Genomic DNA, 57,671 nt, shown 5'->3' on the forward strand with positions numbered 1-57,671 from the left:
CGCAGCAACTTTTATATCATAACAAACTTTCGTTCGAATGTCAAGAACTTTTTTAAAAAAGTTTTTTCAAGTTGTTTTGCTCGGTCGTTGTTGTCTGTTGCGACAACTTCTATATCTTATCATCTCGTTTGTTATTTGTCAACAACTTTTTTGTTGTTTTTTCAAACTTTTTTCGAGAGATTTGAAATCAAGAATTGTTATTTAATTATTGATTTCTGAATCGCTCAGCTGTGTGACTCGCCTTGCGACATGTAATAATATATCAAGATTTTTATGTTTGGTCAACACTTTTTTTCAAAAAAATTAAAAGAAGTTTTCAATCTGTTTTCATTCTTTTCAATTATTTCGTTTTTAAACTTTTTAAATCCTAATTGTCTATCAAAACAGTTTAATCCCTTGCTAAAAATCGAACAATCTGAATCATATATTTGAAATAGTTCGATTAACTTTTTTACGTACAACATAAAAAAAGAAAGAATCTGTTCGATTATCGACAGATTCTTTCTTTTTTGTTTAAAACATTGGAACACCTTCAATATGATATTTTGACCAAATCGTTTTTAATTCTGCAGGTGCTACCCATGTATAGTCTTTATCCATTTCATTTTTAAGTGCTTGTTCATCCATCTCGAAGACAAACAGCGGAACATTTTCTTTATTGATATGCGCGTTAGTTAATTCTACTAAGCTAATTGAAGTAACGTCCAATTGAACCTCTTCTTTGAACCATTGTAGCATACTAGCTAAACCCGTCATCTCATCAGAAACTTTTGCCATCGCAAACTCAATCGCTTCACCTATTGGATGCATCAAAAATTTTTTACTACCATCGTTTAAGTTCAGTATGATTGTTCCAGCGACTTTTTTGTTAGACACGACATCCACCTCAATTAATTTTTAGATTCACTAACCAAAGAAATTGTAACACACTTTCTGAAAAAATACAGAATTATTTTTCAAGCAATTTATCCATTGCTTCATCAATCCATTCTGGAAGTTCTTTGTCTAAGGTTGCAAAGCCAATTTTTTTATTCTTATCCGTAAAATATTTTTTGCGTCGATGATTCACTGAATGAACTTTGTCTTCAAGGGTCCGTAAAGATAAGCTAATCTTTTGAGAATATTCATCAACATCAATAACTTGAACGGTTACTTTTTGTCCAACGGTTAAGAGTCCATGGATATTTTTGGTAAAGCCAGCTTGTACTTCCGAAACATGAATCAGTCCCTGTGTTTCTTCGTCTAAAGAAACAAATGCGCCATATGGTTGAAGTCCGGTAATTGTGCCAGAAAGTACCATACCAATTTTGTACTTCATCAAATTTCCTCTTTTCATACGATAAATTTCTTTTTCCGTTTCTACTCATTTAAAATAATAGCATTTTTTCAACGTTTGTGCATTATTTCTTCCCTAGTTGTTAAAACTATTGTTTCATCTTTTAAGCAAAATCTACTATACTATAGGAAGTAAGACTTTATATAGAAGAAAAGGAGTTATCTTATGTTTAATTTTAATGAAACCATTGATCGTCGCCACACGAATTGTGTTAAATGGGACACCGTTGAAACGAGTTACCACGAAAAAGATTTACTACCTTTATGGGTTGCTGATATGGATTTCAAAGTGCATCAGCCTATTCTTGATGCTTTGTCACAAGTTATTGAACAGGGTATTCTAGGATATGCAGTGGCACCTAATGAACTGTATCAAGCAATTCAAGATTGGCAACAGCAACACCATCAATTGATTGTTGAAAAAGAAGAAATTTTATTTAATAGTGGCGTGGTACCCAGCTTGGCCACAGCCGTTCAAGCGTATACAGCACCTGCTGATTCTATCATGATTTGTGATCCAGTCTACCCCCCTTTTGCAGATGTGGTAAAACAAAATGAGCGTAGACTTGTGCGACATTCTTTACTAGAAGTTAACGGACATTATGAAGTTGATTTGGTTAAAATGGAACAACAGATAATCGAAGAAAAGGTGAAGCTGTTACTTTTTTGTAATCCCCATAATCCTGGTGGACGTGTTTGGACAAAAGAAGAATTGCTAGCAATTGGCCGTTTATGCAAAAAACACCAAGTAACTGTGGTTAGCGATGAAATTCATCAGGATTTGATTTTCAAACCGCATACCTTCACTTCCTTCACTGTCGCTGATGAAGCATTTAAGGAATTCACTGTTACCTTAACAGCGGCAACGAAAACCTTTAATTTAGCGGGGATTAAAAATTCAATGCTGTTCATTCCTAATGAAAAACTACGGCAATCTTTCGTATCTTTACAAGACAAAAATCATCAAGGCGGTATCAATACTTTTGGCTACGTGGGAACGGCAGCTGCCTATCAAACAGGGGAAGAATGGCTAACGGCGTTACTGGATTATTTAAAAGAAAATATTGATTTTGCCCTTTCCTTTTTCCGTGAAGAGATGCCTAGCGTTCGTGTAATGGAGCCTGAAGGAACCTATCTTTTATGGTTAGACTTTAGTTCTTATTCGCTAACGGATCGGGAACTTCGCGATACCTTAATTCATAAGGGGAAAGTGGTTCTAAATCCAGGAATTAGTTTTGGTCCCCAAGGTTCTCAACACATGCGTTTAAACTTAGCTTGTTCAAGAGAAACTCTCGAAGAAGGCCTTTTACGTATCAAAAAAGCCTTTAATTAAAAACAGCTGTCCTAGTTTTTAGGACAGCTGTTTTTAATTCTTTCTTTTGCGTTTAGCTAAATAAACTCTGACGAACCAGATACCTGAAAATAGAAGTAAAATTTCTCCAATTATTATTGTATAAAATCCTGGTTCATGAACGATTCCTTGCTGATCTACATACGTAAAAAACGTTCCTATAAATGGGAGTATTACTGCAAACAAAGCCAAGGCCATTGGATATCTGTATTTTTCTAACAAATTCGCTTCCTCTCCTTCTATTCTTTCACTCAGTATCCTATAAAGACTTCATTAAAAGAAGCGATTTGGATGCTTTTAAAAAAAGTTAGTCGTTTTAAGAAAAAAATAAAGAGTACCAACGAATTTGTCCCTCGTTGATACTCTCTTTTTCAATTGGTTAAACTTATTCACCAATGATTTCAACTGTGTCCATCACGACGTCAAATGTTGGACGGTCTTGGGCATCCCGTTGGACTCCACCAATTTCATCCACTACATCCATACCATCAACAACATGACCAAAAACAGTATGACGGAAGTCTAACCAAGGTGTTCCGCCTTGTTTGTAGGCTTCAATAATTTCTTCTGGAAAACCAGCATCTTCTAACTGACTCATCATTTGAGCTGGAACATTTTGATTAGTAACAACAAAGAATTGGCTACCATTTGTGTTAGGACCAGCATTTGCCATTGATAATGCGCCACGCAAATTGAAAACATCCCGAGAAAATTCATCCTCAAATGCTTCTCCATAAATACTTTCGCCGCCCATTCCTGTTCCGGTTGGGTCACCGCCTTGAATCATAAAATCAGGAATCACACGATGGAAAATAACGCCATCATAGTAGCCCTTTTTCGCTAATTCAACAAAATTTTCAACCGTTTTAGGCGCTTGTTCTGGGAATAATTGAACAGTGATGTCGCCTCGGTTTGTTTTAATGACCGCTTTTGGGCCTTTAGCATTTTCTAAATCTAATTGTGGAAATTGTGACATGAGAATGTCCTCCTAGATAATTATTTTATAGTTCCATCATATCGAAAAATGCTGAAAATTGCTATGATCTTTTTCCAATGATTAAAGAATGCTTTGATTCGTTAGCCAAACTTGCTTTTTTCGAAAAGCCGTGCTATTTTGTGAAGTGTTCGCAAAACGATCAATAGTTGTCTCAACCCTAAATGAATTAGGAGGAATTTTCAAATGTCTGATGAAAAAGATATTTATGATTTAACGATTATCGGCGGAGGTCCTGTTGGATTATTTGCCGCTTTTTATGCGGGAATTCGTAAAGCAAAAACGAAAATCATTGATAGCCTGCCGCAATTAGGTGGTCAGCTAACAATGCTGTATCCCGAAAAATATATTTATGATATTCCTGGATTCCCTGCTATTAAAGCCGGTGAGTTAATTGCCAATTTGGAAAAACAGATGCAGCCATTTCAGCACGATGTTTGCTTGGAAGAAGAGGTCACACACCTTGCACAGGAAGCAGATGGACTTCTGCGCTTAGACACAACTAAAGGCACACATTATTCTAAAACGGTTATCTTTGCGATTGGTAACGGCGCTTTCCAACCTCGACGTTTAGCTATCGAAAATGTTGAAGCCTTTGAAGGTGAGTCAATCCATTATTATGTGACTGACATGAAAAAATTCGCTGGCAAAAAAGTTGCGATTGCTGGTGGCGGTGATTCCGCAATTGATTGGGCTTTAATGCTAGAAAACGTCGCAGAAGAAGTATCTATTATCCATCGTCGCCCACAATTTCGTGGCCACGAACATAGCGTGGAACAACTGGAAAAATCTAGCGTTTCTATCAGAACCCCTTATATCATTAGTGATATTTTAAAGGAAAACGAAACGTTCACAGGCATCCAATTAACGGAGACAAAAGGTGACCAAACATTGGACCTCCCTCTGGATGATTTAATTATCAATTATGGCTTTACTTCTTCTTTAACACACCTCAAAGAATGGGGATTAGACGTTTCTAGAAATGCTATTAATGTTCATTCCGATATGTCAACTAACATTCCTGGTGTATACGCTGTAGGAGATATCTGTTCCTATGAGGGAAAAGTGAAATTAATCGCTACAGGCTTTGGTGAGGCACCTACTGCCGTAAATAATGCTTTACATTACTTACGGCCCGATACTCGACGTCAACCAGTTCATAGTACAAGTTTATTTGAAAACGGCGTACCTAAATAAGGTTAGCACTGGACTTTAGCAGTTTTTAAGCCAAGGACAAAAATCTAAATCGGATTTTTGTCCTTGGCTTTCTGCTTTACTGAAAAGCCTTTCTTTTTCTCTTTTAAATTTATTTTTGATACAATAAAAAGTGCTAGGAGGAAGAAAGATGAACCAACCAATTATTTATTTAAATGAAGTATTCAACGAAGAACAACTGGAACAAGTCAAAGCTGTGGCACCCAATTATCTAGTTAAAACATCTACCGATTATTTATCCTCTGCTGAAGAAGAGGCCATCGAAATTATGTTAGGCTGGCATAAAGAAATTGGTCCGCGTTTATTAGCCTCTGATACTAGTCACCTAAAATGGATTCAGCTCATTTCTGCTGGTGCTGATTATATGGATTTTGATAAATTAAGAGAAAAAGGCATTCTGTTGTCTAATGGTAGCGGAATCCATAGTGTTTCTATCTCAGAACATGTTTTAGGCGTTTTATTAGCACATACCCGCGGACTGCAAGAAAGTATCCAACAACAAATGCAACACACATGGAATCAAACAGCCCCTTCCTATCAACAACTTTCTGGGCAAAAAATGTTAATCGTAGGCACTGGGCAAATCGGACAACAATTAGCTAAATTTGCTAAAGGTTTAAATCTTCAAGTTTATGGCGTGAATACCTCTGGACATGTGACGGAAGGCTTCATTGAATGCTATTCACAGAAGAATATGAGTAAAATTATCCATGAAATGTCCATTGTTGTGAACATTCTTCCTTTGACTGAAACAACAAAACATTTATACAATCAGGCACTTTTTGAAAAAATGGCTCCTGAAACAATTTTCGTAAATGTTGGTCGCGGCGCCTCAGTAGCAACGAACGATTTGATAACTGCCTTAAACAATAAAACCATTGCTTTTGCTGCCTTAGATGTCTTTGAAGAAGAACCTCTTCCCGAAGATAGCCCTTTATGGGAGATGCAGAATGTTTTATTAACACCTCATATTTCTGGCATGACACCGAAGTTCAAATCAAAATTACTGGCGATTTTTATTCCAAACTTAAATCAATTTGTGACAGATCAAACCCTCGTCAAAAACCAAGTTTCCTTAAAAAAAGGCTATTAACTCAAAAAAGGCCTTCAACCATCTTTCAAGTAATTGCATGGTTGAAGGCTTTTTTTGCTTTTTTTACCAGATAACCTTGAAGTTATCATTTGTCGATGCTTGAATGATTGGATGTTTTTTTAAATATTCTGCAATCAGTTCCGTCATATCAATTTGGATTTCTCGAATAATTTTTTCAGGTTGGAACATTTGATAGTTTCCGCCACCGACTGCACGGTATTGATTTGTCACGATTTCCAAAACATCTTCTGCTTGCACTGCTTTACCATGATAATTAAGTTTCGTCACTCTTTCACCAAACGGTTGTCTTAAATCAAGCGTATACTCAATGCCTTCATACATATCATAATTATAGTATTGTGGTTTTGGATCGACATATTTCGGGTTAAAAATTGGTTGGCCTTTTTCTAACACAAAATAAGTAGCGCTTTGTTCTAACGCTTCACGGAGGTCTTGTCCAGTGACACGCAATACAGCCAAGGTATTTGGATAAATGTAGTTGGTAATGATATCGCGCATCGTAATTTGGTTATTAAACCCTTTGCCTTCATTGTTAAAAAGTGCAGTCCCTGAAATATCCGTTCCGCTTGAAGCCATTTGGACGTTATTAATAAATTCTATATATGGATGTTCTTTGAGGCGTACGGCATTCGGATTTTGAATCGTCATATCCCCTTCCACATTTCCCACCGGTTGGTCAAGCCACTCTTCTACCTCGTCATGTAACGCTGTTGTCAAAGCTAAAATTTCTGCATCTGGTTGTTCGTTCCCAACAGGATGAATAGCTGCATCACTTCCGATAACGCGATAGCCTTTAGCCATAGGTTCAATTTCTAAAGTAATTTCTCCAACAAAAGCTCCTCGAAAACCTGGTTGAATCACAGGTATTCCATTCAGTTTTGTAGCAATTTCTCGATGTTGGTGACCAGTGATTAAGGCATCAATCCCAGGAACTTTTTCCAATAAATCGTAGCCTTCATTTTCTCCTGTTAGTAATTCCGTGGGTTCCCCTGTTTCTAAATCTTTTTCAAAACCGCCATGGTAAGCGACAACAACTAGGTCTGCTTCTTCCCGCAGTTTTGGCACGTATTCCGCCGCTGTTTCAACGACACTTTTAAACGTTAAATCTTTGACTGTTGCCGGCTGTTCCCAATGAGGAATATATTGGGTCGTCACGCCAAGAATGGCTACTTTAACCCCTTGTTTTTCTATGATGACATACGGCTGACCGAAATAAGGTTGTCCATCTTTACCAAGAATATTGGCAGCTAAAACTGGCTGTTGATAACTGGCAATCGTTTCCTTTAAATAATCTAAACCGTAATTAAATTCGTGGTTACCTAAAATGCTAACATCATAATTCATTTGATTAATGATCTTAGTGATGGCAGCCACTGAATGTGTTTCTGCTTTTCTTACGTAGTAACTAAGCGGCGAACCTTGAATAAAATCCCCATTTTCAATTTGAAAAACTGGTCCTTTGGCAGACGCACGTAACTTTTTCAGCATGGTTGCTGCTTTTGCGGTTCCAAAAGGCAAATCCATCTTTTTTTCACTATAACTTGTTGGCATAATGTACCCATGCATATCACTTGTTGCTAAAATTTTTATTTGCATTTTGTTTCTCTCCTTCTTCCGCCCAAAAGAACAGGAAGGTTAGAACACGAGCCATAACGACTCAGATCCCAACCTCCCACGTCTGTTTATTTATTGATTATTGGTTCCATGCTTGTTCAAATTGTGACGTTGCATCTTTCAATAATTTTTTCGTGTCTTTATTTGATGAAGCAAAAATACTTTCCATAATTGTCCGCATTTCATTATAGGCTGAATCAGCATTTTCTTCTACTGGGATAGCGAATAAATCTTTTACTGCGTTTTCAAGTTGTGCAGGTACTTTGGTTGTCTTAGAATTTTTGTACTCATCACTGTGTAAAACAGATTCTAAAATTGGCATATAACCTGTTTGTTGCGCCCAGTACAATTGTGAATCAGGCGTTGCTAAGAATTTCATAAATTCAAATGCCGCTGTCCGTTGTTCTGGCGTAGCACTATCGAACATATAAATATCTGTTCCTTGTTGTAAGTTGATTTTTTCAGGACGTGGTGCAACACCGTATTCATAGCCACCAGCTTCAGCATCTTTTTGAACAAAACCAGCACCAGCAATACTACCGACAAACATTGCTACCTTTTTGTTTGCAAATGGGCCAGATAAATATTTATCTGAACCAGCTGTGCGGAAGTAACCTACTTCGATACCATCACGGTAATAGTCCACGACTTCTTGTGAATCTTTGCTTGTTAAATCTAAGTCTTTATTAAAATCAACGCCTTTGTTTTTCATTCCAATTGCGTAATAGTTATTTAACGAGTCAAAACCAGCACCAACGACTTCTTTGTTGGATTTTTCGTAAATTGTTTTAGAAGCTTCTTTTAATTCCTCTAATGTTTTCGGTACTTCAACACCATATTCTTTCAACAAATCAGCATTATAGAATAACATTTCTGTCGATTTATTAAATGGAATGCCGTATTGTTTGCCGTCGATTTTGGCGCCGTCTAACAATACTTCACGAATTGGCTCTGCATCTTTCCAGCCGATTGTGTCATCATCCATATATGGTTTTAAGTCCACTAACATTTCATCTTGTGCAGCATTCCATAACCAGCCTGGGTACGCTTGCGTAATTGTTGGTAAATCTTTTGGTGAGGTTAAAGTCGAATTGATTTTGGCTTGTAAATCAGGGTAAGCAGATTGATTTTGTAATTCCACTTTAATTTTTGGATTTTCTTTCATGAAGTCTTTCGTTAATTTTGTTAACGCTTCTTCTTGAACCCCATTCATTGCATGCCAGAAAGTGATTGTCGTATCTTCCTTCACTTCTTTCACAATATCGTTTGATTCTTTAGCCCCATTACCGTTACCACAAGCCCCCAATGCGAAAATAGCTGCGGTTGCTAACACTGTTGTTGCTAGAGTTTTGAACTTCATTTTTTTCTCTCCCTTAAAAAAATTTATAAAACAATTTGTTCGCCACGTTCTGGCAATATTCTTTCACCATACGGGTTTTCCAGTTTTTCTGGTTTTAACGTATGGATTGGAACCAATACTTGAGGTTCAATCAATGCAATAATTTTATCCAGATCTTCTGGAATTGCATGTCCTGAACAAGCTAAACGGACAAAAGTAATGTCTTTTTTAGCCAACAAATCTAAAAACACGCGATACTGTGGATCAAAGTCTCCTAACGGTTGCGCATCACTGTGAATGTATAAACTACCTTCTTGGAGGTTGTCAAACTGGTTCACAACTTGCCACAAATAGTCTGTTTTGTCCTTTAGTAACGTGTCATACGGGATTTCTAACGCTGGATTCAATTCTGGTATTTTACCAGATTCAGCATAATAATAACGAACTTCTATTCCAAATACTTCAAGTAACAACGCAGCCATATTTGCTTCTAAAACGACTGTACGTGGTGACTTTTCAATAATCTTAGCAAAACGTTCCACGTTTGCTGGATAACCATTAAAGGTAATTTGTCGATTCGGGTTTTCTAGTTCTAAACGAACCAAGTGCTGAACAAGATCTTCTTCACTGACAACCGCTATTTGCGCTGGATCTGGTTCACGTTCTGGGAAGCTAATGCTTACGCCTTCCATCATTAATAATTCAGTATGTTTGGCTTTTTCACAAAAAGCTAAAGTCTCTTCACGATTATGGCCATGTAAGCGCAAATCACCTGTGTATGTGATGAAATGGTCAGGCGTGCGAATCAGTAATGCCGAAGCACCGTACGCATCATGATCAACAGGTACGATTTCCACTGAAATTTCGCCAACTTTAATCACATCGTTTTTATTAAGACCAATCATTTCTCGGGTAAAATTCTTTTCTTCAAACGGTGATGGAATCAAAAAATCACCTTTGCGATTTAAACTATTTAGAATCATTTTCGTTTCTTTTAGGGTGTACAACGGAACAGCTGGGTCTAAATAATTAATCATGCGTGAATGATCTAAATGGGCATGAGATAAGAAAACAGCTGTGTGTTGATACTCTTTGTCTTCTGCACCATGATATTCATAACCTAAACGTGGATCATATAAGTCTTTTAATTCTGGCACTAAACGATTATTAATTAAGGTTTCAATGTGATCATCGGGCAAATCTAATTCTGGTCGAAATTCTGTACCAAAATCAAAGAAGATGTGGGCATCTTTATACGCCACTTCAATCACGGTTCCTCCAATTGTTAAAATGCCACTGTGAAAAGTCACAGTTGTTTTAGCCTTTGATTCCATTTTTTGCAACTCCTCTGATAATTTCTTTTCTGAAAATCAAGTAAATAATTAAAATTGGAATAACGGTTAATGTTGCAGCAGCCATTTGTAAATGTACGTCACTACCGCTCTCTGTCGCAAAGGCCGATAGTCCATTATTCAATAGACGGTATTTTTTCTCGTTCGTCACCAACAATGGCCACAAGAAAGAATTCCAACTAGAAATGAATGTTAAAATCCCTACTGTTACTAACGCTGGTTTTGACATTGGTACTAAAATACGCCAAATATATTCTAAATCACTAGCGCCATCAATCTTGGCAGCCTTGTAAAAAGTATCAGGAATACCTTTTAAATACCCGTTTAAATAGTAAATATAAAAAATACTAGTTAAAAATGGAATAATTAAGGCGCTGTAAGTATTTAACAAACCTAATTGCGCAATCGTTTGATAATTGGTAAAGATAATAGATTCATATGGAACCATTAACAACGAAATCATCAAAGCAATGACCACATTTTTAAAACGGAACTTCAAACTCGTTAACGCGAATGAAGCTAAAACGGCGGTGACTACCGTAGCAATCGTTGTAACACCTGAAACAAAGACTGTGTTCAAGAAATACCGAAGAAAGGGTGCTTTTTGAAAGACCTCTGTGTAGTTTTGCCATTGTGGTTGTTTCGGAAACATGGTTGGCGGCATGCTGGTCGCTTCAGAATAACTCATTAAACCAGCTAAAATCATATAGACAAATGGAAATAACGTAATAACGGCTAAAATGCCTAAGAAAACAAATGCGATAATCGTTAAAACTTTTTTCATTGGCTTATTGCCCCACTTTCTTTAAGAGTTTATTTTGTAAGAAAGTGACCACTAAAATAATCACAAATAAAATCACTGTGGCGGCCATCGCAATTCCGGGACGCCCTGCAATGTGGAATTTGTCATAAATATAGTACACTGCGGTTGTGGCACTATTGGCAATCCCCGCACGACCACCGAATAAAGCATAAACTTGTGTATAAACTTTAAAGGCGCCAATTAAATTGACCGTTAATAAAAAGGCAATGGTCGGGACTAGTTGCGGAAACGTAATACGTCGGAAAATTTCGCCGTCTGAGGCACCAAACATTTTCGCTATTTTAAAGTGTTCTTCATCAATATTTCTCAAACCCGCCAACAAAATAATAATATTAAATGCTAAACTCGTCCAAACCCCAAAAATAATCAATGTTGGCATACTCATTTGAACATTATCTAGCCAGTTGACAGAAGGAATGCCGAAAAAACCTAAGACGTAATTGACAATTCCATAATCGCCATTAAAGAAGTAACGGAAGACAATCCCAATGGCAATCGTACTCGTTACATAAGGCATAAAGAAAATCGTTTCAAAGAAACTCTTATGTTTAACTTTTTCAAAGATAATCCAAGCAATTGCTAGGGAAATTATCAAGGCAATCGGTACCACAGCAAATGCATAGAGCGCTGTATTTTTTAACGCTTTATAGAAGATTGGATCATTCAATACACGTTGATAATTTTCTAAACCAGCGTAGCGTTGGTTAATTAAGGAACCTTTTTGGAAGCTCATCCACAAAGAACGAAACAGCGGATAAACGCTAAACAGTAAAATGATTCCTAATGATGGCAGAAGGAAGAGCCATGCTTTTGGTTGATTTTCTGGATTGTATTTTTTCATTAGTAAACCCGGTCTCCCGCTTCGTTAAAGATAAATACTTTTTTATATGAAAAATCAAAAGATAAAGTGTCTCCTTCTTCAATCGCTTCTTCTACACTTACAATTGATTTCACTTGTTCATTTCCTAATGTAAATCGTAAAATACGTTCTCGACCAATCAATTCCACTAAATCTGTCGTTGTGGTAAAGAGACCTGTTTCAGCTGGTACCACATCTTCTGGACGAGAAGCAAACGTATATTTCCCATCAGTCATCGGCATTTTAAAGCGTGCTTGCTCAAAACGCTCAAGCGGAATTTCAAAACTTTCATGGTACATTTTGCCGTCTTTCACTTCAACAGACAATAAATTAATAATTGGGTTACCTATGAACTGAGCAACAAATAAGTTATTTGGTTCTAAGTAAAGGTTTTGAGGTTCATCATTTTGTTGAATAACCCCTTCGTTTAATAAAATAATTTTATCACTGATTGATAGCGCTTCCTCTTGGTCGTGCGTTACAAAGATTGTTGTAATGCCTACTTCTTTCACCAAGCGGCGGATTTCTTCACGAATTTTCAAACGCAAACGTGCATCCAAGTTACTTAAAGGCTCATCTAATAATAAAACATCTGGTTTTTGAACTAACGCCCGGGTAATCGCAACACGCTGTTGTTGACCACCAGAAAGTGTGCCTGGCTTTTTATGGCTTAACTCTTCAATATTCGTTAGTTTCATATATTCTTCGGCAATAGCTTGTGCCTCTGCCTTGGGAACTTTCTTACTTCCTACCGTCAAAGGAAACATTACGTTTTCTAAAACAGTCATATGTGGATATAAGGCATAGTTTTGAAAAACGAACCCGATGTTCCGATCTTTTGGTGCTGTTTTGACAACCGATTGCTGTCGAAACTGAATATCTCCATCACTTGGATGTAATAAACCTGCAATTAAGTTTAAAATTGTGGATTTCCCACACCCACTTGGTCCTAACAAACAAACCAAGTCCCCTTGCTCAATCGTAAAATTGACCGATTTTAACGCTTCAAACCCATTATCGAATACTTTTTTCAAGTCGATAACTTCTATCATGACCCAACCTCCAAAAAAACATTTAATAGCATACCTTTTGATTTTAACATTTATTTCTTGCAACCGCGAGAGCAAAGCTGTTTCATTAAGATAAAAATAGGTAAAGTTAATGTATTTTTTATGTAAAAAATGTTGTTTTTCTGAAAAGCCTGTTTACACTTTTTTTAACGCATAACAAAAAAGCAGAGAAAAATTCTCTACTTTTTTGGTTATTTTTTAGAATCTTTTTCTGATTCCTTTACAATATAAATTGGTCGTTTTTTCGTTTCTAAGAAAATTTTGCCGATATATTTGCCAATAATTCCTAAACATAAGAGTTGCAAGCCACCTACAAAAAGTACAATACAAACCATTGAAGGCCAGCCGCTTGTTGGATCACCATTAACTAATGTTCGAAAGATAATCACTAACATTGCTAGTGCAGAACCAATACACGAAAAGGCGCCAACGTATGAAGCAATATTCAATGGTGTTTCTGAAAAATTGACAATCCCGTCAATTGAATAACTTAATAGACTCCAGAAAGACCAAGAGGTTTCTCCAGCAATTCGTTCTCGATTTTTAAATTCAATATATTCTGTTTTAAAGCCGACCCAACTAAAAATCCCTTTTGAAAAACGATTATACTCAGATAACTCTAAAATCGCATCGACCATTTGTCGGGTCATGACACGGAAGTCACGGGCACCATCCACCATTTCTGTCTCAGCAATTCGATTAATGAGTTTATAGAACATCCGAGCAAAAAAGCTACGAATGGGCGGTTCGCCGTCTCTTGTTATGCGTCGTGTGCCAACACAATCTAAATCTGTACTGGTTTCAATCATCTCAATCATTTGAGGTAATAACTCAGGCGGGTCTTGTAAATCAACATCCATGACTGTCACCAAGTCACCTGTTGCTTCTTTTAAACCAGCGTATAAACCTGCTTCTTTCCCAAAATTTCGTGAAAAAGAAAGATAACGGACCTTCTCTGGATGTTCGCGATAAAGCTGTCTTAAAACAGCTAACGTCTTATCTTTTGAGCCATCATTCACAAATATATATTCTACTGAATGAGACAGTTGCTGGCTAATTTTTTCTACTTCTTCAAAAAACAGCGGAATCGCTGCTTCCTCATTATAACAAGGGACAACAATTGATAACATTTTATTTCCTCCACACTTCAGTTAATTATCATTATACCATATAATAGCCTTATTAAATAACGATATCCAACTAAAAATAACTTAAATAGAAAGAACCTGAGAAAAAATCCAAAACGATTTTTTCTCAGGCTGACTAGCGGTTAAACGAAAGCAACAGAAATAGTCCTACGCACTATTTCAGCCTCTTTTGTTTAGCACTAAAATTATTTTGTTAAATCTTCTTGGTTTGCTTCAAATTGATAACGCGGTTCATCATTCTTTTCATCATAATCAACAATCAAATCATAGCCTTTAAAGAACCAATCATCTGTTTCTTCAATAAAATAGGTAATCCCATCTAGGTTCTCTTTAATCATTGGCTCATCTGGCGCTTCTACAGACATCGCAATGGAAAAACCATCATGAACAGGTGTTTTTCCGTAAATTTTTCCGAAAAAACGAATGCCTGTCTCAGGCTGAACCCCGGTTTCTTCTTTAAACCATTGTTGGGCTTTCGGTGTCACTTCTAATTTCATTCTTTGTTCCTCCTTCACATCTCTGTCGCCATTTATTGTAGCACAGCGCAGTGCTTTTAGAGAATAAAGTGCTTAGCCATTCATTTTTTCATCTAATAAATCAACATCTGCGGTATCACCGATAACTAATAAATTATCGTTTTCTCGAACAATTTCAGAAGCATCTGGCGAAGCAATTACTTCTGTTTTCGAGCGGCGAATCGCTACCACAGTTAAACCAAATCGTTGACGGAAATTTAATTCTGCTAAGGTTTTATTGTAAAATTTAGGATTGGTGACCCTAACCTCAGCTAATGAAAATTCGCTAGATAATTCAATATAATCTAAAATATTGCGTGAAACAAGTTTGTGAGCAATTCGAATACCCATATCTCGCTCTGGGTGAACGACCATGTCTGCCCCAATTTTATCTAAGACACGGGCATGATATTCATTGACTGCTTTGGCTAAGACATTGGGAACCCCCATCTCTTTAACCATTAGCGTCACTAAAATACTCGCTTGAATATCTTCACCAATTGCCACCACTACGTGATCAAAATTCCGAATCCCTAAAGAACGCAACGTCATTTCATCTTGGGCGTTAGCCACCACTGCATGCGTTGCAATATTCATATATTCATTGACACGGTCTTCACTGCTGTCAATGGCCAAAACTTCTTGACCAGCTTCCACCAAAGTTTGGCATATGCTGCCGCCAAAACGTCCTAAACCAATAATTGCAAAATTTTGTTTCATTTCTTCTGACCGCTCCTGTCTGTTCGTTAAAATTAGTATAACAAATCCATAAATAAATTCCTAGAAGGATTTCCTAGAATTTATTTATGGATTTATCTGATATTTATTTGGCTAAACCATGTTGAAAAGCATAAATCGCCGCTTGGGTCCGATCATCCACATCTAGTTTTGCTAAAATGTTTGAAACATGTGTTTTAACTGTTTTCAAAGTGATAAAGAGTTCATCAGCTATTTCCTGATTACTTTTACCTTGTGCAATCAACATTAAAATTTCGTGTTCTCGATTTGTCAAATCTTCATGCAACACCGGCTCTTGTTTTTTTGTTAACCGTTCCATCATCTTATGCGTCACTTCAGGTTCCAACACACGCTCTCCGCGATAAGTCGCCCGAATTGCATCAGCAATCTCATGTGCTGTTGATGTTTTTAATAGGTAGCCCGCTGCACCAGCTTCAATCGCCGGATACACTTTCTCATCATCAATAAAACTCGTCACAATAATAATCTTGGCTTCTGGCCAATCTTTCAAGATCGCTTTTGTTGAATCAATGCCGTCCATTTCTTCCATTACCAAATCCATCAAAATAACATCTGGACGTAGTTCCAATGCTTTTTCATAGCCAATCTTACCGTTTTCTGCTTCGCCTACGACTTCTATATCCTCTTGAATAGATAAATATGATGAAACGCCTAAACGGACCATTTCATGGTCATCCACTAACATTACTTTGATCACTTGCAGTTTCCTCCTTTATGACAGGAACTTTAATTTCAACGCTGGTTCCCTGCCCTTTAAAACTAATAATTTTAACTGTACCGCCCATGCCGACAACACGTTCTCGAATATTATTTAAGCCATAACTACCGGCTTTATTACTTTGTTCCTTCATATCAAAGCCGACACCATCATCAACAATACGCAATAACACGTTTTTATCAACTTGGTGTAAATATACCTCTAATTCCTTTGCTTTAGCATGTCTTAAGGTATTTGAAAGTAACTCCTGCACAATTCGGAAAAGATGATCCTCAATGCTGCTATTTAAATGAACATCTTCAACATCCCAAATCAATTCAATTTTAATTTTTGTTTGTAGTTCTTTCAGTAATTGTTCAATACCTTTACGCAAACTTTTTCCTTCTAGACTGATAGGACGCAAGTGCAATAGTAACGCGCGCATTTCCGATTGGGAGGCATTAATGATTTCTGCCACCATGGCTAGTTGTTTACGATATGGTTCCGGGGTTTCTGTTCGTTGTGCTTGTTCATTTAAGGCAGACAACATCATCATGGCTGCAAAAAGTTGTTGACTGACTGAATCATGCAACTCCCGCGCCAAACGATGCCGCTCGTTCTCTAAAATTTCTTCTTTTGTTTGCCCATCCATTAATTGCGGCCGACTGTTTAATAATTGCAATTCTTTAGACATCTCTAATAATTTATTTTTAATCGACCAAATATCTTGTTCGACTTCGGTTAGATAATGATCTTGATTTTCACTGGTCGTTGGTTTGTTTAAGACTGGACTTTCATAATTGCCATTGGCCAATAACCGAAGTTTTTCTTCAATCCGTCCATATTGCCCTTTTTGAACCAATGAAATCAGTAAAAAGGTCAATAAGCCTATTAGTAAGGATATGAGAACAATGTGCACAATTAGTGGTAGATAAAAGACTTTTCTCTGAAGAAGCTCTAATAGCCACCGGTTTTGTTTAATCGAATGAAAATATGAAAACAATGTAATTAAGATAACAATAAAGGTGCTAAGGGACGCATATAATGAAATCATGCGTCTTGAAATCCGATCGGTCATACACGGATCACCTCAACATCTCCTACTAAAGTGTTCGTCATAATTTTCAAACGACGAAGATTGGTATCATAATCATTGCTGTAAATTTTTAATGATTCGTTTTTCAATTGATATTTTTCTTCTTCAAAACGTACCGTTCCGTAAAAAGTTGAATGTTCTAACAAAATAGCTACACCTAACGGCACTAGAATTCGCGTGCGGCCAAAACCTTTACGAATAATAATAATATTGTCTTCTTTCGGTAGTAGCGTATTACCTAAATCAATAATGGTGTCCCCAGAGATTAAATCAATATTGATGTCATCCCATTCATAGATATTGTTACCAATGCGTTCGTTGGCAAACCAGCGGCGTTTAAATCGTTTGCCATTTTTAGGTTCTTTTGCCGCCGTCTCTACCATAATCATTTGTTTTTTACGCCAAGGTGCTCGTTCAGCTATATCCACGCCTGAAATCTCAAAGCCTTTTAAGCCGATAAAGAGTACGCCAAAAATCAACATAAACCAAACAGCCGTGCTGTTCATTGCACCAATGACAATAAAAACAACGCCGAGGACGAATTGAAAGTTGTTAAAATGTGTTTTAGATGCTTTCCTGGAAACGTAGGCCACAAGTAAAACGCCAATTGTTAATAAAACAGCTAATCCAGGATTATGTACAATTTGCCATAACGCCAGAATAAAAAGTAATGCTTCTGCGACGATAAAAAAGCGCCAAGGGTTATTCATAGATTTGCCTCCTCCCTCTGTCATTTATTTTACTCGTTTATTTTATTTAATCATAGTGGTTTGCGCCTCAGGTTACCATAGGACTTTAGCCCTAAATGTCATAGATTGCGAAAGGACAGGCCTTGGAAGCTGCCTGCCCTGCTCAATTATTTAGTTTGCTTCAACTTTTGTAATTTTAACTGTCATGTCGCCACCAGGGGTTGCAATAATCACTTGATCGCCTAATTGTTTACCAATTAAGGCTTGCGCAATCGGTGAATCGTTAGAAATTTTACCAGAAAATGGATCGGCTTCGGCACTTCCTACGATTGTGTATTCCTCTTCTTCTCCATCAGGCAATTCTTGGAAAGTAACTGTTTTACCGATGGAAACTTCGTCTTGGTCCACGCCATCATTGTCGATGATTTCTGCAAAACGAATCATATTTTCTAACGTTGTAATACGTCCTTCAACGAAAGCTTGTTCATCTTTAGCTGATTCATACTCTGAGTTCTCTGAAAGATCCCCAAAGCTACGAGCGATTTTAATACGCTCTACGATTTCTTTACGTTTAATTGTTTTTAATTCTTCTAGCTCTTGTTCTAATTTTTCTTTTCCTTCAAGAGTCATTGGATATACTTTTTCTACCATGTTAATTCTCCTTTTTCGCTTAACGATACGTAGTTCTTGGTTGGTTATTGAAAAAAATTCCGCTTTCAATCCACAAAAGAGTACCACGCTTTTTCTAAATTGTAAATATAATTATTGAATTTTTGTGATTTTGCTAAATTTTATTTATATAAATTTCTAGTTGCTACTCTTTCCCTCTGTTAAACAGATTACTTTTTGAGTATCTAAAAGCTTGGTGAATCATACAAAATTGATTCACCAAGCTCTTTTATGTTTTCATTTTATTCACTACTTGAATTATTGACATACTGATCTACTAATACTTGATGTTCTTCATATGTTTTTGAGAAGTATACTTTTCCTGTAGAAATATCTGCTACAAAGTATAAATAGTCACTTGGTGTCGGATTCAAGACTGCTTTAATTGACTCCTCACTTGGGCTATCTAATGGTCCTGGTCCATAACCAGTATTTTTATACAAGTTATAAGACGAGTCCACTTCCAAGTCAGCATACGTTACAGTTTCTTTGTGTTCTCCTAGAGCATACAAAATAGAAATATCTGATTGGATTGGCATATCGGCAGCCAAGCGGTTAAAGAATACTTGCGCAATTTGTTTGCGGTCTGCTTCTTTGACTCCTTCTTTTTCAACCAATGAAGCTAACGTTAAGACTTGCTGATTGGTTAAATTCTTTGCATGAATTGTCGGCGTATATTGTTCCATTACTGTGTTCATTTTAGCAACCATCTGTTCGACAAATTCAGGAAGTGTTGCTTTTTTGTAGTAATCATAAGTCGCTGGGAATAAATAGCCTTCTAAGCGATAACGAACACCTTCTGCGGTTGCAGCACTTTCAAGTAAATCAGGATACTTAGCCTTCATTTGATTGAAGAAGTCCTCGTTTTTCATTAATGCAATGAAATCTGCTTTCTTGAAATCCGTATTTTTTTCAATGGCTTCGCCAATTTTATCTATATCGTAGCCTTCAGGAATCGTTACTTTGCCATCTGCGATTTTAGTTGGTTCTGGCGTGCCTCCTTCTTTTAGCATTTCACCAATTTCATCGAGTGTCATGCTTGGAGACATTTGATAATAGCCCGCTTGAAAATCTGTTAAGTTTTTAAATTTTACGTAGTAGTTAAAAACCATTCCGCTTTTAATGACGTTGCTTTCTTCTAAAACCGCAGCAATTTGCTTATTAGAAGATCCTTCTGGGATATGCACTTGAACAAGCTTCTTATTGTTCTTGTCTAGTGGTTGTAGCCCAGCGTCTACATATTTATAAAAAGTAAACCCAAAGATTGCCATCATTAAAACCAATACAGAAACTACAATTAACACGATACGACCGACTAAACGATCTTCTTTTTTACGTGTTTGTTTTTTTGTATTTGTTGGCTTTTCGTCTGTTTCAATCGGGGTTGGCTCTTCGACTGTCTGTGTTGTCTTGTCTTTCCCACGTCTTCGAGCAGCTCTAGAACCTGCACGTGTTTGTGTTGTGCGGCTCGCTGTTTCTTGTGATTCATCAGATGAAGGTTGGGGAGACCTATCATTTTTTTCAGAGGAATCAGGTTGATCGCCATCATTTCTACCTTTTAAAGACCCAGTTACTTGATCTCTAAGCGAAGATTTGGGATCTTGGTTATTTTGGTTATCATTAGCCAAAACTAACCCTCCTTACTATTCTATCGTTTATGACTGAAACTATTATACATGAAACCTCTTTAAAATTAAATGTTTTTAATAAAAAGACCGTCATTCCCCGATAAAAAATTCATCATTGACAACGTTTAAAGCCTATGATGGCGCTTTTCTATTGAAACGATAATAAATCTTAAAATCCTCCTAAATTTATCGAAAATCCATTTTCTATTAGGAATTTTGTAGCAAAATAGCACCTAAGTCTTTAGGCGATTGTACTAGGAATGTCGCTCCCGCCTCTTGTAACTCTGTTTCTTCACCAAATCCATACAAGACACCTATACTATCTAAGCCATTTTGTTGAGCACCAAGAATGTCATGATTACGATCACCAACCATGATAATCGCTTCTTTGGTTGGGTCTAATTGAGCTTCCGTTAATGCATACTGAATCACATCTGCTTTTTTAGAACGATGACCGTCCATACTCGCTCCATAGATGCCTGTAAAATAACGATCTAAATCAAAATGAGTAATAATCTTTTTAGCAAATTCTTCTGGCTTGGAAGTCGCAATGTATAACTTTGCTCCCGCTTCCTTTAACCTTGTTAGTACCTCTTGGATCCCTGGATACACATGATTTTCAAACATACCTTTTCTCTGATAATACGCTCGATAATGACTCACGGCTTGTTGCGCTGCTTCAGCTGAAGGCGCCATGTGCAAAAACGACTCATATAAAGGCGGTCCTATGAAAGAACGTAATGTCTCCTCGCTAGGAGCTGGCCAGCCTAATTGTTCTGTTGCGTACAAAATAGAACGCATAATGCCGCTACCAGAATCCGTAATTGTGCCATCTAAATCAAATAAAATCGTTTGATACATCTTCACTTCACTACTTTCTAGCATTTTTGTCTAATTGATTCTTCAAAATAAGATACGCAAAAGAAGCACCTTTTCAGCGCTTCTCTGCCTTTTTATTTATTTTGCTGTAAACGTATCTGGTTTTTTATCTGACTGCTGCATTTCATAGGCAATGGCTTCAACGATTCGATGGCTAGCTTGACCATCCCCATACGGATTTTGTGCATGCGCCATCGCGTGGTAAGCATCAGAATCAGTCAATAATGTTTTCGCCTCTTGATAGACTACTTGTTCGTCTGTACCAACCAATTTCAATGTTCCTGCCGCTACGCCTTCTGGACGTTCCGTTGTATCTCGTAAAACTAAAACTGGCACACCTAAGGAAGGGGCTTCTTCTTGCACACCGCCAGAATCAGTTAAAATTAAAGAACTTTTTGCTGCAAAATTTTGAAAATCTTTGACGTCCAATGGTTCAATTAAATGCACACGAGCTAATTCACCTAAATGTTCCGCTACTATTTCACGGACTTTGGGATTTTTGTGCATAGGGAAAATGACTTCAATTTCTGGATGTTCCATTACAAGTCGACGAACAGCTTTAAACACATTTGCCATTGGCAGGCCTAAATTTTCACGACGATGCATTGTAATTAGCACGATGCGTTGGTCTGTAGGGATTTTTTCCAATAAATCATTTTGATAGTGGGCATCAACAGTGTACGCCATCGCGTCAATCGCTGTATTGCCAGTTACATAAATATGTTCTTCTGGATGATTTTCTTTGATTAAATTGTCCTTACTTTGAGTGGTTGGGGCAAAATAAATATCAGTTAACACATCTACCAGTTGACGATTCATTTCTTCCGGAAACGGAGAATATTTTTGCCAGGTCCGTAATCCTGCTTCCACATGTCCCACCGGAATCTGTTGATAAAAAGCAGCCAATGCAGCCGCAAATGACGTGGTTGTATCGCCATGAACCAAGACAATATCCGGCTGTTCTGTCACAAGAACCTCAGTTAATAAATTCAAAACACGACTTGTAATATCTGTTAAGGTTTGCCCATCTTTCATGATATTTAAATCATGATTCGGTGTAATTTGAAAATCTTCTAACACTTGATCCAACATTTGGCGATGTTGCGCTGTTACGACTACTACAGAGTCAAATCCTTCACTTTGCTCTTCTAAAACTTTGATTAAGGGCGCCATTTTGATCGCTTCTGGCCGCGTTCCAAAAACCGTCATTACTTTAATTTTCTTCATCATTTTCCTCCTAATTCTATGTTAGTTTCGGGTATTTTTGTTGGCGAAATTCTTCTGCTCGTTGAACGTAATGTAAGGCGTTCGTATGATTACTGGCTATTTCTGTTGCCGTTAACGGACGGATAACCTTCGCGGGTCGACCAAATGCTAAAACATTTGGCGGGATAATTTTGCCTTCCGTCACTAAAGAGCCCGCACCAATCAGGCTGTTTTCTCCAATAATAGCGTTATTTAGAATGGTTGAACCCATGCCAATCAAAGCACCATCACCGATTTTACAACCGTGTAACATGCATTGATGACCCACTGTTACATACTTGCCTACAATTGTCGGGGCATCTTCATCAACATGAATAATCGTGCCATCTTGAATATTACTACCTTCACCAATGGTAATTGTGTTACTGTCACCTCTTAAGACCGACTGAAACCAAATATTACTATCCTTCGCTAGTTGTACGTTTCCATAGACATCTGCACTAGCAGCAATAAAATACTCTTTTTTCAAACCCTGTCACCTCTTTTCATTAAGTATAGACAAGAATTACTCACTTTCATAGTAAAAAAGACAAGAAAGAGGTCGGGACAGAAGCGTTTAACTCCGAGAAATAAGAAGGAATTTCCGAAAATTGTTCTATAATTTTTGGAGAATTTCGGCTTATTTCCGAAGGAGTTGCTTCTGTTCCAGCCGTTTATCAATTTTTAAGCCTGGGACAAAAATCCAAAGTGATTTTTGTCCCAGGCTCTTTTTTATTCCTCATAGTCGCCTTCTTCAGCGAATTGACTATTGTATAGTTTTTCATAGAAGCCACCTTGTTCCAGCAACTCATGATGCGTACCTTTTTCAATGATTTCTCCTTGTTTCATAACAAGAATTAAATCAGCTTCACGAATAGTTGATAGGCGGTGGGCAATAACGAAACTCGTTCGTCCTTCCATAACACGATCCATTGCTTTTTGAATTAAGGCTTCCAAGCGTGTATCGACTGAACTAGTCGCCTCATCTAAAATCAAAATTTTCGGATCAGAAATTACCGCTCGGGCAATGGTCAACAATTGTTTTTGACCAAGGGAAACGTTATCTCCCTCAGAATTGATTTCCATTTCATACCCGTCTGGCATTGTCCGAATGAAGTGATCCACATTGGCCGTTTTCGCTGCATCCACAACTTCATAATCCGTGGCATCCAACTTCCCAAAACGAATGTTATCTGCAATGGTACCTTTATACAACCAAGCATCTTGCAATACCATTCCAAATACAGATCGGACATCACTACGGTTCATTTTTTTCGTGTCAATACCATCAATTTTAATGGCGCCTTCTGTTACATCATAAAAACGCATCAGTAAGTTGATTAAGGTTGTTTTCCCAGCGCCAGTTGGTCCCACAATCGCAACCATTTGGCCCGCATCAACTTTAAAGTTCAAATTACGAATTAACGGTTTTTCTGGGTCATAACTAAAGCTGACATTTTCAAATTCAACAGAGCCTAAAATAGGTTCTTGCAAAGGAACATCTTGATCGTTAAGTTCTTCTTCTGGTTCATCTAGGATTTCAAAAATCCGCATGGTCGAAGCTGAAGCGCTTTGTAAAGCTGCAGACAATTGCGTAATATTCCCCATTGGTTGGCTAATTTGCCAAATATATTGAATAAACGCTTGTAATTGCCCCACTACGATCACACCAGCAACCACATAGTAACTACCAAGGACAGCTACCCCGATATAGGTCCCATAAGCGGTCATTTGAACCAATGGCAACATTAATCCTGAGATAAAGGATGCTTTGAAACCAAAACCATTTAAGCGATGATTGACTTGTTTAAAGCCTTCAAGGGTTTCTTTTTCCCGACCATATAGTTTTAAGACACTGAACCCAGTCATATTTTCTTGAACATAACCATTTAAGTCTCCTAAAGAATTTTGCATTCCTTGGAAATATTTCTGGGAGATTTTAACAATTGTTCTGGAAATAATCAGAGACAACGGAATCATAATCACTGAAAAAACCGCCATCAGCGGATTGATTAAGAACATCATCACTACAGCCATCACAATCCCTAAGACTGCTGAAACAATGTTGATAAAACTTTGTTGCATCGCATTGCTGACAGCATCCACATCGTTCGTCACCCGTGACAAAATATTTCCTTGTTGGTTCTTATCAAAATAAGAAACTGGCAAACGATTGATTTTTTCTTCAATATCTCGACGTAAATCGCGCATGGATTGTTGAACGACATTCGTCATTAAAAAGCCTGACAAAAATTGTGCCACACAATAACCTGTTCCCACAACTAAAATCCAAATTAAACATTGGATTACATAATCAAAGTTGATTGATTCACCGGCCGCAATATTACGGCTAATTTCTGTCGTTGGTAATCCAGTCAAATAAGGCAACGCTGCATTAAAGGCAACGGTTAATATTGTAAATAAAATAACTAAATAAAACGTCAGTCGGTACGGTTTAATATAGCGACCGATTCGTTTCATAGAAGAAAAGGCGTGTTTCATGCTAATTCCTCCTCTGACAATTGAGAAGCCGCAATATCATAGTAAATTGGACAAGTCTCAAGTAATTCACGATGTGTGCCAATTCCGACCACGTCGCCTTCGTTTAAAACAACAATGCGGTCCGCATGCATAATTGTTCCAACACGTTGTGCCACAATTAAAACAGTGGATTCTGTTGTTTCTTTTTTCAGACGCGCTCGTAAATTTGCATCTGTTTGATAATCTAACGCAGAAAAACTATCATCAAATATATAAATTTCCGGATTGCGAATAATCGCCCGTGCGATAGCTAAACGTTGTTTTTGACCACCAGAAAAGTTCGTGCCACCTTCTGAAAGAGGTTCATCATAGCCTTGCGGTTTTTGTGAAACAAATTCTGTTGCTTGAGCAATGTCAATTGCTCGTTCCATTTCTTCTAACGTCGCATCTTCCTTACCGTAGCGAAGATTATCAGCAATTGTACCAGTAAAAAGTAACGCTTTTTGTGGAATATAGCCAATTTTATTGCGTAATGCACTAAGTTGGTAATCTTTTACGTTCACTCCATCGATTAAAATTTCACCTTCTGATACATCATAAAACCGTGGAATCAATTGAATTAATGTTGATTTCCCACTACCTGTGCTCCCAATAAAGGCCACTGTTTCACCAGGTGACGCCTTAAAACTTACATTGCGGATAACTGGGCTTTCCGCATGTCCAGGATAGGCAAAGGTTACATTTTTAAACTCTAGATAGCCTTTAGTAGCTGTTTCTGTTACGCCTTCTTCTTCACGAATAGCTGGTTCCATGTCTAAGGCTTCTTGAATCCGTGAAGCCGAAACCGCAGCCCGAGGATACATCATAAAGACACTGGCAAATAACATAAACGAGAACAGCGCATGGAAAATATATTCAATAAAAGCTATTAAATTCCCAACTTCTAAATCCCCGTGGCTGATTTGAACAGTCCCGCTCCAAATGATTAAGACCATCACAATATTAAATAAGAAAAAGAAGCCTGGTTGGGCTGCTGCCATTAAACGAAACAAACTTTTTGAACTTTTAGTGTAAGTTTCATTGACTTTATTAAAACGAGATTCTTCAAATTTTTCATTAACAAATGCGCGTATTACCCGCAATCCAGAAAGATTTTCTCTTAAAATCCCATTGATTCCATCTAAGTTCTTTTGTTGCTTTTTAGATAACGGTTCTGACAAACGAGCAATTCCGACAACTGCTAGCAGCAGAAAAGGCAAGGCACCTAAAACGTACATTCCTAACGACGGACTCGTTCGCATCACCATGTAAAGACTGGCAATAAACATCACTGGCGTCATAAAGCCAAGACGTAAAATATTTCCCATGAAGAGCATAATTTGGTATGCATCATTGGTAGTTCGCGTAATTAAGGAAGAAACCCCAATACTTTCATATTCACTGTGTGAGAAAGTTTGAATCTTTTCAAATAAATCATCACGAATATCACGAACAATGTTTGTTGTAATTCTGGCACCAAAGTACCCCAGCAAAATATTCATTGCGACACCAATAATCGTAATTACAACCATCCAAATCCCTTGCTGATAAATATAGTCCATATCTTTAGGAATAATTCCTTTGTCAATCATTCGTGCTAAAATGGTCGGCAAGCCTAATTCAATCAAAATAAAACCAAACACACAAATAAAATCAGCGAAAAGTAATTTCTTATAACGCATTGTGTAACGCCACATTAACTTCAATTAATCATCTCCTTCTTATCTTACTTTAAATTTTCTAGTACTCCCACTGTATCAAAAAGAAATCGGTAATACAAGCTGTCTGGCTAGAAAAAACAGCCTTTCTCTTTCTATCCTTTCTCTTTTAGATTTTCTAAAAAATAGATAATTTTAATGATTTACTTATACGATTAAAATTGCTACTTCCTTTTGATTGTGCCATAATTGGGAAAAACTGAAAGGACCCTTTGAATGAAAAAATTATTCTTCATTTTTCTCGGTTCCTGTACGTTTGCTTTAGGCACGTTAGGAATCTTTTTGCCGCTTTTACCCACCACTGGTTTTTATTTATTAACGGCCTTTTTTTGGATGCGTAGTTCAGATAAACTTTATAACAAATTTTTAGCTTCTTCTTATTATCAAAAATATATCCAAGAAGCCTTCTTTGAGAAAAAAATTACTCGTAAAGGCAAATGGAAACTATTTATTTCCATGTTTCTTTTATTTGCCATTCCGTGTTTAATTGTCCGAAATACGTTGATGACTACGACTTTAGCGATTGTTTATTTAGCTCACGTGATTGGCTTAAGTTGGTATTGGCGTCCTAAAAAAAAGGCACTCGAACTTGATCAAGAATAAGGCGAAACAAGAAGTTTGTTTTTTTTAAAAGTCCAGTGAGTGTTTCTATACTTCCTTATCATTCTATGATAAAATAAGCTTAATTGTTGTTATTCACAACACACGGGACGGTTGAAAAAGAACACATAAAATCAAATACCCAGAATGAAGCAAAGTCGAGGCTTCATTTCATCATTAACAGATGTTTTTGATGAGCATTCTTTTTTAGGTGATCAGCACCTCGTTTTGTTGTGTTTAATTTTCTGTCTTAAAATGAAAAAAACTATAAATTGCTACTATTAGTAGCTGAAGGAGAAATGAATCGATGATTTACAAAGTATACTATCAAGAAACAAAAATCAGAAACCCAAAAAGAGAAGACACAAAATCTCTTTACATGGAAGCCGATAGCGATGTAATCGTGCGCCAATTAGTTGAAGAAAATACCCCATACAATATTGAATACGTTCAATTATTAGACGAAAAACATCTTGCTTATGAGCAAGAACATGCGGACTTCACTCTAACGGAGTTTTAACATGAAAGTAAACATAAAAAATAACGAAACTGGCGTTTTTGCAATCGGTGGTTTAGGCGAAATTGGAAAAAACACATATGGGGTACAATTCCAAGATGAAATTATCATTATTGATGCTGGGATCAAATTCCCAGAAGATGATTTACTTGGGATTGACTACGTGATTCCAGATTATAGCTACATCGTTCAAAATTTGCATAAAGTCAAAGCACTCGTTATTACCCACGGTCATGAAGACCATATTGGTGGCGTTCCTTATCTTTTACGTCAAGCGAATATCCCAATCTATGCGGGACCACTAGCCTTGGCTTTAATTACCAACAAACTAGATGAACATGGTTTATTGCGAGAAGCGGAATTACACGAAATTAATGAAGATACGGTGATTCGTTTTAGAAAAACAGCGATTAGCTTTTTCCGGACGACTCACAGTATTCCTGATGCCTTGGGCGTTGTGGTTAAAACGCCTTCTGGTAACATTGTCGCAACAGGTGACTTTAAGTTTGACTTTACACCCGTTGGTGAGCCAGCCAACTTACACAGAATGGCAAAATTAGGTGAAGAAGGCGTCCTTTGTCTTCTTTCAGACAGTACCAATGCTGAAATACCCACCTTTACAAAATCCGAAAAAACAATCGGGACCTCTATTTTAAAAATCTTTGAAAAAATTGATGGTCGGATTATCTTTGCCAGTTTTGCTTCAAACATTTTCCGTTTACAACAAGCTGCTGATGCAGCCGTGAAAACCGGTCGCAAAATTGCTGTTTTTGGTCGTAGCATGGAAAATGCCATTGTCAATGGCGAACGCTTAGGCTACATCAAAGTGCCAAAAGGAACGTTTGTCGATGCGGCGGAACTGAATCAATTGCCAGCAAATGAAACAATGATTTTATGTACTGGCTCTCAAGGAGAACCTATGGCCGCGCTTAGTCGGATTGCTAACGGTACACATCGCCAAATTAGTATTCAACCAGGCGATACGGTTGTTTTCTCAAGTTCACCAATTCCTGGGAATACGACAAGCGTTAACCGTTTAATCAACTTATTATCTGAAGCCGGTGCAGAAGTTATCCACGGAAAAATCAATAATATCCATACTTCTGGTCACGGTGGACAAGAAGAGCAAAAATTAATGCTTCGCTTGATGAAGCCTAAATATTTCATGCCTGTTCATGGTGAATTTAGAATGTTAAAAATCCATGCTTCGCTCGCTCAAGATACAGGGGTTCCTGAAGAAAATTGCTTTATCATGGGCAACGGCGATGTCTTAGCTTTAACGGCTGATAGCGCACGTCCTGCTGGTCACTTCAACGCTAATGACGTGTACGTTGATGGAAATGGTGTCGGTGATATCGGGAATGTTGTTTTACGGGATCGTCGTATCTTATCTGAAGAAGGTTTAGTTTTAGCGGTAGCAACAGTTGATATTAAAAATAAAGAAATTATGGCTGGTCCAGACATTCTTTCCCGTGGTTTTGTCTACATGCGTGAGTCTGGTGATATGATTCATGAAGGCCAACGTCTTTTATTCAATGCTCTACGTGAAGCAATGAAAGATAAAAACTGTACCGAAGCAAAATTAGGCGAAGCCATGACGACCGCTTTACAGCCTTTCTTGTTTGAACAAACAGAACGTCATCCAATGATTCTGCCAATGATTATGACTGCCACAGTTAGTGATCAATAAAGCTCTCATTTAATAGAGAAGAAAAATGTTTGTCCATTTTTCTTCTCTATTTTTTCTAACAAAAAAACACCTAACATGCGTTAGGTGTTTTTGGATTATTTTTTATTAGTTTTTTTCTACGTTAACTGCTTGAGGGCCACGGTCTGAATCTTCAACATCGAAAGTCACTGCTTGACCTTCTTCTAAAGTTTTGAAACCATCACCTTGGATAGCTGAGAAGTGTACGAATACGTCGCTTCCGTCTTCGCGTGAGATAAACCCAAAACCTTTTTCTGCGTTAAACCATTTTACTGTTCCTTGTTCCATTCTTTTGTTCCTCCTCGTGCATTTGCACATAAATAGTCGTAACTTTGCTCGCTTCCAATAGAATATTTAAAAAAATTTAAAAAGTCTACATAATTCCAAACAAGATTACCCTTTCATTTTACACGTGATAAAATATTTTTGCAAGAATTGTCCTCATTCTGAAGCAAAAAAATTCTCTTCTCTCAAACTAATGTATCCGCTATCACCAACAATAATATGATCCAACAATTGAATCCCCATCATTTCGCCACATTCTTCCATTCGTTTGGTAAATTGAATATCTTGTGGAGACGGTGTCGGATTGCCAGATGGATGATTATGAGCTAATAGTATGCGAGCAGAAGAATATTTAACCGCTTCCCGAAAAATTTCGCGTGGATGAGCAATACTTTGATTCAGTGATCCTTTGAAAATCGTTTTCTGTTGGATAATGTCATTCTTGGTATTCAAGTAAATACAAATTAAATGTTCTTGTTGCAGCCCCTTCATCTCTTGGAGTAATCGTTGAGCGACTTGTTGACTGGACGTAACTTTGCCAAATTTGATTTGACTACTTTGATAAATTCGACACCCCAATTCAATGGCCGCACGTAATTCAATGGCTTTCACTTGTCCAATACCTTTAATAGCCATTAACTCGTTCAACGTGGCTTGCTGCAAATAAGAAAGTTGCTTAAACTGTTTTAATAGCGTTGCGGCAACAGTCATCACGTCTGCTTCTTTTGAGCCAGTTCGTAACAGAATCGCCAACAACTCTTGATTCGATAATGCTTTTTCTCCTATCGCTAAGAGCCGTTCTCGTGGTAAACAATCACTCGGCATCTCGCGAATAAACAGATCCGATACTTGCATAAAAAAAACCTCCTTTGCTAGTCATTAATAAACTACGCAAAGGAGTGTTGTTTTTATTATTTTAAATAATGTGGCGCTTGATGTAAACTCTCCAAGACATGTAATGTTTTCTCTTGGATAACTTCAGTTGGTTGCAATAAATCAGGTACCATGATCACTGGAATGCCCGCACTATGAGCCGCACTTACCCCATGAAATGAGTCTTCGAAAATCAAGGTTTTCGGGGCTTCTGTTCCTAAAAGTTGACGAGCTTTTTGAAAAATTTCTGGGTCCGGTTTTGCTCGTTTAACATCCTCTGCTGAAACGATCCCTACAAAACGATCCTGAATCCCAGCATGGCTTAATAACATTTCAATTGCTGGACGGACGTTACTTGAAGCAACCAATCGAGGAATTTTTTGATCATCTAAAAAGTCGAGAAATTCCACCACCCCTGGTTTTAAAGGGACGTTACCAGATCGAAACTCTTGCAAGGTATCATCATAAGAACGGCGGATAAATTCTTCCACTGTGTCGTGACCATAAGATGCATAAATACGTCGGTAATTCTCTTGTACTTCTTCATCGGAAATCCCAACATAGTCTAAATAGACTTCTTTACTATATGGTAACCCCATTGCATCTGCTACTTTTTGAGTAGATGTATAGTAAATCAACTCCGTATCAAAAAGCAACCCATCCATATCAAAAATTACGCCATCAAATTTCTTCATCATTTCCTCCTATAGTTAAAAGTAATTCTCTTACTTGAGAAACAAAATATAATGAACCTGTTACTAATAATAAATCATCTGTCGACATTTTTTCTAAAATTTCGCCTAAGCCAAATTGCCATAAAGACACAATTTCTGTTAAATCGTCTTCATATTTTTCCATTTCTGTAAGTGCAATAGCTTTAGGGTAATCAAAGCTAGTTAAGTAAAGATGCGCATTCGGTACTTGCTTTAAGTCCTGAATCATCTCATCCACATCTTTAGTTGCTAAAGCTGAAAATAAAATATGAATCGTGTGTTGTGGAAACTCTTTGCGCAAGTTTTCAACTAAGCGTTTTACTGCGTGATCATTGTGGGCACCATCTAAAACAATCAACGGTTCATCACTAAGACGTTCCATTCGAGCTGGCCATTTCGCTTTAGCTAACCCTTGAGTAATGTCTCGTTCTTTAAACGGCAAATGTTGTAGTTGACAATACTTGTCAAATAATTGAATAGCTACCGCCGCGTTTTCTACTTGGTGACGCCCCAACAAGGGAACTTTAATCTTTGTCAGTTTGCCCATTTCTCCATAGAAATTAAATACTTCCCCCCATTGTGTGTCAGGATGTAGATATTCCACTTGATACTCTTTGCCAAAACGAAAAATTGGACTCTGTTTTTCTTGTGCGACTTTTTCAATGACTGCTAGCGCATCAGCACAAATATTGCCTGTTACTACTGGGACTTTTTCTTTAATAATACCCGCTTTTTGATAGGCAATTTCAGCAATTGTTTCACCTAAAATTTCTGTGTGATCCTTCCCAATTGTCGTAATTCCCGTCAATAATGGCTTCACGACATTGGTGCTATCAAGTAATCCACCTAAGCCAACTTCAACAACGGCGATATCCACTTGTTCATTCACGAAATAGTCCAAGGCCATTCCTGTCAATGTTTCGAATTCTGTAATTCCAGCCACTTCAGTGATTTGGTCTAATTCTTTAATGATTGGTTGATACTTTTCCACATAGGTAATCAATTGTTCGTCTGAAATTGGTTGACCATTTATCGCAATTCTTTCATTAAATGATTCAATATAAGGAGAGGTAAAGGTTCCGACTTTCAAGCCCATTTCTTCTAATAGACAGCGTAAATATGTCACGGTTGAGCCTTTACCATTGGTTCCTGCGATATGAATCGTTGGCACTTTGTTTTCTGGATGATCAATTTTTTCTAATAACGCATTAATCCGATCCAAACCAGGTCTTGAGCCAAAGGGTAACCGGCTATGAATCCATTCAATGGCTTCTTCTATTGTTAATTGCATCTTGTCCAACTCCTTGTCTTCTTCTACATTATAACCAAGTTAGGTGACTTTTTCACTAATAACCAATTGAAACTTTTTCTTGAAAATTTTTTGCATTTTTCATAATTTTGCGTTATTAGCGGATACATTAATGAACTTATGGTAAACTAACATTCTGGATGGTTCGTTCCAGCCAGCCAATTAAAAACTATTTTTAGAGCGTTCAACACGCTTATTCATGATTTTTTTATAAAGGTGGACTTATTTTGATGAAAAACAAATCGAAGCTTTTATGGTTAGGAAGTTTTTTCTTGCCGTTTTTACTTCTATTGCTTGTATGGATGACATTACAACTTGCGCCTTTTGGTGACAACAACTTATTAGTTAGTGATTTAGGCACACAATACATGCCTTTCTTGAGTTTTTTAAAACGCTCTTTTCACGAGGGAATAACTACATTCTACTCTTTTTCCAATGAGATTGGTGAGTCGATTGTTCCTTTGGCAGCCTATTACTTACTGAGCCCTTTTAATGTGTTGGCTTTCTTTTTTCCTTATGAACAATTACCTATAGCAATTTTATGGATTATTACCTTAAAACTTGCCTTGATGGGCACTACGATGTTTAGCTATTTAAAATACACCTATCAAAAAGTTGATGGCACCACGTTACTTTTTTCAACGTCCTATAGTTTCTGTGGCTTTGTCACCGTCTATAGCCAAAACTTTATGTGGTTGGATGCACTGATTCTATTCCCGCTTATCTTATTGGGACTCCAACGTTTATGGGATCAACGCAAATGGGGCTTATACAGTATAACCCTATTTTTAGCGATTGTGACGAATTACTACATGGGTTATATGATTTGTCTCTTTGCTGTTTTGTACAGTATCTATTGGTTCTTTAAAAAGAATACCCAAGCCCATGCTATTCGGCAATTTTTTAAACAAAGTCCGTTATTCATCCTCGTTTCTTTTTTAACAGGAACTGCAACTAGCTTTTTATTATTACCTGCAGCAGAAGGGATGCTCTATACAAAAAAAGCAGATTTTGATGTCTCGACGTTCTTTTTAACGCCTAAGTTCAACACTTCGTTCTTCTCGCAATTAGGCTTAGGTTCTATTAATTATGAGTTGCGTTTAGACCATTTACCAACCGTTTTTGCTGGATTATTTGTGACACTCCTCTGTGTTGCCTATTTTCAAACGAAACAAATTGCGTTAAAAGAAAGAATAGCTTCAGCAATTCTTTTATTCATTCTCTTTTTAAGCTTTTGGTTAGAAGCCTTTAACACTGTGTGGCACATGTTTCAAAGCCCAGCTGGGTTCCCTTACCGAAATGTCTTTATCTTTAGCTTTTTATTGATTGTCTTTGCCTATGAAGCTTGGCTTAAAAGAGTGACCATTCCTTGGTCCGCACCTATTATTTTTAGTCTGCTGTTAGTCATTGGCTACGGATCTTTGTATTATGGTCCACAAAAGAATCTCTTAATTTCGATCAATTATTTATGGCTAAGTTTACTTTTTATTTGGTTGATTTTCGTTTGCTTGCGTTTAGCACACAAAAAGGCCTTAAGAAACTATGTAGTCGTGGCTTTATTCTTACTTGTCAGCACAGAATTAACAACGAATTTCTGGATTTCTTTTAAACACATGCCCTTTGGTAGCCAAGCAACATTTGCCCAAGATTACCGAAAACACAGCCAATTAATCGATGAAAAAATGGCCTCAGCACCAGAACTTTATCGCATGAAACAAGTCATTCCTTCCAAAGAAACAGGGTTCCGTGAAATCAATAACGGCTACAACAATCCTTTACTTTATGGCTACGCTGGCGTTTCTAGCTATACTTCGACTTTAACTGCCACTACCCAAGACACATTAAGTGCGCTAGGTTTGTATCGAAAAAATGATCGCCGGATTGCCTATGTGGATAATTCACAACTAACCAATTTACTTTTAAATGTGAAATATGACTTTTTACCAATTGAAAAACCTACGAGTGAAAAATTGCTAAAAACAGTTGGTTCCACGAAAATCATGGAAAATGATGAAGCGATCGGTATAGGCTTTTTGGCGCCAACCGCATTAACCAAGTTAAAATTAGCAAAAAATAATCCTTTAGATGCCCAAGAAGAACTCCTGCAAACGCTCGTGCCGACGGATAAACCTTACTTTAAAACAGCTTCGTTGATAAATGAACCTCATCATACCAACGAAACAATTGAAGCAACCTTTAAAGTGAATAGCACTGGTGACTTGCATCTTTATATTCCGAATTTAAAATGGAAAAAAGTTACACAATTGAAGGTAAACCAACAAGTTATCTCGACGCCGATTTATATTGCAACCAATCAACTGTTCAATTTAGGGCATTTTGAAAAAGGAACTACCGTGACCCTGTCACTAACTGCTGAACAAGTGGTTGATTTAACCAATTGGCAGCTTCAAACTTTAGACCAAACAGCCTTTAATCTTGCGGTTGACAAATTACGCCAACAAGCTCTTCACGTGAATGCAACTAAAAAAGGCCATTTAAATGGCGCACTGAATGCACCTGGAAATGACACTCAGTTACTGTATACGTCCATTCCTTATGACCAAGATTGGCAAGTCAAATCGTCGCTACAAAAAGAACCATTAAAAACACAACGCATTCTAGGTGGCTTTTTAGCTGTTGAAGTCCCAGCTGGCAAACAGCAGTTAACCTTTGCCTATCATCCAAGAATGATTTATCTCGGCACTGCCGTCAGCGGAACGATTTTACTGGGAACGGCTGGTTATCTTGGGTTTAAAAAATACCGTCGAAAACGTCAGGAGGCCACTCATGACTAATCAGAAAAAATTTTTAAATGGACTCATTCGGTGGTTACCCCTAGTTGGACTGGTGCTTTTCTTCGGCTTAATTTTATGGGGATATTCCAGAGGAATTTTTCATTCTGTTGCTTCCTTGCAAGCTTTTATTAAACAGTTTGGTAACTATGCGGTTCTGTGTTTCATTCTTTTACAAATCGTCCAAGTGATTATTCCTATTCTACCTGGAGGAATCTCTTCTGTTGCAGGAATGTTGATGTTTGGCAATTTGCAAGGCCTTTTGTATAGCTATCTTGGGTTGATTATTGGTGAGTTTATTGGCTTTTTACTGGTTCGTTACTATGGACGTAGCTTTGTAAAAATAATCCTTTCACCCAATAAATACAAAAAATTTGAAGAGATTTTAGACAAAAATGAACACAATGTCAAAAAGCTCTTAATCTTTACTATGTTAGTCCCCTTCGCTCCAGATGATATTGTTTGTTTAGTGGCGGGAATTACAGATATATCTTTAAAGGAATTCATGAAAATTGTTCTTTTATTGAAATTCTGGTCTGTGGCTACTTACAGCTATTTAATGTTGTATTTGTTTCAATTATTTGGCAAATTATAATAAAAAGACAACAAAACCAAACGTTGGTTTTGTTGTCTTTTCTTTTTTAGATTGAACGTAATTGGGCAATCCGTTCTTTGACAGCCTCTTGTTTTTCAAGGTAGTCTTTTTCTTTTGCACGTTCTGCTTCCACGACCTCATCTGGTGCATTTGACACAAAACGTTCATTTGAAAGCTTGCCTTGCACACGTTTGACTTCTTTTGTCCATTTGTCTAATTCTTTTTCTAAGCGAGCAATTTCTTCCTCGATATTAATCAACCCAGCTAATGGTAGGAATAGTTCTGCGCCTGTTAATACAGCGGACATGGCTAATTCTGGCGCTTCTATTTCACGACTGATGACTAATTCCTCTGGGTTACAGAAGCGTTCTAAGTAGCTAGTATTAGCTGTTAAAAATTCTTCTACTTCTGTATCGTTTGTTTTAATTAACAAGGTAATTGGTTTAGAAAGTGGTGTATTCACTTCTGCTCGAATATTCCGAACCGAACGAATAACTTCTTTCAGAACTTCCATTCCTCGAGCTGCTGCTTCATCGTTAAATTCTTCATGAACAACTGGGTACTCTGCCACAACCAATGACTCACCTTGATGCGGAATTTTTTCCCAAATTTCTTCTGTTACAAACGGCATAATTGGATGCAATAAGCGTAAGATTTGATCCAATGTGTACACCAAGATGCTCCGTGTTGTTTGTTTAGCTACTTCATTGTCTCCGTAAAGAATCTCTTTACTCATTTCAATATACCAATCACAGAAATCATCCCAGATGAAGTTGTATAATTGACGACCTGCTTCACCGAATTCAAAACGATCAAATAATTCTGTCACACGGGCGACTGTTTCGTTTAAGCGCGTTAAAATCCAACGATCAGCGACAGTCTTTTCACCACTAAAGTCAATATCTGCAGCAGTCATACCTTCTACATTCATGATAACGAAGCGACTTGCATTCCAGATCTTATTGATAAAGTTCCAAGAAGCATCCATTTTTTCATAACTAAAACGAACATCTTGACCTGGAGCTGAACCATTTGATAAGAACCAACGTAACGCATCTGCACCATATTTTTCGATGACATCCATTGGATCAATCCCATTCCCCAATGATTTACTCATTTTGCGTCCTTGCTCATCACGAATTAAGCCGTGAATTAAGACATTTTGGAAGGGACGTTCACCTGTAAACTCTAAACTTTGGAAAATCATACGACTCACCCAGAAGAAGATGATGTCATAGCCAGTAACTAATGTGCTTGTTGGGAAGTAACGTTGATAATCTTCGCTTGCTTCGTCCGGCCAGCCCATCGTTGAAAATGGCCATAATGCAGAACTAAACCATGTATCTAAGACATCACTATCTTGAACCCAGTTTTCACTGTCGGCTGGTGCTTCCATTCCAACATACATCTCGCCCGTTTCTTTGTGATACCAAGCAGGAATTTGATGGCCCCACCATAATTGTCGCGAAATAACCCAATCATGTACATTTTCCATCCAACGTAAAAATGTTTGATTGAAGCGTGGTGGATAAAATTCAACAGCGTCTTCTGTTTCTTGATTTTTCATTGCTTTTTCAGCTAGTGGTCCCATTTTTACAAACCATTGGGTCGATAAACGTGGTTCCACGACAACGCCTGTTCGTTCTGAATGGCCCACGCTGTGATTCATTGTTTCGATCTTAATTAAGCGACCTAGTTCTTTCAAGTCAGAGACAATCGCTTTACGTGCAGCAAAACGATCCATTCCTTCATATTTTCCAGCCAGTTCATTCATCGTGCCGTCTTCGTTCATAACATTTACTCGAGGTAAGTCATGACGATTACCGACTTCAAAGTCATTTGGATCATGGGCAGGTGTGATTTTTACAACCCCTGTTCCAAATTCCATATCTACATAGTCATCTGCAATAATTGGAATTTCTTTATCGACTAATGGCAAGACAACTGTCTTACCAATAAGTTCCTGATACCGTTCATCTTCTGGATGGACCGCAATCGCCGTATCTCCCAACATTGTTTCAGGACGCGTTGTCGCAATTTCAACAACACCAGAACCATCTGATAATGGGTAGCTCATGTGGTAAAAAGCTCCTTCAATATCTTTATGGATTACTTCAATATCAGACAATGCTGTTTTCGCTTTCGGATCCCAGTTAATGATATACTCACCACGGTAAATCAAATCTTTCTCGTAAAGAGAGACAAACACTTTACGAACAGCCTCAGATAGCCCTTCATCTAAAGTGAAACGTTCACGGCTGTAATCTAAAGAAAGACCCATTTTTGCCCACTGTTCACGAATGTGAGAAGCATATTCTTCTTTCCATTCCCACACTTGATCAACAAATTTTTCACGACCTAAGTCGTAACGTGAAACTCCTTGTTGTGCTAGTTTCTCTTCTACTTTTGCTTGCGTGGCAATTCCGGCATGGTCCATTCCTGGTAGCCATAACGTATCAAAGCCTTGCATTCTTTTTTGGCGAATAATCATATCTTGTAATGTTGTATCCCAAGCATGCCCTAAGTGTAGCTTCCCTGTTACATTAGGTGGTGGAATAACAATTGAATAGGGCTTCGCTTTTTTGTCGCCACTTGGTTTAAATAAATCTTGATCTAGCCATTTTTGATAACGGCCAGCTTCGATTTCTGTCGGTTGATATTTCGTTGGTAAGTTTTTTTCTTCTGACATTTTTTCCCCTTCTTTCTTAAAATACGCGATTTGGAGCGGTAATTATTTTACAAATGAGTTTTTTGAGCTAAACACTAAAATACGCCCTAAAATACTTTCGTATTTTAGGGCGTAGATTCATCTTATTTACGCGGTACCACCTAAATTGCATTTGAATTGAATTCATTCAAATGCCACTCATTCGTGAGATAACGTTCACGAAACGAATCGTTCTACTAACGTACTGTGTTCAAACCATTGACTCACAAGCTACCTTCTCACTGGTTGTGTAAAAGTCTTGCACCTGAACGACTTTTTCTCTAAAACGACGCCAATGATACTCCTCTTGTTCGCTGTCTTTGCTTCATTCTACAATGAAGCGCAAGCAAAGTCAATTTGTAATCTAGAGGGATTACACTTTTTTTGCAGCTTCTAACGCTTGTTGATAATCGGGTTCCGACGAAACTTCTGAGACGATTTCTTCATAAACTAACGTTCCTTCTGGGTCAATCACAAAAATAGCACGTGCTAAACGGCCCATTTCTGGAATATACAAACCATAAGCTGCACCAAATGAGTCTTCAGTATCATGAAGCATTTCCATTTCGACACCCTCAGCGGCACACCAATTTGCTTGTTCTTCAACTGTGTTATTGGAAATCGTGATAATCTGAACACCGTCTAATTTCGCCGCTTCTTGATTGAAACGTTTCGTTTGCAGTGAACAAACACGTGTGTCGATATCAGGAACCACACTAATTAAAACCGTTTTACCTTTATAATCTGCCAAGTTGATTTCTTGGTTGTTTAAATTTTTCAAAGAAAAGACGGGGGCTTTTGTGCCAACTTCGGGCTGTTCACCTGTCAATTCTAATACGTGCCCTTTTCTTGTAACATTCATTCTGAAATCCTCCTTTTCCACTTTCAATAATAAGTATAGTAGAGGATTTTTATGAAGACAATTTTATTGCTTTGGGCTATTTGCTAGTGAAAAAGTTTCATTAAAATAAATCAGTGTTTGCAGTTCCGTTGTTAAATCAATATACTGCACACTAACGTTGGCTGGCACACTGACACGGTCTGGCGCAAAATTTAAAATCGCAGTCACACCCGCTTGAACAATTTTGTCGATGGCTTTTTGGGCATGGTGACTTGGCACTGTAGAAATGGCTACCGTGACCCCTTCTTGTCGAACGAATGCTTCTAACTCAGACATATCATGAACTAATAATCCATTAATCGTGGTGCCAACTAAAGCTGAATCATTATCAAAAGCACAAACAATATTCAAATTCTCGTTGCGTCTAAAATTATTTTTTAATAATGCCTTGCCTAAATTGCCACAACCAATCAGAGCAATTCTTTTTTCTTCTTGCGTATTTAAAATATTACTAAATACCTCAATTAAATACGGCACATCGTAACCATAACCGCTTCGGCCCAGTTCACCAACATGGGAAAAATCACGCCGAATCGTTGCAGAAGGAATCTGGATCATTTCACTAAACTCTCGTGATTTAATACGTTTAACACCAGAATCCCCTAACATTTTTAAATAACGTAAATAAACCGGCAAACGTTTTGCCGTTGCTTTAGGCATTTTTTTCTCCATCCTCTGTCCTCCTTGTTACCTACTTCACATATTCAGTTTATCACGGTTCCCCTCTCCGAGCAACTTGTTTGTGAAATAAGTACAAAATAAATACAGTGACGTCTAAGCGACCGTCACTGTATTTATTTCTTATAGAAAATCTGCAAATTCGTCTTCTTGTTTATCTTTCGCTGTTTCTGCTGAAATCTCTGTAATTTTGAGCCCTTCTAAGGCCCGAGCCATTAAACCTTCCAAGTCTAAGCGCGCTTCATAATCTTGCGCTTTATCTAAGCGAGGTCGTGTTTTCGGTTGCGGTGGCGCAAAAATTGTACAACAATCTTCGAAGGGTTGGATGGCTAATTCAAACGTGTCAATTTTTTCGGCAATTTCGATAATTTCTGTCTTATCCATTGAAACAACGGGGCGAATTATCGGTGTTGAGGTAACCTCATTAATTGCTACCATACTTTGAAGTGTTTGCGAAGCCACTTGTCCTAACGATTCACCATTAATAATGACTAAACCTTTCCGCATTTCACGAATTGCATCTGTTAAGCGTAACATTAAACGTCGTGTAATGGTCATTAAGTAGCCTTGGGGAACAACTCGTTTTATTTCTTCTTGAATTTCTGTAAAGGGCACTTCAATAAATTGAATAGTTCCTACATAAGGGACTAATTTTTCAGCTAAATCTTTGGCCTTTTGTAACGCTTGTTCACTTGTATAAGGTGGACTAGCAAAATGGACAGCTTCCACTTCCACGCCACGTTTCATAGCTAAATAACCTGCAACTGGTGAATCAATGCCTCCTGACAACATCAACATACCACGACCACTGGTGCCCACTGGCAATCCACCCGCACCACGAATCGTTTCATAAGATAAATACGCCGCATCTTTACGAATTTCAATTCTTAAGTTGATATCAGGCTTTTTCATTTGTACTTGAATTTCCGGGATGGCTTCAATAACAGCCCCACCTAATTCTTGATTCAAGCCATTTGAATCAAGTTCAAATGAATGGTCCGAACGTTTAGCAGTAATTTTAAACGTCTTACCTGGCGTATAAACTTCCCGAACAACCTCTTGAACCATTGCACGAATCGCTGGCATTTCTTTTTCAATACGAATACTTGGCGAAAAATTTTGAATCCCAAACACTTTACTTAGTTTCGGAATCACTTCTTCACTATCTTCCCCATTTAATAAAATATGCATTCTGTCTCGATCTGCATGGATTTTCAATGCTGGAAAATCAGCTAACGCACGTTTCACATTTTGTGCTAACTGCATGATAAACGTTTTACGATTTTTTCCTTTAGTTGATAATTCGCCATAGCGAACCATAATTTCTGTATATTTCACTCAATTAATTCCTCTCTGTTCCTGTATCTTCACAGGTCAATGTCTTTGCAAATTATACATCAAATAAGGGGCGTTTTTCTAGTGCTTAGTCGAAAAAAAATAGTTGATTCATAAGTTCATTGTCTTATGAATCAACTATTTGATAACTTTCTCTCTTACTTATTGCGCATTCAGGATCCACATGAATCCGACAAAAACAAAGAACAAGCCATACATAATTGGCGAAACTTCTTTCCCGCGTTTTGCCGCAATCATTGTAATTGGATAGAAGATAAAGCCTAAGGCAATCCCATCTGAAATGCTATATGTCAATGGCATTCCTAACAAGATTAAGAAGGAAGGGATTGCAATTTCCATCTCGTTCCATTTAATTTTGCTTAAGGATTGTGCCATCAAAACGCCAACAATAATCAACGCTGGTGCTGTAACTTGCGAAGTGACAACTGCTAACAAAGGAGAAAATAGCAAGCTGAAAATAAATAAAATCCCGGTTGTAATAGCTGTGATTCCTGAACGACCACCCACAGCAATCCCCGCAGATGATTCGACATATGCGCCAACTGGCGATGTCCCTAGTAGAGAACCAGCTAACATCGCTGTTGAATCAGCGGCTAAAGCTTTCCCCACACGCGGCATTTTATTGTCCTTCATAAAACCTGCTTGATTGGCTAAGCCCACCAACGTACCAGCCGTATCAAAGAATGTTACTAATAGGAACGTTAAAACCACGACCCACATTTGAATCGTATTGATATCTTTCACATGTCCTAACGCCACTAAAAATGTTGGTTCTAAACTTGGCGCGCTTGAAATAATCTTATCAGGCATTGGAATAACCCCTGTCGCTAAACCAACAATCGTTGAAATTGCCATCCCAATAAAAATACCACCAGGCACTCGACGAACTAACAAAATTGCAGTTACGACTAAGCCGACAATGGTGACCCACGTTGAGCCAACGTTCAAAGGTCCTAAGCCAACGAGTGTCGCATCATTAGCCACAATTAAGCCACCTTGGCTTAAACCAAGAAAAGCAATAAACAACCCGATCCCACCTGAAATGGCAAATTTCAAGTCTGCAGGAATTGCATCAATAATTAGCTCGCGTAATTTAAAAATTGTAATTAAAATAAATATCAATGAAGCCACAAAAACGCCTGCTAATGTCGTTTTCCAAGGAATCCCCATACCAACAGAGACTGAATAAGCAAAGAATGCATTAATTCCTAAAGCTGGTGCTGTCGCAATCGGATATTTCGCCAACACACCCATTAAAATACAACCTAAGGCACTCGCTAAAGCGGTGGCAGTAAAAACAGCGCCTTCGTCCATGCCAGAAGCACCAAGTACGGTTGGATTAACGAACAAAATATACGCCATTGAGATAAATGTGGTGAAACCAGCTAACATTTCTCGTTTCATATTCGTATTCAATTGTTCAAGTTCAAAATATGAACTTATTTTTTCTTTCATGTTCCGTCCTCCTAAAATCTAAATATTTTACAATGTTCGTAAAATATTCAATTTATTAATGAAACAACGTGTTTAATCATATAATAAACCAACAAATAAGTAAATATCAAATTCTAAATTCTGTAAAAAACGAACAATCACGATTAAAAAAAAGTATTCCTTTCTAGGAATACTTTTTAAATTAAATCGTTTGTGTGGTCGGACGAACAACCATTTCACTTATTGACATACGATCTGGCGTGTCTATGGCAAAGACCACCGCTTGCGCAATGTCTTCTGCCTTTAAGCCCCAACTTAACTGTTCTAGATGTAACGTTTCAGCTACTACTCGATTAGAAATTGTTTGATAAAGTTCTGTTTGTACAGCACCTGGTGAAATAATCGTTGATTTAATGTTATTCTCTCTTTGTTCTTGTCGCAATCCTTCCATAATTGCTCGAACAGCAAACTTTGTTCCACAGTAGACAGCCGAATCTGGATAAACGACATGTCCTGCCACAGAATCAGTAGCAATAATCTGCCCTGATTTTTGTTCAACCATAATTGGAAGAACTGCCGCAATGCCATTTAAAACACCCATAATATTAATATCTAGCATTTGACGCCATTCTCCTTTTGGTGCTTCAATAAGAGGCGCCGTTGGCATAACTCCTGCATTGTTAAAAAGAACATCAATTCGTCCATATTTTTCCATTGTAAGCTTGATTACACGCTGAACTTCCTCTTCTTTCGTTACATCTGCTTGTTGCACGAGAATCGTTGCTTCAGGAAGTTCTTTTTTTATAGCAATTAAACGTTCTTGTCGACGTGCTGCAATGACTAACTTCGCTCCTTTTCTGGCAAGTAAACGGGCTGTTGCCTCACCGATGCCACTGGAAGCGCCCATGATAATAATAACTTTTTCTGATAATGATTTCATTATATTTCCTCCTTATCTTCCTGAATCCAACGAATAATTTTAGCTGGTGTTCCTGCAACAATAGCGTTAGCTGGCACATCTTTAGTTACAGTCGCATTAGCTGCTACGATAGCATTTTCACCAATCGTAATACCTGGTAAAACAGTGACACCCGCGCCTAACCACGCAAATTTTTTAATGGTAATTGGTGCTAGCAATACACCTCGCCGTTTCATTGGCAGTTCCGGATGATTGACACTTAAGAGATTAACGCGCGGCCCAATTAAAACATTGTCTTCAATTATAATGCCCCCTAAATCAACAAACATAGCTGCCCGATTAATAAAAATATTTTTACCAAAATGTATATTGCGTCCAAAATCTGTATAAAAAGGCAATAAAATCGTAACGGTTTCGTCAATTTTGTCTTGGATAATCGTGGCAAGAAGATTCCTTACTTCATTATGTGTGTAGGCTTGTTGATTTAATTCTATTAAATAGCGACTATTTTCCTCTTGAATCTGATGAATAAGTTGAAATAGTGGTTCATCTTTATCAATGCTACCTGTTGCAATTAGTTCTTGGAGATTTTTTGTAAGCATTCCTAATCGCCTCCTTTTGCTAAATTTATCGTAATACGTGACAACTCCTCTGTCTAATACTTATAATAAATAGATAAGTATGCGTTTTAGTTATAGGAGGGAAAGTAATGGAATTACGAGTGATTCACTATTTCTTAGCAGTGGTCCAAGAAAAAACGATTAGTGGCGCAGCCAAACAATTGCATGTATCACAACCAACATTATCTAAGCAATTAAAAGAATTAGAGGAAGAATTAGGCGTGACATTATTTATACGAGGAAATCGACAAATACAACTAACACCTGAAGGAGAATATTTAGCTAAACAAGGGCAAGATATTTTAAGCTTAGCGAATAAAACAGTCACCAACTTGTCGCAAAATGAATTCATTAATGGCGAAATCACGATTGGTGGCGGCGAAACAAAAGCTATGTCTTTTTTAGCGAATGCACTACAACAAATAACAAGCCAGCACTCAGCTGATATTCACCTTCATTTATACAGTGGGAATGCAGATGATGTAATAGAACGGCTAGACAAAGGATTATTAGATTTTGGTTTAATTATTGAGCCTGCACCTAAACAAAAATATAGCTATTTAACATTACCAATTGTAGATACATGGGGCTTAATTACTGTAAAGGACCATCCCTTAGCCACTAAAAATGTTATTACTGCAGCCGATTTAAAAGAAGAACCTTTATTTATTTCTCGACAAGCACAAGTTCCGAGCCAACTCTCTGATTGGCTCGAAGCAAGTCTAGATCAGTTCCGAATCGTTGGGACCTACAACTTACTTTACAACGCTTCACTGATGGTAGAAGCTGGGCTAGGTAGCGCCCTAAGCATTGATGGTATTCTAGAAACAAAGCAAACAAATTTACGTTTTATCCCGCTATATCCTGCTTTAACAGCCAAAATTAGTTTAATTTGGCGCAAAAATACGGTTCTTTCCACAGCTGCTGCATTATTTTTAGAACAAATAAAAAAAAGTATTCAACGCCCTGAATAATAGGTCGTTGAATACTTTTTTAAATCATCACTGTGATCGTAGCTGCTGCCAAAATCAAAACTAAGCCGATAATCGTTACGGTCATTTCCTTGGCTGTTTTCTTTTGACCTAAGAACCAAATACCTGTCAACGTTGCAAGCACAACTGATGTTTGGGATAGAATAAAGCCCGTTGCCAAGCCGTTCATATCTGGCTGCGCTGAAATTAAATAAGTTAACGCTGCAAAGGCGAAGAAAAAGCCTGAAAAAATTTGTTTGTAAGAAACAGCTTCTATAAATGGAGATGTTTCCCCACCCTTAATAGTGACAACTGCTGAATAAATAACTGCGACAATTACCATGCCTATTGCTTGTGGTAAAAAGGCATGCATGCCATCAATTGCCGTCGCTTGGGGTGCTGCAGAGTACGCCCAATAGCCGATTTCACCAACGGCTAATAGAAGAACTGCTTTTTTCATAATCCCAGCACTCTCAGCGGACTCCGTTTCCGACCAGACCGTCATTTTGGCACCAATCATGATTAACACTAAGGCAAATGCGCCTAACAATTTGGCTGTCGCACCTGGCCAGTTTCCTAAGAAAAAGACACCCCAGAGAGAAGCACCTAAAAGTTGGAACGCGGTCGTTACTGGCATAGCACGTGATGACCCAATCATCGTGAAGCATTTAAACGTAATGATTTGCGCACAGGCCCAACCGACACCAGATAAAATTGAAAAGAATAAATCCATGCCCGTTGGAAAAGCTAAACCATTAATCATTGAAAAAATAGCGGCAAAAATTAATGTTCCTAAACTGGTACCAAGAATTTGATTCACTGGACGACCACCAATTTTGGAAGCGATTGTTGGGAAAAGCCCCCAACCTAGAAGCGGTCCTAAACCGATTAATAATGCAGTCGCATTCATCTCTATTTCTCCTCTCTCGTTTAAAAGACAACGTTACTTTCTAATAAAATATTTGCGTAAGGGGTCATTTCCCCTGTCCGAATAAATGCATGGCAGTTGTTTAATTCTTGTTTCATTTCTGTATGAGGAATAAAACTGATGGGAGTTTCTGGTAAACGAGTTTTAATTGCTGTCAACATATCAGGATTTTCTGTTTTAATTTCTTCTGCTAAATAAATTCGTTGAACTGCCAATTCCTCAAGAACATTGTTTAAAACTTCCATAAAACTAGGGACACCATTAGTAACAGCTAAATCAATTTTTTCTGTAGTCCGAGGCACAGGCATGCCTGCATCACCAATACTTAATTTATCAAAATGACCCATTTGTGCGATGACGCGGGAAATATCTGAATTAATAACTTTTGTTTTTTTCATGTCGCTCGCTCCTTTTTATTTGTCTGCCAATTCGTGTTGATAAGGAATCGAAGGTTGGGCTCCAAAACGTTGAACAGTCAACGAGGACGCCTTGTTTCCATAACGAATAGCTTCTTCCAAATTGCTAAAGTCTTTCTCTAATATACTACTTAATGCGCCAATAAAAGTATCGCCAGCAGCCGTTGTATCAACCGCTTTCACTTTAAAAGCAGGCACAATACCACTTCGTCCATTAACGTCATAAAAGGCGCCTTTACTACCTACTGTAATAATTACTGCTTCAATCCCTAATTGATGAAGTGCTTCTGCGGCTTTACGCATACTAGCTTCATCTGTGATTTTAATGCCTGTTAAAATTTCGGTTTCTGTTTCATTTGGTACAATCATATCTGTCACGTTTAGTAATTCTTCAGGAACTTGTTCTAACGCAGGTGCGGGATTTAAAATCGTTTTGACGCCTGCTTTTTTAGCAATTTTAAACGCTGCAATCGTACTATCAATCGCACTTTCAAATTGGGCAATCACAAAATCACTTTTTTCAATAATTTCTTGATGTTCCTGTACTTGTTTTGGCGTAAAGGCGTTATTGGCTCCTGCGTAAATCATAATGCTATTTTCACCAGCGTTATCTACCATAATAAAGGCTTGGCCAGTAGCTGTTTTCTCTAAAGTGGTGACCCCAGTTAAATTAATTTCATCTTGACTCATTAAATCAGTCATCATAGCTCCAGCGCCATCATTTCCCACAGCACCAATAAAATATGTTTCTGCGCCTGAACGTTTCGCTGCGACTGCTTGGTTTGCTCCTTTACCACCACCTGCTGTAAAATGTTCAATGGCGTGAATTGTTTCGCCTGGTTTTGGCATTTCTTTGACTCTTAATGTTGTGTCTAAATTGATACTTCCGATAATTGTAACCGCGTTCATTTTCATCCACCTCAATAAAATTTATTTTTTCATTCTAATTAAAACGTTTTAGTAAAACGTTTTAATTCCACAACAAAAATATAGCACACCTTGAAAGCTATTTCAAGGGTGCTGTCGAAAATCGTTCAATCAGTTGGACAGGCAAGGTTTGCTCCTCCCAATCTTTTGCAGGCTGATGGATTCTTTCCAATAATAAAGTCGCCGTAGTTTGCCCCAATTGAAAAACAGGTTGAGCAATTGTTGTTAGCGGCGGCGAAACATACTCGCACATATCAACATTGTCATAACCAATAATGCTATAATCCTCAGGAATTTTTTTGCCCGCTTCTGCTAATCCTCGATATAAACCAAAAGCAATTTCATCATTGATAGCAAAAATTCCGGTGCTCTCTGTTTTTAAAATTTCGGGGACAGCTTGGTAGCCGCCGGTTTTTGATAATTCTGTTTCGATTAACTGGACCTTTTCCGTATAAACAGAACAAAAACCTTTTAACCGTTGCTGAATATTGACTGGCGCATGTGGTGGCATTACCACGACGACCTGTTCATGTCGTTGCTCTTGTAAATGCTTTGCTGCTAGTTGCCCACCTCTATAATCGTCTGTCAAAACAGCGTCGCTAAAGCCTTCTGCTTTTTTTTGGTCAAGTACAATAAACGGAATCTTTTTCGCACGTAGCGTTTCATTAATCGTTTGATTGGAAATTTCAGAACTTGCAATCACAAAGCCATCGACACTACGACGAATCAACTCTGTTAAATATTCATGTTCTCTTGTAACATCTTGGTCCGCATTGCATAACATCAGTATAAAATTTTCTTTGTATAAAACACTTTCAATTCCTCGAATCAATTGCGCGAAAAATGGGTTGGTAATATCAGGTACGATTACGCCAATCGTCTTACTTTTTTTCATCACCATACGTTGCGCAAAATAGTCGGGCTGATAGTTTAATCGCTCTTTTGCAGCCAATACTTTTTCGACCGTTTTCCCACTAAACCGTGCCCCATTCCCGTTTAAAATTTGTGAAACGGTAGTAATAGAGACACCTGAGTCATTGGCAACATCTTTAATTGTAACCTTTTTATTTGTCATCCTACTTCTCTCCTTGCCGTGAACGCGCCCATTCACCGGACCTCTTAATCTCATTTAATTTACTACAATCATTTACTTTACGCAACCACAAATAAATACGTACATTCGTTTAAACCGTCCTTTCATCCCTTCAACAAATTTCGTTGTTCTACTTTTAAAATGTTATACTGTAGAAAAAATGATTTACTTTTTGCTGAATGGAGGGCCTTAATTGAAAAAGAAATCGATTGGTTTGTTGTTAGCTAGCGCATATTTGTTCCACGCACGTTCTCGTCAAAAATCCTTAAAAGCCTGTCTTTTTGAAGATTCTTTACGTCTTTCCCAAATTGCTCGACTTGAACGAAATCCGAAAGTCACCAAGGCTTTTTATCATTGGCAACGATCATTAAATGAACAAGTGACTTTGCCAAAACATTTACGTCATCTTTTTCCTCTTCAAGAAATAACTCAATTTCCTACGATGTATCGCATGTCAAACTCCGTTATTGCACCTACCAAGAAAGCTGTACTGTACCTGCATGGTGGGGGCTTTACATTGAATCTCGCCTATAGCCAATTAGACTTTAGTTATAAACTAATTGAAGATCTCTCTTTTGCAACAGATTATTTTATCCCTGTATATCCATTAGCACCAAATAAGTCTTTTGCTGATATTTATAATCATTGCTATGCTGCGTATCAAGAAATTTTACAGCATTATGATCCCGAAGATGTTATTTTATTAGGTGATTCTGCTGGTGGCACATTGGTTTTAAACGTATTGCAGAATTTAGCCATCGATTTCCCTGAACGATTACCAAAAGCTGCTGTTTTAATTTCTCCTTGGTTAGATGGACATTTAGACATTCCTGTTGCCAAAAGTTATCAAAAAAAGGACAAAATGATTGGCATGAACTATTTACAATTAATTGCCCAAGAGATTGATGACACGGCTAATCACTCCACGCTTTCTTTAAATTGCTTGTCCTTTGATTATCAAAAATTTCCGCCACTTTTTTTCGTGGGCGGCACACATGAAGTTTTTTGTCCTTCCTATCACCAATTTTTAAAACAATTAGGGCCACGACCACAAGATACTTGCCGATTGGTGCCTGGCATGCAACACGTTTTCGCAATGAAACAATACTTGCCCGAAGGACGACAAGCGCGGAAACAAATTGCACAGTTTATCCAAGAACAATGGTAAAAGGCAAATGGGACAGAAGTCAAAACGACTTCTGTCCCACTTGCCTTTTTTTAGAACAAAACACTTAGTTTTCTTCGGCGACTTTTTTCTCCCGCATAGTCAAAACAGCGCTAGCCAAAAGAACAACCACTACAAAAGCAATGATTCCTCCTACTAAAAGACTCGGACCTGCCTCACCTAATTTACCTAAAAATAGGCCTGGGATTAAATAATCTGTATCCGCAAACGTTGAGGATGCTAACTGTAGATCACCCAAGACTGGTAAAATAAATAACGGTAACCAACTAATTAATAAGCCATTAAACGCAGCCCCTAAAATCGCTCCCCGACGTCCCCCTGTGGAATTTCCAAAAACGCCTGCCGCGGCACCACAGAAAAAGTGCCCAACAACGCCTGGTATAATCACGGTGGTATTCAGACCGACCATCGCTAACATTGAAATAGTTCCCACAATAAAGCTCACAAAGAACCCAATCAAGACAGCGTTTGGCGCATAAGGAAAGATAATTGGAACATCAAGTGCTGGTTTAGAATTAGGCACTAATTTTTTAGCAATTCCTTGGAAAGCTGGTACAATTTCTCCTAAAACCATCCGCACACCTTGTAAAACCACTACGAAACCAGCCGTAAAGGTTCCTGCTTGAATTAATGAAAAGATAATCGCATTTTCGCCATTGCTTAACTCATGCTCGACATAGCCTGTCCCAGCCAGCAAAGCCAAAATCACATAGACAATCGACATTAAAATCATAATTGAGATGGTTGAGTCTCTTAAAAAACCAAAACTTTTAGGAATTTTAATATCTTCCGTTGACTTTTCTTTATTCCCAAAGACTTTTCCAATAAAGCCACTTGCAGCATAACCAATATTCCCTGTATGCCCCATTGCTACTTTATCATTTCCAGTAATTTGTTTCATAAAGGGCTGACAAAGAGCAGGTGTCACTGTTAATAAAGTTCCTTCAAATAAACCACCTAAAAGAATCATTGGCAAACTAACGCTAAAACCGGCCCCAACTAAAATAACGGCTGTCAAACACGAAACGTACATCATCGCTTGACCTGTCAAAAAGATATATTTAAAACGTGTAAAACGCGCCAACAGAATATTAACAACCATGCCCACCAACATAATCAGAGCAGTTGGTGTCCCATATTGTTGCAAGGCAATCGCTACAACCGCTTCATTACTAGGCACCACGCCTTGTGTATTTAATGCGGTTTGGAACATCTCCGCAAAGGGCGTTAATGAGTTCGCCAATAGCCCTGCGCCACCAATTAAAACTAAGAAGCCGACGAATGTTTTCAACGTTCCTTGAACAACATCAGAAAATTTCTTTTTCTGTAAAACTAATCCCAACAAAGCAATTAATGAAACCAGAATCGCTGGCTGACTAACAATTGAAACAAATAAATTCAATAAAGTTTCCATGTTTTTCCTCCTTCTTATTGATGTGCAATGCCATTGTCATCTAAAACTTTCAAGACTTTCTCCTTCGTTTCATCGTAATCAATAATCGCATTTAAAGGAATGATTTTTTCATCAGGAATTGACCCTAAAGCATCTTGCAATGTTTTTTCGACAAAGAAGTAATCAGCCATATCACCACTGGCACTCCCGACATCTGTGTGATCAATTTGAAAATTATCTGTATCAACACCGACTTCCTCTAAAATTTGTTGGATATTCATTTGCACCATAAAACTTGTTCCTAAACCACTTTGACAAACTGTAAAAATCTTCATCTTATTTCTCTCCTTCTTGGATAATTGATAATATTTCTGGGACGGTTTCAGCCGCCACTAAGCGATGTAATGATTCTTTTTTTGATAGAATTTTTGTCAGACTAGATAAGGCCCGTAAATGTGTTTCGTTATCTGAAGCAGCTAAACAAATAAAAAGGTGAATTTCATGCTTAGGATCTTCCAATAAATCGACACTTTTTTGGATTTTTAGTAATGACATGCCTAACTGATTAACGCCATCTTCTGGTCGCGCATGAGGCAATGCTACGTCTGGACAGATATGGATAAATGGCCCAAACGATTCGACTTTTTGAATCATTGCATCAATGTACTTTTCCGTAATACTGCCATTTTTTAATAACGGCTTGGCAGCTTCTGTAATTCCCGCTCGCCAGTCTGCAACTTCAGGCAGGACTTGGACTGTTTCTGTTGTTAATAATTCCGATAACATTGGACGCAGATCCTCCTCTTTTTCTAAAATTTTGTTCATTTTACGATGCAAGACACGATATAACTGCGCTTCTGTGACTCCTTTTTTTAAGGAAATGTAAGGTTTTAACGCATCTAAAATATCTTTAACATCTGGCATGGAAATACCTGGCAATAGCCAATCTGATTGAACTTGGTGCATCAATTGATTTTTCTCCAAAGAGCTCATAATGGGCTTGGTAAGATAAACCTTTTTGGCTGTTTCAATAGGGACCGTTGAGAAAATGATGTCATAGCTTTTTTCAGACACATTCTCTATTTCCCTCACCGCATTTGTTTCTTTAAATTCAATCATTGGAAATAGCCGACGCAATTCCGATTGCAAAATCAACGAAGAACTGATACCACTGGGACAAACAATTAGCGCTTTTAGCTTTTCTTGCCGCTGTTCATTTTTTTGGCCGAAAATTTCTCCACCAAATAATATGGTAAAAAAACCAATTTCCTCTGACGGGATTGAACGTTTCGTTAATTTTTCTAAAGGAGCTAACGCTTGTTCACAAAGATGATAAAGCGACCGATACGATTGTCGAATATCCTTGATTAAAACATTCGGTAAGTAAAAGCCATAGTTAATCCGAAAATAAGCAGGAACCAGATGATAATACACATTCATGAGCAATTCACGAGGCTGTTCAAATTGAACGACGGCCAATAATTCCATTTTCCGAATAATTTCACCAGAAATATCTAATAAAAACTCTAACTTCGTATCTCGCAATTCTCCTTGCAAGGCTGTCATTAAACAAATCGTTAAAAAAAGACTCTCAGTTTCTACATTCGCCACTGGCCCAACTAAATCACTTAAAATACGACGACTGACGGGATAAGCGCGTAAGGACTGAATTAACTGGTTCTCAGGCCAGACGACTGTTTCATATTTGCCTAATCTTTTTTGAGAAAACGCAAGAAAGTAACTAATTTCATCCAATCTGCTGGGTACCAGTTGAAGCTGCGCCTCCTGGACGGCTAATTGAATGCCGTCACGCATTTTTGCGTATTGGCTCATTTGATGCTGACTGAGCCAGCAAAATAAAGCGAAGGTGCCCGACTTTTGTTGTAAGAGGCGGGCAAGCCAATTTTTCCCGAAACGACGAATCCGAAATTCATCTCCTTCTAGGTAAAACCCTCGTTTTCGTTCGTAGAATAAAGCAATGTTTTCAGTCGCTAGTTGGTGTCGTACTTTTTTGATGTCCGCTAAAATAGTACCTTTCGAAACATCTAAAAAATTTTGGTAATGATACACCGATAGTTCTTCGATTTCTGAATAAGTGAGTAAAAAAATGAGTGCTTGTCTTTCTGTTTCGCTATAAATCACTTGACGTTGTTGAAAAAGTTGTTTTCCCCATTCATTTGCGGAAAGGTTTGGAATGCTGACGGTATTCTTTTGAACTTCTCCGCCTATTGTCGAAAGTTGTGTCACTAATTCTCGTTGCGAAAGATCGGTTATTTGTTGAGCCAAAGAGAGCGCAATTTTTTGCCCTGCATACTCGTCAAGGAGATAACTTATTTTATAATTCACAGCTGTGTCCTCCTCCTGTAATCATCATATAATGATAGCGCTTTATTTTCTATCTAAGTTGGGTACAAATGTCTACTGTACTTTTTTGATAAATTGTACCGTTCTTTATTTTAAAGTTAACAAAAACCCGTTGCAAGTTTCTCAAAAACTTACAACGGGTTGTCTTTATGTTAATTGTGTTTGTAATGCGATATTCAGCAAGATAGCTATTGCTACCCAGCCACCACACATCACCAGAAGCAGCCAACTAAACATTGATTGTTTTACTAAAGACTGCTTAGGCTTTGCTTGATGAACAAAATTCATGCTACTTACTAAAAACAGTAAAAATAAAGCAAAACAAAGGACGGCCAAGCCAGCACAAATCCAAATCCACATCGTAATCTCCATCTATATTCCTCCTTCTACAATTGACTCTGTTTATAAAAACAGCACATTATTTTTCCTTTTTCCTTTTTTTATTCAAATAATAGAAACTTATTAGTGCTACAAGTAAACAGGCAATACCAAGGCTGTAAAGCCATGTGCTATTTCGTTCACCTGTCCTTGGTAAGGACGTCTGTGCAATAGTCGGATTCGTCTTAGCAGTGTTTTTTCTACTCACTTTGTCTTGTTGTTGTGACGTTTTTTTATCTTTATTAGTGACTGGTTGTTCTGTTGACTTAGTATCACCTTCCGTTTTTAGGGGTGCCTTCCCTCCATAAAGCGTCACACCGATATTCGTTTGTCCCGCTTCTTCTGCAAAGCTCTCAGAAGAAGCGGTCAGACTCGCGTTGGCGATGATTAAAAGCATTCCTAATGTCACCAGAAGTGACCCTTTACTTTTCGCTGTCATCATCGCGCACTCCTTGTCTATTTTTCAAGGCTGCCTGTTTTTCTTGTTGTAAATAGGCTTGTTGTTTTAGTATTGCTTTCTGTTGTGTAAAACGCCAAATAGCTAGAATTAGACTCACAATTGTTGCAGCTAACAATCCATAAAAAGCTTGATTCCACCAAGTCGGTAGGACCAATTTCACTACTGCTTCTTTGTTTAATTTCTTGGCTTCTTGACTACTGATGGTAAATTCTTGCTTAAACGGCCACACTTGTTGTTCATCTTCTTTCAAGACCGCTTTTCCTTCAAAAATATAGGTTCCTGGACGAACATCTTCTTTCCCGAAATCTAAATGGAAGTTCATCGTCGAATTCGGTGCGAAACGAACACTTGGTAAAATCCGTTTGGCATATTCTTTCGTTTCGCCTTTTTTCGTTACTTTTCCTTCTAAACGTACTTCAGGAAAAATAGCGGATGTCGGATTCTGAATAACCGCTTGGACCGATTTATTTCCTAAAGCAATGGTCGGAACTAATTTAACTAATTGAAGAGTCTCTGCTAGATACATTGGTGTATCTTCTGACGTTCGTAAAGCAATCGCTACGTTAAACCCATATCGACTGGTTAACCCCGTTGATTTTCCTTTTTCTTCCTTTTCATCTTCTGCAAGCGAAGCATAGACACCACCTAAGACTAATCCCTGAAAACCATTTTCTGGAATTTCGACAGTCATTTTGGCTGCTACGGTTTTCTTAGCGGGAACTTTCACGTGTTCCTCAGGCAATTTGATCAATGTTGTCAAGGGTACTTTCAAACTTGCATCTGGTTTTTTCTCGAAATCATTGTACACAATTAAACCATTGTCATTCGTCGTAGCATTTGCCAAATTTAAATCAATCGTTAATTCTTCATTTGTTTTATTAATTAATGACAGTTCTACTTCTTGTTTCTGTCCTGGTTTCACAATGAGATCGTAGTAGGATTGCGTATTTTTCGCTTGATTCTCTGGGATATTGGGTTTAACTGTAAATTTTGTATTCATGTTGTCATCCGCTTCTTCTGCTTGTACAGCAGAAGGGATACTTAATGCCATCACACAAATAAAAACTGTGACGATTAGCCAGCGCATTGTCTTCATTATTTGTTCCTCCTATGTATCGAAAAGGAGCCGTGCACCACTGCGCAGCTCCTTTTCTAGTAATGCAGTATTCTCGTTAGTAACTGTTTATGGCGCAGCCACTAATGTCCAAGTTACGTTACCTGTATACGCACCATTTGTAATTTGTGAACTAGGTGTTGTAATGTTTAATTTTACATTTGATAATTCAGAATCCCATGTACCTTGACCTTTACCAACTGCTGCTGTAGCAATTGATACAGCTGCTCCACCTACTGGAATAGTTGTTCCAGCAAATTCAGGGCTTCCTGGGTCTGCTGCAAAGGCAGCCACATCACGTGAGTATGTTTTTGCTGTTTCATTGTATTTAGCTACAGCCCCTGTTTGTGTAAAGGTAATTGAACCTTCTAAAGTAGCAGTACCATTTTTCATTTCAGCAACGCCTGCAGTAACCGACCAACCAGCTTGTGTTCCACGAACATCCCCAACGGCATAACGTTTTGTTTGGGTTCCTTTTGCATCTAATGAAATCGCTGATAAATCAGAACTAACTTCTGTCGCAGCAAATTTGAATTCTGTTGGAACATATAACAAATCAAAGTTAGTATTCGGATTTGCAGGATCTGGATCTTGTGTATCTCCGTCACCATCTCCAGTCCCATCAGGTGGTAATGAACCACTCGTCATTTCTACGTTTGCTGGTGTTGTACCAGTCGTTGTTGCATGTGCTGCTGCAGGAGCGATGCTTGCTCCTAAAATAGCTGTTCCTGCAAATAAAGTTACCAATGTTTTTTTCTTCATTTTACTCTCTCCTTTATTATCTTGGTTGATTAATGAATAAAAAAGTTAAAAACTTTTCTATCTCGGTAGAACGTAAATTAAGTATAGCGAAAAAAAGCCTGCTTGTGATTTCAAATTTTAAACACCTCATGCAAAAAAAATGAATTTACTATAACAGCAAGGTTCCAACGACTTTTCGCGTCTTTGAAAACGTAATTTTCAAAAAAGATATTGTTTTTTTCCATATATAAAGTGGTGATTTTATAAAAAAACAGCGAAAAAACGTCAAAACATTAGTAACAAACACTAACATTTTGACGTTTTCTCGCATTTATTAAATCAAAATTCCCTCGATATTTTAAAAAAAATTAGTGAAAACTAAAATTATATCGTTTTCATAGACAAAACGTACATTTTTTCTTACGAAAATTGATAATCACTCGCTGACTATTCTCTAATCAAAGCTTGCGTTGTACAACGGAAAGAACCACCTAACATTCTAGAAACATGGTAATCAATTGCCTCAACTTTGATACCTTTTTCCTCTATTTGAGGAATTAAGGTTGTAAACGATTGGTCCGTTACATACGTTTCTTCATTAAGTGGTAGACCATTTGTCACTAAATACGCTGCTTCTTGCAAAGTAACGTGAATTTTTTCCCAGTTTGCTAATTGCGCAGGAAGACCATCCAAAAAGGCTTCTTCACAAACAATCATCAAGCCATCTCTCAACAAGCTTAACGCACAATCTAAGTGGAGAATATGTGGATGTAACCGAACTGGCACCACCTCATAACCAAAATGACCAATCATATTGGTCAACCACTGAATCCCCGCTAGGTTACTTGCCAAACCGGAGTAGCCCACAAAAATTGTTTTTCCTAAAACTAAAACATCGCCGCCTTCAATAAAGGGACCTGCTTCACTTAAAGCCCCTTCAGAAATGTCAGGTTGTGGCGCAGCAAAATAATAGCCTTCTGCTTCTTGTGTCCACTGCTGAATAATCGGACGAATTGGTAAAATTTCTTGTCGACGGTGTTGGAATCTTAAGTTTCCTTCTATTA

Annotated in this window: 57 protein-coding genes and 1 other annotated feature (1 of these 58 running past the window's edge); of the genes, 10 read left to right on the forward strand and 47 right to left on the reverse strand. The window is 37.8% G+C overall.

The window, feature by feature from the left end; translation table 11 throughout:
- Positions 1-281: 281 nt before the first annotated feature.
- From HMPREF2810_RS01225 to HMPREF2810_RS01235, 3 genes are all read right to left on the reverse strand, one after another.
- Complete coding sequence (locus HMPREF2810_RS01225; protein ID WP_002415841.1) at positions 282-530, reverse strand: hypothetical protein; 249 nt, start codon at positions 528-530, stop codon at positions 282-284.
- Positions 514-885: a hypothetical protein gene (locus HMPREF2810_RS01230; protein WP_002385270.1), complete on the reverse strand. Its 372-nt coding sequence runs from the start codon at positions 883-885 to the stop codon at positions 514-516. The genes HMPREF2810_RS01225 and HMPREF2810_RS01230 overlap by 17 nt, the downstream gene beginning before the upstream one ends.
- A 64-nt stretch (positions 886-949) precedes the next feature.
- Positions 950-1,318: a CvfD/Ygs/GSP13 family RNA-binding post-transcriptional regulator gene (locus HMPREF2810_RS01235; protein WP_002365178.1), complete on the reverse strand. Its 369-nt coding sequence runs from the start codon at positions 1,316-1,318 to the stop codon at positions 950-952.
- Positions 1,319-1,501: 183 nt separating this feature from the next.
- Between HMPREF2810_RS01235 and HMPREF2810_RS01240 the strand changes: the two genes are divergently transcribed.
- Positions 1,502-2,668, forward strand: coding sequence for a MalY/PatB family protein (locus HMPREF2810_RS01240; RefSeq protein WP_002415842.1), 1,167 nt, complete (start codon positions 1,502-1,504; stop codon positions 2,666-2,668).
- Between the two features lie 33 nt (positions 2,669-2,701).
- Here the strand turns inward: HMPREF2810_RS01240 and HMPREF2810_RS01245 are convergent, their stop codons facing one another.
- Both HMPREF2810_RS01245 and HMPREF2810_RS01250 read right to left on the reverse strand, forming a co-directional pair.
- Positions 2,702-2,908, reverse strand: coding sequence for a DUF3955 domain-containing protein (locus HMPREF2810_RS01245; RefSeq protein WP_002355151.1), 207 nt, complete (start codon positions 2,906-2,908; stop codon positions 2,702-2,704).
- Positions 2,909-3,071: 163 nt separating this feature from the next.
- On the reverse strand, positions 3,072-3,662 hold the full coding sequence (locus tag HMPREF2810_RS01250) for a peptidylprolyl isomerase (RefSeq protein ID WP_002361120.1): 591 nt from the start codon (positions 3,660-3,662) through the stop codon (positions 3,072-3,074).
- A gap of 204 nt (positions 3,663-3,866) precedes the next feature.
- On the opposite strand from HMPREF2810_RS01250, the gene HMPREF2810_RS01255 reads away from it, so the two are divergent.
- Positions 3,867-4,877, forward strand: coding sequence for an NAD(P)/FAD-dependent oxidoreductase (locus HMPREF2810_RS01255; protein WP_048942435.1), 1,011 nt, complete (start codon positions 3,867-3,869; stop codon positions 4,875-4,877).
- A 148-nt stretch (positions 4,878-5,025) separates the two neighbouring features.
- Positions 5,026-5,988, forward strand: coding sequence for a phosphoglycerate dehydrogenase (locus tag HMPREF2810_RS01265; protein ID WP_010715421.1), 963 nt, complete (start codon positions 5,026-5,028; stop codon positions 5,986-5,988).
- Between the two features lie 63 nt (positions 5,989-6,051).
- Here the strand turns inward: HMPREF2810_RS01265 and HMPREF2810_RS01270 are convergent, their stop codons facing one another.
- The 19 genes from HMPREF2810_RS01270 to efrA form a co-directional block, all read right to left on the reverse strand.
- Complete coding sequence (locus HMPREF2810_RS01270; RefSeq protein ID WP_070635583.1) at positions 6,052-7,605, reverse strand: bifunctional metallophosphatase/5'-nucleotidase; 1,554 nt, start codon at positions 7,603-7,605, stop codon at positions 6,052-6,054.
- Positions 7,606-7,702: 97 nt separating this feature from the next.
- Positions 7,703-8,983 (reverse strand): extracellular solute-binding protein, encoded by a 1,281-nt coding sequence (locus tag HMPREF2810_RS01275; RefSeq protein WP_002415847.1) that lies wholly within the window; start codon positions 8,981-8,983, stop codon positions 7,703-7,705.
- A gap of 23 nt (positions 8,984-9,006) precedes the next feature.
- A complete protein-coding gene (locus HMPREF2810_RS01280) occupies positions 9,007-10,296 on the reverse strand; it encodes an MBL fold metallo-hydrolase (RefSeq protein WP_002359171.1) in 1,290 nt (429 codons plus the stop codon).
- Positions 10,280-11,098 carry a carbohydrate ABC transporter permease gene (locus HMPREF2810_RS01285; protein WP_002355144.1) on the reverse strand — a complete coding sequence of 273 codons (819 nt, stop codon included), beginning with the start codon at positions 11,096-11,098 and terminating at the stop codon, positions 10,280-10,282. The genes HMPREF2810_RS01280 and HMPREF2810_RS01285 overlap by 17 nt, the downstream gene beginning before the upstream one ends.
- Positions 11,099-11,102: 4 nt before the next feature.
- Positions 11,103-11,978 carry a carbohydrate ABC transporter permease gene (locus tag HMPREF2810_RS01290; RefSeq protein ID WP_002355143.1) on the reverse strand — a complete coding sequence of 292 codons (876 nt, stop codon included), beginning with the start codon at positions 11,976-11,978 and terminating at the stop codon, positions 11,103-11,105.
- On the reverse strand, positions 11,978-13,111 hold the full coding sequence (locus HMPREF2810_RS01295) for an ABC transporter ATP-binding protein (protein WP_002396511.1): 1,134 nt from the start codon (positions 13,109-13,111) through the stop codon (positions 11,978-11,980). Before HMPREF2810_RS01295 ends, HMPREF2810_RS01290 begins: the two co-directional genes overlap by 1 nt.
- 146 nt (positions 13,112-13,257) lie before the next feature.
- The gene (locus HMPREF2810_RS01300; RefSeq protein ID WP_002355141.1) at positions 13,258-14,196 is read right to left on the reverse strand and encodes a glycosyltransferase family 2 protein; all 939 of its coding nucleotides are present in this window, start codon (positions 14,194-14,196) and stop codon (positions 13,258-13,260) included.
- Between the two features lie 203 nt (positions 14,197-14,399).
- A complete protein-coding gene (locus tag HMPREF2810_RS01305) occupies positions 14,400-14,729 on the reverse strand; it encodes a HesB/YadR/YfhF family protein (RefSeq protein WP_002355140.1) in 330 nt (109 codons plus the stop codon).
- Positions 14,730-14,783: 54 nt separating this feature from the next.
- Entirely contained in the window at positions 14,784-15,449 is a 666-nt protein-coding gene (locus HMPREF2810_RS01310; RefSeq protein ID WP_002355139.1) for a potassium channel family protein, read from the reverse strand.
- 103 nt (positions 15,450-15,552) lie between these two features.
- Complete coding sequence (locus HMPREF2810_RS01315; RefSeq protein ID WP_002355137.1) at positions 15,553-16,185, reverse strand: response regulator; 633 nt, start codon at positions 16,183-16,185, stop codon at positions 15,553-15,555.
- On the reverse strand, positions 16,160-17,263 hold the full coding sequence (locus HMPREF2810_RS01320) for a sensor histidine kinase (protein WP_002365182.1): 1,104 nt from the start codon (positions 17,261-17,263) through the stop codon (positions 16,160-16,162). The genes HMPREF2810_RS01315 and HMPREF2810_RS01320 overlap by 26 nt, the downstream gene beginning before the upstream one ends.
- Entirely contained in the window at positions 17,260-17,991 is a 732-nt protein-coding gene (gene liaF / locus HMPREF2810_RS01325; RefSeq protein WP_002381168.1) for a cell wall-active antibiotics response protein LiaF, read from the reverse strand. Before liaF ends, HMPREF2810_RS01320 begins: the two co-directional genes overlap by 4 nt.
- Positions 17,992-18,141: 150 nt before the next feature.
- On the reverse strand, positions 18,142-18,621 hold the full coding sequence (gene greA, locus HMPREF2810_RS01330) for a transcription elongation factor GreA (protein WP_002355133.1): 480 nt from the start codon (positions 18,619-18,621) through the stop codon (positions 18,142-18,144).
- Positions 18,622-18,881: 260 nt separating this feature from the next.
- Positions 18,882-20,267, reverse strand: coding sequence for an endolytic transglycosylase MltG (gene mltG, locus HMPREF2810_RS01335; protein WP_002415850.1), 1,386 nt, complete (start codon positions 20,265-20,267; stop codon positions 18,882-18,884).
- A 207-nt stretch (positions 20,268-20,474) separates the two neighbouring features.
- A complete protein-coding gene (locus HMPREF2810_RS01340; RefSeq protein ID WP_002415851.1) occupies positions 20,475-21,152 on the reverse strand; it encodes an HAD family hydrolase in 678 nt (225 codons plus the stop codon).
- 72 nt (positions 21,153-21,224) lie between these two features.
- Complete coding sequence (wecB, locus tag HMPREF2810_RS01345) at positions 21,225-22,376, reverse strand: non-hydrolyzing UDP-N-acetylglucosamine 2-epimerase (protein WP_002415852.1); 1,152 nt, start codon at positions 22,374-22,376, stop codon at positions 21,225-21,227.
- Between the two features lie 13 nt (positions 22,377-22,389).
- Entirely contained in the window at positions 22,390-22,881 is a 492-nt protein-coding gene (locus HMPREF2810_RS01350) for a gamma carbonic anhydrase family protein (protein WP_002415854.1), read from the reverse strand.
- A gap of 242 nt (positions 22,882-23,123) precedes the next feature.
- The gene (efrB, locus tag HMPREF2810_RS01355; protein WP_002415878.1) at positions 23,124-24,893 is read right to left on the reverse strand and encodes a multidrug efflux ABC transporter subunit EfrB; all 1,770 of its coding nucleotides are present in this window, start codon (positions 24,891-24,893) and stop codon (positions 23,124-23,126) included.
- Positions 24,890-26,617 (reverse strand): multidrug efflux ABC transporter subunit EfrA, encoded by a 1,728-nt coding sequence (gene efrA / locus HMPREF2810_RS01360; RefSeq protein WP_010707113.1) that lies wholly within the window; start codon positions 26,615-26,617, stop codon positions 24,890-24,892. Before efrA ends, efrB begins: the two co-directional genes overlap by 4 nt.
- A 228-nt stretch (positions 26,618-26,845) precedes the next feature.
- Here efrA and HMPREF2810_RS01365 point away from each other — a divergent pair, with 228 nt between their 5' ends.
- The 3 genes from HMPREF2810_RS01365 (at position 26,846) to rnjA (ending at position 29,436) form a co-directional block, all read left to right on the forward strand.
- Positions 26,846-27,232, forward strand: a complete 387-nt coding sequence (locus HMPREF2810_RS01365) for a YbaN family protein (RefSeq protein WP_002355126.1) — start codon at positions 26,846-26,848, stop codon at positions 27,230-27,232.
- A 304-nt stretch (positions 27,233-27,536) separates the two neighbouring features.
- The gene (locus HMPREF2810_RS01370) at positions 27,537-27,749 is read left to right on the forward strand and encodes a DNA-directed RNA polymerase subunit epsilon (protein ID WP_002355123.1); all 213 of its coding nucleotides are present in this window, start codon (positions 27,537-27,539) and stop codon (positions 27,747-27,749) included.
- 1 nt (position 27,750) lies between these two features.
- Complete coding sequence (gene rnjA, locus HMPREF2810_RS01375) at positions 27,751-29,436, forward strand: ribonuclease J1 (protein ID WP_002355122.1); 1,686 nt, start codon at positions 27,751-27,753, stop codon at positions 29,434-29,436.
- A 105-nt stretch (positions 29,437-29,541) separates the two neighbouring features.
- Here the strand turns inward: rnjA and HMPREF2810_RS01380 are convergent, their stop codons facing one another.
- The 4 genes from HMPREF2810_RS01380 to HMPREF2810_RS01395 all read right to left on the reverse strand — a co-directional run bounded on the left by HMPREF2810_RS01380 (position 29,542) and on the right by HMPREF2810_RS01395 (position 32,616).
- Positions 29,542-29,742, reverse strand: coding sequence for a cold-shock protein (locus HMPREF2810_RS01380; protein WP_002355121.1), 201 nt, complete (start codon positions 29,740-29,742; stop codon positions 29,542-29,544).
- 153 nt (positions 29,743-29,895) lie between these two features.
- Positions 29,896-30,594, reverse strand: coding sequence for a RadC family protein (radC, locus tag HMPREF2810_RS01385; protein WP_002365188.1), 699 nt, complete (start codon positions 30,592-30,594; stop codon positions 29,896-29,898).
- 56 nt (positions 30,595-30,650) lie between these two features.
- Positions 30,651-31,310: an HAD family hydrolase gene (locus tag HMPREF2810_RS01390; RefSeq protein ID WP_002385286.1), complete on the reverse strand. Its 660-nt coding sequence runs from the start codon at positions 31,308-31,310 to the stop codon at positions 30,651-30,653.
- The gene (locus tag HMPREF2810_RS01395; RefSeq protein ID WP_002415877.1) at positions 31,294-32,616 is read right to left on the reverse strand and encodes a bifunctional folylpolyglutamate synthase/dihydrofolate synthase; all 1,323 of its coding nucleotides are present in this window, start codon (positions 32,614-32,616) and stop codon (positions 31,294-31,296) included. The genes HMPREF2810_RS01390 and HMPREF2810_RS01395 overlap by 17 nt, the downstream gene beginning before the upstream one ends.
- 248 nt (positions 32,617-32,864) lie before the next feature.
- On the opposite strand from HMPREF2810_RS01395, the gene HMPREF2810_RS01400 reads away from it, so the two are divergent.
- Together HMPREF2810_RS01400 and HMPREF2810_RS01405 are read left to right on the forward strand one after the other, a co-directional pair.
- Positions 32,865-35,429, forward strand: a complete 2,565-nt coding sequence (locus tag HMPREF2810_RS01400; protein WP_002415876.1) for a YfhO family protein — start codon at positions 32,865-32,867, stop codon at positions 35,427-35,429.
- On the forward strand, positions 35,422-36,021 hold the full coding sequence (locus HMPREF2810_RS01405; RefSeq protein WP_002355114.1) for a TVP38/TMEM64 family protein: 600 nt from the start codon (positions 35,422-35,424) through the stop codon (positions 36,019-36,021). The genes HMPREF2810_RS01400 and HMPREF2810_RS01405 overlap by 8 nt, the downstream gene beginning before the upstream one ends.
- A 46-nt stretch (positions 36,022-36,067) precedes the next feature.
- Here HMPREF2810_RS01405 and HMPREF2810_RS01410 read toward each other — a convergent pair whose 3' ends face one another.
- The 7 genes from HMPREF2810_RS01410 to HMPREF2810_RS01440 form a co-directional block, all read right to left on the reverse strand.
- Positions 36,068-38,710 carry a valine--tRNA ligase gene (locus HMPREF2810_RS01410; protein ID WP_002415875.1) on the reverse strand — a complete coding sequence of 881 codons (2,643 nt, stop codon included), beginning with the start codon at positions 38,708-38,710 and terminating at the stop codon, positions 36,068-36,070.
- A gap of 102 nt (positions 38,711-38,812) precedes the next feature.
- Positions 38,813-39,052 (reverse strand) — a binding site (T-box leader).
- 49 nt (positions 39,053-39,101) lie between these two features.
- Positions 39,102-39,590: a thiol peroxidase gene (gene tpx / locus HMPREF2810_RS01415; RefSeq protein WP_002367321.1), complete on the reverse strand. Its 489-nt coding sequence runs from the start codon at positions 39,588-39,590 to the stop codon at positions 39,102-39,104.
- Between the two features lie 63 nt (positions 39,591-39,653).
- Positions 39,654-40,301, reverse strand: coding sequence for a redox-sensing transcriptional repressor Rex (locus HMPREF2810_RS01420; RefSeq protein WP_002365189.1), 648 nt, complete (start codon positions 40,299-40,301; stop codon positions 39,654-39,656).
- Between the two features lie 129 nt (positions 40,302-40,430).
- Complete coding sequence (gene thiI, locus HMPREF2810_RS01425) at positions 40,431-41,645, reverse strand: tRNA uracil 4-sulfurtransferase ThiI (protein ID WP_002359156.1); 1,215 nt, start codon at positions 41,643-41,645, stop codon at positions 40,431-40,433.
- Between the two features lie 159 nt (positions 41,646-41,804).
- The gene (locus HMPREF2810_RS01430) at positions 41,805-43,118 is read right to left on the reverse strand and encodes an NCS2 family permease (RefSeq protein ID WP_048942426.1); all 1,314 of its coding nucleotides are present in this window, start codon (positions 43,116-43,118) and stop codon (positions 41,805-41,807) included.
- 181 nt (positions 43,119-43,299) lie between these two features.
- The gene (locus tag HMPREF2810_RS01435; protein WP_002415874.1) at positions 43,300-44,037 is read right to left on the reverse strand and encodes an SDR family oxidoreductase; all 738 of its coding nucleotides are present in this window, start codon (positions 44,035-44,037) and stop codon (positions 43,300-43,302) included.
- Positions 44,037-44,618 carry a DapH/DapD/GlmU-related protein gene (locus tag HMPREF2810_RS01440; RefSeq protein ID WP_002355105.1) on the reverse strand — a complete coding sequence of 194 codons (582 nt, stop codon included), beginning with the start codon at positions 44,616-44,618 and terminating at the stop codon, positions 44,037-44,039. Before HMPREF2810_RS01440 ends, HMPREF2810_RS01435 begins: the two co-directional genes overlap by 1 nt.
- A 107-nt stretch (positions 44,619-44,725) precedes the next feature.
- Between HMPREF2810_RS01440 and HMPREF2810_RS01445 the strand changes: the two genes are divergently transcribed.
- Entirely contained in the window at positions 44,726-45,610 is an 885-nt protein-coding gene (locus HMPREF2810_RS01445) for a LysR family transcriptional regulator (protein ID WP_002365269.1), read from the forward strand.
- Positions 45,611-45,629: 19 nt separating this feature from the next.
- Here HMPREF2810_RS01445 and rbsU read toward each other — a convergent pair whose 3' ends face one another.
- The 4 genes from rbsU to rbsR all read right to left on the reverse strand — a co-directional run bounded on the left by rbsU (position 45,630) and on the right by rbsR (position 48,953).
- The gene (gene rbsU, locus HMPREF2810_RS01450; RefSeq protein ID WP_002359154.1) at positions 45,630-46,517 is read right to left on the reverse strand and encodes a ribose/proton symporter RbsU; all 888 of its coding nucleotides are present in this window, start codon (positions 46,515-46,517) and stop codon (positions 45,630-45,632) included.
- A gap of 20 nt (positions 46,518-46,537) precedes the next feature.
- The gene (gene rbsD / locus HMPREF2810_RS01455; protein WP_002355102.1) at positions 46,538-46,933 is read right to left on the reverse strand and encodes a D-ribose pyranase; all 396 of its coding nucleotides are present in this window, start codon (positions 46,931-46,933) and stop codon (positions 46,538-46,540) included.
- 15 nt (positions 46,934-46,948) lie between these two features.
- Positions 46,949-47,866 carry a ribokinase gene (gene rbsK / locus HMPREF2810_RS01460; RefSeq protein ID WP_002381157.1) on the reverse strand — a complete coding sequence of 306 codons (918 nt, stop codon included), beginning with the start codon at positions 47,864-47,866 and terminating at the stop codon, positions 46,949-46,951.
- A gap of 91 nt (positions 47,867-47,957) precedes the next feature.
- Entirely contained in the window at positions 47,958-48,953 is a 996-nt protein-coding gene (rbsR, locus tag HMPREF2810_RS01465) for a ribose utilization transcriptional repressor RbsR (protein ID WP_002359151.1), read from the reverse strand.
- A 211-nt stretch (positions 48,954-49,164) separates the two neighbouring features.
- On the opposite strand from rbsR, the gene HMPREF2810_RS01470 reads away from it, so the two are divergent.
- Positions 49,165-50,139: an alpha/beta hydrolase gene (locus HMPREF2810_RS01470; protein WP_002415873.1), complete on the forward strand. Its 975-nt coding sequence runs from the start codon at positions 49,165-49,167 to the stop codon at positions 50,137-50,139.
- Positions 50,140-50,203: 64 nt separating this feature from the next.
- Here HMPREF2810_RS01470 and HMPREF2810_RS01475 read toward each other — a convergent pair whose 3' ends face one another.
- The 8 genes from HMPREF2810_RS01475 to HMPREF2810_RS01510 all read right to left on the reverse strand — a co-directional run.
- Entirely contained in the window at positions 50,204-51,571 is a 1,368-nt protein-coding gene (locus HMPREF2810_RS01475; RefSeq protein WP_002355097.1) for a PTS ascorbate transporter subunit IIC, read from the reverse strand.
- 14 nt (positions 51,572-51,585) lie between these two features.
- Positions 51,586-51,885 (reverse strand): PTS sugar transporter subunit IIB, encoded by a 300-nt coding sequence (locus HMPREF2810_RS01480; RefSeq protein ID WP_002355095.1) that lies wholly within the window; start codon positions 51,883-51,885, stop codon positions 51,586-51,588.
- Between the two features lies 1 nt (position 51,886).
- Positions 51,887-53,896 carry a BglG family transcription antiterminator gene (locus HMPREF2810_RS01485; RefSeq protein ID WP_002415870.1) on the reverse strand — a complete coding sequence of 670 codons (2,010 nt, stop codon included), beginning with the start codon at positions 53,894-53,896 and terminating at the stop codon, positions 51,887-51,889.
- A 165-nt stretch (positions 53,897-54,061) separates the two neighbouring features.
- A complete protein-coding gene (locus HMPREF2810_RS01490) occupies positions 54,062-54,286 on the reverse strand; it encodes a hypothetical protein (RefSeq protein WP_002415869.1) in 225 nt (74 codons plus the stop codon).
- A 46-nt stretch (positions 54,287-54,332) separates the two neighbouring features.
- Positions 54,333-54,734, reverse strand: a complete 402-nt coding sequence (locus tag HMPREF2810_RS01495; protein WP_002415868.1) for an LPXTG cell wall anchor domain-containing protein — start codon at positions 54,732-54,734, stop codon at positions 54,333-54,335.
- Complete coding sequence (locus tag HMPREF2810_RS01500) at positions 54,715-55,848, reverse strand: WxLIP family cell surface protein (RefSeq protein WP_002415867.1); 1,134 nt, start codon at positions 55,846-55,848, stop codon at positions 54,715-54,717. Before HMPREF2810_RS01500 ends, HMPREF2810_RS01495 begins: the two co-directional genes overlap by 20 nt.
- An 87-nt stretch (positions 55,849-55,935) precedes the next feature.
- Positions 55,936-56,628: a WxL domain-containing protein gene (locus HMPREF2810_RS01505; protein WP_002415866.1), complete on the reverse strand. Its 693-nt coding sequence runs from the start codon at positions 56,626-56,628 to the stop codon at positions 55,936-55,938.
- 426 nt (positions 56,629-57,054) lie between these two features.
- Positions 57,055-57,671: the 3' portion of a dimethylarginine dimethylaminohydrolase family protein gene (locus HMPREF2810_RS01510; RefSeq protein ID WP_002415864.1), read on the reverse strand. 355 nt of this gene lie beyond the right edge of the window; 617 of the gene's 972 nt are visible here — the last part of the coding sequence; the start codon falls outside the window, past its right edge; the stop codon is at positions 57,055-57,057.

Source organism: Enterococcus sp. HMSC078F03 (assembly GCF_001811595.1).
GTDB classification, from domain to species: domain Bacteria; phylum Bacillota; class Bacilli; order Lactobacillales; family Enterococcaceae; genus Enterococcus; species Enterococcus faecalis.

Excerpts from the sequence above, each read along its gene's own strand:
- HMPREF2810_RS01235 (WP_002365178.1), bottom strand. The coding sequence starts at position 1,318 with ATGAAGTACAAAATTGGTATGGTACTTTCTGGCACAATTACCGGACTT.
- efrB (WP_002415878.1), bottom strand. The coding sequence starts at position 24,893 with ATGAAACACGCCTTTTCTTCTATGAAACGAATCGGTCGCTATATTAAA.
- HMPREF2810_RS01475 (WP_002355097.1), bottom strand. The coding sequence starts at position 51,571 with ATGGAAACTTTATTGAATTTATTTGTTTCAATTGTTAGTCAGCCAGCG.
- HMPREF2810_RS01240 (WP_002415842.1), top strand. The coding sequence starts at position 1,502 with ATGTTTAATTTTAATGAAACCATTGATCGTCGCCACACGAATTGTGTT.
- greA (WP_002355133.1), bottom strand. The coding sequence starts at position 18,621 with ATGGTAGAAAAAGTATATCCAATGACTCTTGAAGGAAAAGAAAAATTA.
- HMPREF2810_RS01480 (WP_002355095.1), bottom strand. The coding sequence starts at position 51,885 with ATGAAGATTTTTACAGTTTGTCAAAGTGGTTTAGGAACAAGTTTTATG.
- tpx (WP_002367321.1), bottom strand. The coding sequence starts at position 39,590 with ATGAATGTTACAAGAAAAGGGCACGTATTAGAATTGACAGGTGAACAG.
- HMPREF2810_RS01370 (WP_002355123.1), top strand. The coding sequence starts at position 27,537 with ATGATTTACAAAGTATACTATCAAGAAACAAAAATCAGAAACCCAAAA.
- HMPREF2810_RS01435 (WP_002415874.1), bottom strand. The coding sequence starts at position 44,037 with ATGAAATCATTATCAGAAAAAGTTATTATTATCATGGGCGCTTCCAGT.
- HMPREF2810_RS01380 (WP_002355121.1), bottom strand. The coding sequence starts at position 29,742 with ATGGAACAAGGAACAGTAAAATGGTTTAACGCAGAAAAAGGTTTTGGG.
- HMPREF2810_RS01490 (WP_002415869.1), bottom strand. The coding sequence starts at position 54,286 with ATGGAGATTACGATGTGGATTTGGATTTGTGCTGGCTTGGCCGTCCTT.
- HMPREF2810_RS01340 (WP_002415851.1), bottom strand. The coding sequence starts at position 21,152 with ATGCTAGAAAGTAGTGAAGTGAAGATGTATCAAACGATTTTATTTGAT.
- HMPREF2810_RS01440 (WP_002355105.1), bottom strand. The coding sequence starts at position 44,618 with ATGCTTACAAAAAATCTCCAAGAACTAATTGCAACAGGTAGCATTGAT.
- rbsU (WP_002359154.1), bottom strand. The coding sequence starts at position 46,517 with ATGAATGCGACTGCATTATTAATCGGTTTAGGACCGCTTCTAGGTTGG.
- HMPREF2810_RS01270 (WP_070635583.1), bottom strand. The coding sequence starts at position 7,605 with ATGCAAATAAAAATTTTAGCAACAAGTGATATGCATGGGTACATTATG.
- rnjA (WP_002355122.1), top strand. The coding sequence starts at position 27,751 with ATGAAAGTAAACATAAAAAATAACGAAACTGGCGTTTTTGCAATCGGT.
- HMPREF2810_RS01290 (WP_002355143.1), bottom strand. The coding sequence starts at position 11,978 with ATGAAAAAATACAATCCAGAAAATCAACCAAAAGCATGGCTCTTCCTT.
- HMPREF2810_RS01505 (WP_002415866.1), bottom strand. The coding sequence starts at position 56,628 with ATGAAGAAAAAAACATTGGTAACTTTATTTGCAGGAACAGCTATTTTA.
- HMPREF2810_RS01500 (WP_002415867.1), bottom strand. The coding sequence starts at position 55,848 with ATGAAGACAATGCGCTGGCTAATCGTCACAGTTTTTATTTGTGTGATG.
- HMPREF2810_RS01280 (WP_002359171.1), bottom strand. The coding sequence starts at position 10,296 with ATGGAATCAAAGGCTAAAACAACTGTGACTTTTCACAGTGGCATTTTA.
- HMPREF2810_RS01320 (WP_002365182.1), bottom strand. The coding sequence starts at position 17,263 with ATGACCGATCGGATTTCAAGACGCATGATTTCATTATATGCGTCCCTT.
- HMPREF2810_RS01365 (WP_002355126.1), top strand. The coding sequence starts at position 26,846 with ATGAAAAAATTATTCTTCATTTTTCTCGGTTCCTGTACGTTTGCTTTA.
- HMPREF2810_RS01250 (WP_002361120.1), bottom strand. The coding sequence starts at position 3,662 with ATGTCACAATTTCCACAATTAGATTTAGAAAATGCTAAAGGCCCAAAA.
- liaF (WP_002381168.1), bottom strand. The coding sequence starts at position 17,991 with ATGAATAACCCTTGGCGCTTTTTTATCGTCGCAGAAGCATTACTTTTT.
- HMPREF2810_RS01310 (WP_002355139.1), bottom strand. The coding sequence starts at position 15,449 with ATGAAACAAAATTTTGCAATTATTGGTTTAGGACGTTTTGGCGGCAGC.
- HMPREF2810_RS01300 (WP_002355141.1), bottom strand. The coding sequence starts at position 14,196 with ATGTTATCAATTGTTGTCCCTTGTTATAATGAGGAAGCAGCGATTCCG.
- HMPREF2810_RS01420 (WP_002365189.1), bottom strand. The coding sequence starts at position 40,301 with ATGGAGAAAAAAATGCCTAAAGCAACGGCAAAACGTTTGCCGGTTTAT.
- wecB (WP_002415852.1), bottom strand. The coding sequence starts at position 22,376 with ATGATGAAGAAAATTAAAGTAATGACGGTTTTTGGAACGCGGCCAGAA.
- HMPREF2810_RS01395 (WP_002415877.1), bottom strand. The coding sequence starts at position 32,616 with ATGCAATTAACAATAGAAGAAGCCATTGAATGGATTCATAGCCGGTTA.
- HMPREF2810_RS01255 (WP_048942435.1), top strand. The coding sequence starts at position 3,867 with ATGTCTGATGAAAAAGATATTTATGATTTAACGATTATCGGCGGAGGT.
- HMPREF2810_RS01285 (WP_002355144.1), bottom strand. The coding sequence starts at position 11,098 with ATGAAAAAAGTTTTAACGATTATCGCATTTGTTTTCTTAGGCATTTTA.
- rbsD (WP_002355102.1), bottom strand. The coding sequence starts at position 46,933 with ATGAAAAAAACAAAAGTTATTAATTCAGATATTTCCCGCGTCATCGCA.
- HMPREF2810_RS01275 (WP_002415847.1), bottom strand. The coding sequence starts at position 8,983 with ATGAAGTTCAAAACTCTAGCAACAACAGTGTTAGCAACCGCAGCTATT.
- HMPREF2810_RS01495 (WP_002415868.1), bottom strand. The coding sequence starts at position 54,734 with ATGATGACAGCGAAAAGTAAAGGGTCACTTCTGGTGACATTAGGAATG.
- rbsK (WP_002381157.1), bottom strand. The coding sequence starts at position 47,866 with ATGAAAATGAACGCGGTTACAATTATCGGAAGTATCAATTTAGACACA.
- radC (WP_002365188.1), bottom strand. The coding sequence starts at position 30,594 with ATGCAAGTATCGGATCTGTTTATTCGCGAGATGCCGAGTGATTGTTTA.
- HMPREF2810_RS01445 (WP_002365269.1), top strand. The coding sequence starts at position 44,726 with ATGGAATTACGAGTGATTCACTATTTCTTAGCAGTGGTCCAAGAAAAA.
- HMPREF2810_RS01400 (WP_002415876.1), top strand. The coding sequence starts at position 32,865 with ATGAAAAACAAATCGAAGCTTTTATGGTTAGGAAGTTTTTTCTTGCCG.
- HMPREF2810_RS01265 (WP_010715421.1), top strand. The coding sequence starts at position 5,026 with ATGAACCAACCAATTATTTATTTAAATGAAGTATTCAACGAAGAACAA.
- HMPREF2810_RS01410 (WP_002415875.1), bottom strand. The coding sequence starts at position 38,710 with ATGTCAGAAGAAAAAAACTTACCAACGAAATATCAACCGACAGAAATC.
- rbsR (WP_002359151.1), bottom strand. The coding sequence starts at position 48,953 with ATGACAAATAAAAAGGTTACAATTAAAGATGTTGCCAATGACTCAGGT.
- HMPREF2810_RS01390 (WP_002385286.1), bottom strand. The coding sequence starts at position 31,310 with ATGATGAAGAAATTTGATGGCGTAATTTTTGATATGGATGGGTTGCTT.
- HMPREF2810_RS01405 (WP_002355114.1), top strand. The coding sequence starts at position 35,422 with ATGACTAATCAGAAAAAATTTTTAAATGGACTCATTCGGTGGTTACCC.
- HMPREF2810_RS01430 (WP_048942426.1), bottom strand. The coding sequence starts at position 43,118 with ATGAAAGAAAAAATAAGTTCATATTTTGAACTTGAACAATTGAATACG.